The sequence below is a fragment of the Amycolatopsis sp. NPDC028719 genome (assembly GCF_055565395.1).
On sequence record NZ_JBVHUL010000001.1, the window covers coordinates 542,008 to 597,426 of the forward strand.

Below are 55,419 nucleotides of genomic sequence, written 5' to 3' on the forward strand. Positions count from 1 at the left end.
CTCCGACGGTCAAGCAGCGCGCCTGATTTTCGCCGGAGCGGGAACCGGCGGGGGATGATGTTCGTCCAAACTCAGCCTGCTGTCACACCCGGGTTGGTAGCCTCGACGGGAGTCGGCCGGTCACTGTCCGTATGACGTCAGGGGAGAGCATGTCAGGACCCTCGTACGACCTCAGTTCGGCCGTGCCCGTGGCGCCGGCGGCCGCGGACGTCCTGGTCCACCCGGACAAGCTGCTGGACGTCGCCCGGATCGTCGAAGAGCAGGCCAACGCCCTCGAAGACCAGCTGCTGACCAAGCTCGGGCAGCTGCGGATCGACGCCCCGTCGGCCGACGTCATCAGCACGCAGTCGATCGACGCCTGGAACACCCTGATCGCCGACGGCGACCGCTCCTACGCGGGGCAGGTCCGCGAGTACGTCGCCGGCCTGAAGCGCCTGGTTTCGCAGCTGCGCGACGCCGCCAAGGACTACAAGGTCAGCGACGAGGAAAAGGCGGCGGTGTTCGGTGACCGCGCCAAGCACGGTGCGTAGCCGGAAGGTGCGCATCGTCACCGGGGGCGTGCTCGCGACGGCGGCGCTCGCCGGCTGCTCGGCGGGCACCGAAGGCACGCCCTACCCGGTCGAGACGGCCGCGACCGCGGCGTCGCAGAGCGCCAAGGCGGCCCAGCTGCCGCAGCGGCCGGCCGAGCTGACCCTGCAGGGCGTCAACCTGTGCGACGTGTTCCCGCAGGTGCAGCTCGACGCCATGAAGATCACCAGCGCTCCCCGGGAAGCCCCGCCGGAGGACGGGCCGACGTGCGTGTTCGACGCGGACGGCGCCGAGCCCGTCCACGCCTACCACGTGCGCGCGGTGTCCGCGGACCTCGCCGAGTGGATCACGGGGGCCCGCAAGAAGAACAGCATGGCCACCGAGCCGAAGACCATCGGCGGTTACCCGGCGCTGACGAACTACCGCGCGGCCGGCGACCCGGCCGACTGCGAGGCGCTCGTCGGCGTCGCGAGGGGCCAGACGCTGGCCGTCCAGACCTTCGCCATCACCCGCGGCAAGTTCACGCAGCCGCAGCTGTGCGACCTGTCGGTGCAAGCCGCCGACGTCGCGCTGCAGTCCTTGAAGTCACGCAACTAGGGAGGGCGCGTGGAATTCTCCGAGCTCGCGGCCGGGATCCAGAACCACCGGTTCGACGGCTGGACCAACACCGCGATCGCCGACCAGATCACGCGGATGGTCAACGGTGACGGCACCGGCAGCATCGGCACGGCCGTCGACGCGCTGAAAGCCGTCGCGACCGCCCTCGCCCACACCGACCAGACGCTGCGCGCGCAGCTGCTCAAGCTCGGCGTCGAATGGCAGAGCCAGGCCGGTGGTGCGGCCAGCCAGGTGCTCACCGAGCAGGCCGGGTTCTCCCAGGACGCGACGACGAAGGTCGCGCACGCCGCGGAGATGGTGTTCGAGCAGGGCGAGTCGTTCAACCGCACCAAGTACAAGCTCCCGGACGCCGAGACCGTCCGGAAGGGCGCGGGCGGCTACACGCTGACCGACGGCCTGCTGCTGAGCCTGATCGGTTTCGAGACCGACCACGCCCGGCAGGTCGAGGCCGCGAACGACGCCAAGGAGCAGGCGAAGCAGGCGCTGAACGAGTACGCGCAGGAAAGCGGCACCAACCTGCTCTCGACGCAGTCGCTGTCCGACCCCGAGTCGCTGAAGCTGGCCGCGCCGGGCGTCACACCGGGCGTGCTGGACGTCGCGGGTGCCGCCGTCGCGGTGACGCCGGACGGTGGCGTGAAGCCGGCTTCGGACAAGGTCCGGTCGGTGCACGTCGAGCCGCCGGTGGTGCAGCCCGTGTCGCACACGGTGCACGCCGACCCGCCGACCCCGGTCTACGGCGTCGCGGCGCAGCAGCCGTCCCGGCCCGCCGCGCAGGCGCCGCGCCAGACCGGCGCGGGCGCCCCGCCCGCGCAGCACACGACACCCAGCTCGTCGACGACCCCGGCGGGGGTGAAGCCGCCGACGTCGGCGCCCGGCCCCGGCTGGGTCAACGCGCCGGGCCGCGGCACGTCCTCCGGCGACCCCGCCCACTTCTCGCCGGGCCTGGCCACCGGCGGCGGTGGCGAGCAGTTCGTGCCGCCGGGTGCGCCCGGCTCGGTGCCACCCGGTTCGCTGCCGCCCGGCTCGTCGCCGGCGACGGCGCCGATCAAGTCGCTCGGCGGCGGTGGCGCGTCCGGTGCCGGCTCGACCGGCGTCGAAGGTTCGCTCGGCGGTACCAACCGCGGCCCCGACGGCCTGCTGGCCAAGGGCCGCACGGTCGGCGCGATGCCGCAGGCCCCGCTCCCGCCCGGTCAGTTCACGGCCGAACGCGGGTTCGTGGCGAGGCCCGGCGCGACCCCGGGCGAGATCGGCGCGGGCGCGGCGGCGATCGGCGCGGGCGCGGCCGGCGGCGCGCTGAGCGGCGACAAGGAGCGCCTGCGGCGGGAGAAGGGCGAGGCGAAGGGCCCGGTGCGGCCGCTGCCGGTCGGCGAGCTGCCCGAGGAGGAGGCCGTCGCGCTGCGGAAGTCGGAGCAGATCAGGCCGAAGCAGCAGCCCGGCGAAGCGAAGTTCCTGTCCGAGGCGGCCCCGCAGGAGGACGACGCCGAACACGTCCGCCGCTACGGCGTCGACGACCAGGACCTGTTCGCCGACCAGCGGATGGTTTCCCCCGACGTGCTCGGCGACCACGGCGGGGACGGGCGCTGACCGTGTCGCTGGTGCTGTCCGCGCGTGAGTTCGACGTGCTCTGGGAGTCGTTGGAACTGCCGCGCCGGCACGTCGCCCTGGACGTGCCGAGCGAAGGAACCACCCGCACCGAGCGGCGGGAAGTGGTGGAAGCGGCGTGGGCGTCGCTGAGTGAGCGGCGCCTGGCCCGCAACGGCCGGGTGTCGGGCGAGGTGGCGGACCAGCTGCACCTGCTGGCCCGCCCCCAGTTCGGCCTCGACGTGTGGGTGTGGGCCGAGCGCGAGATCCGCGGCCGCGCGGTGAGCGTCCGCGGCCAGGCGGTGCTGGCGGTGGTGGACCACGGCGAGGTCTGGCTGATCCCGGCCACGGAGGACGGTCTCCCGGAGGCGGCGGTCTCGGTGGCGGGCGATCTGGGGCCGGGTATCGGCCAGACGGTGAGCATCCCGTACTCGGTGCTGCGCGAGGCCGACGCGGCCGCGCGCGGCGAGGCGAAGGCGCTGGTCACGGCGTTGGAGGATCGGGGCGTGGAGCTGTTCCAGGCCCAGGAGCTGTCGGGGATGCTGCTGGGCCAGGAGGCCCGGGGTCAGTTCGGCGCGGAGCGGGTCGGCCGCGACGGGATGGTCCACCGGGCGGGCCGGGTGGTGGCGTTCTTCGACACGGACGCGGGACGGTACCTGTTCCAGGTGGTCTCGGACCGCGACGGCCGCGAGTGGGCGACTGTGACCCCGGCGGACAACGCCCTGCTCGCGACGAGGATCCGCGAACTGATGGCGGAGGCCTGATCCCCGCCGGGGGAAGTTGGCGTGGATCCGTACCCGCGATCGCGCGGAAGTCATAAAGTAAGCGCGGGAACCGTCCTGGTCATGACGACGTCTGATCGGGCGGACGCAAGTTTGCGAAGGGGATGACGAACCGTGCCTGTCTACGACACCGACTCGATGGCCATCGCGGCCGGCCAGGTGGAGAAGCTGAAGGACGAGTTCGAAAAGTCCAAGCAGAAGGTCACCGGCCTGGACCACGAGCACGAAAGCCCCTTCGGCGGGATGGACGACAAAGGCGACGCGCACAGCGCGGTCGGCAAGTTCAAGGACGGCGTGCACAGCCAGTTCGATGCCGCGGGCAAGCACATGGAGGCGCTGGGGTTCGCCATGCGCAAGGCCGCCGGCCTGATCGCCGAAACCGACCAGGTCGGGGCGAGTGACCTCAAGCTGCACGTCGACAAGTGAACTGAGCAGGGGGCACCAGAGTGGGCTTGAACGGGGTCGGCGCCGGAACGCCGGACAATTGGGACGCCTTCATGAAGAAGGTGAATCAGGTCGAAAAGGTCGACCTGAACAAGATTTCGGCGGCGGCCGCCCAGTTCCGCGAGGCGGGCAAGAACGCCGGCGACCACACCGCGTCGTTGAAGAACTCGACGGATGCGCTCAATTCCGGGGTGTGGGCCGGGCCGGCGGCGGACGAGTTCTTCAAGTACGTCCGCCAGGTCCGCGACGCCGGCACCAAGGTGCAGACCCACCTCGAGGACGTCGCCAAGGACCTCGACACCCTGCAGGCCAACCTCGCGGAGATCAAGCGCAAGGTCCAGGACAAGCAGAACTCCGCCGAGACCGCGGTCAACCAGCGCAACACCACGGCCGAGTCGGCCATGCAAACGGCGCTCCACGACGCGAGTGAGGCCCAGAAGAACGGCACGCCGGCGCCGAGTCCGAGCGCCGCGGAGATCCTCGATCAGGCCAAAAAGGACATTCAAACCATCACCGCCGGGTTCGATGGCGACGTGGCCGCCTTGCAGGCCGAGGCCGACACGCAGATCAAGGCGTCCCAGAAGCTGATGTCCCAGCAGATCGAGGGCGGCTACGACCAGGTCCCCCTGCCGAGCAGCACCCCCGCGGCGCCGAAGAGCACCGGCGGCATCCACAGCAACGGCTCCTCCCACCACGGCGGTGGCGGAGGGGGAGGCGGCGGAGGTGGCGGAGGTGGCGGCGGGGGCCTCGGCCCCAGCGGCGGCCCTCCGTCTTCCCCACCCCCGGGCAACGTCCAGCAGTGGATCCAGGAAGCCATCAAGGCGCTCCAGGCCGCCGGCGTCCCGGTCACCGACGCCGACATCCCCAATATCTGGGCGATCATCCAGCACGAGTCGGGCGGCAATCCCAACGCCATCAACAACTGGGATTCGAATGCCGCCGCCGGGCACCCGTCCAAGGGGCTCATGCAGTGCATCGACTCGACGTTCAACGCCCACAAGCTGCCCGGGCACGACAACATCTACAACCCGGTCGACAACATCATCGCCGGTGTCCGGTACTCCTACGACCGCTACGGCGGCCTCGGGAACGTGCCGGGCATCAAGGCGATGGCCCACGGCGGTGCCTACCAGGGTTACTGATCCGGGAAGGGCCTTCACGGCTTCTCGGTGAGCGCGGCCTCCCCGCGTTAGCCTGGCCGCATGGTCGACCTCGGAGCCTTCGCCGGGCCCGCGCTGCGGGCCGGCGTGCCGCCCTTTCACGTCATGGACGTCCTCTCCGCGGCCGGTGCCCGGCAGCGGAGTCACGGCGATCTCGTGTCGCTCGCCGCCGGGCAGCCGTCCGCGCCCGCGCCGAAGCCCGTCCTCGAAGCCGCGGAAAAGGCCCTCCGGAGCGGCCCGCTCGGCTACACCGAACAGCTCGGCATCCCCGAGCTGCGCGAGGCCGTCGCCGGGCACTACCAGCGGAAATACCGTCTCGACGTCAGTGCGCAGGACGTCGTCGTGACCACCGGGTCCTCCGGGGGCTTCCTGCTCGCCTTCCTCAGCGCCTTCGACCCCGGCGCCAAGGTGGCGATGGCGCGGCCCGGCTACCCCGCCTACCGCAACCTGCTCTCCGTCCTCGGCTGTGAAGTCGTCGAGTTCGCCACCACCGCCGAAACGAACTTCCAGCCCACCGTCGCGCTGCTCGACGAGCTCGGCCCGATCGACGGCCTGATCGTGGCGAGCCCCAGCAACCCGACCGGGACCGTCCTGCCGCCCGGGGAGCTCGCCGCCATCACCGGCTGGTGCGCGTCGCACGGGGTGCAGCTGATCAGCGACGAGATCTACCACGGCATCTCCTACGGCGCCGAGCTCGACTGCGCGTGGCAGTTCGGCCGCGAGCCGCTCGTGCTCGGCAGCTTCTCGAAGTACTTCGCGATGACCGGCTGGCGGCTCGGCTGGATGCTCGTGCCGCAGCGTCTCCACCGCGCCGTCGACGTCCTGACCGGCAACTTCACCATCTGCCCGCCCGCGGTTTCGCAGTACGCGGCGCTGGCCGCCTTCACGCCCGAGGCGTACGCGGAGGCCGACGCGCACGTCGAGCACTACCGCGCCAACCGCGACCGGCTGTTCACCGGTCTCAAGAGCATCGGCCTCGACCGGCTCGCCCCCGCCGACGGCGCCTTCTACGTGTACGCCGACGTGAGCGCCTACACCCAGGACAGCCTGAGCTGGTGCCAGCGGCTGCTCGCCGACACGGGCCTCGCCATCACCCCCGGCGTCGACTTCGACCCGGTCGACGGCGGCAAGTACGTCCGGTTCTCCTTCGCCGGCAGCGCGGCCGACATCGACGAAGGCGTCCGCCGGCTGGGGGCCTGGCTCGGCCAGGGGGAACCCTGATTCATCCCTGAACGTTGGCTCTGCGAGGGGAGTTTCCCCGGCCGAGGTGTCACAGTGGAGTCACCAGGCCGGAGGGGCCACGGGAGCAATCGGAGGAAGCCATGTTCTGGAAGATCGTCGGCGGCCTGATCGTCGCTTGGGTGGCGTTCATGGTGCTCGGCGCCGTGCTCGGCTTCGTGTTCAAGGCCGTCTTGTGGATCGCCATCATCGGCGGCATCGTCTTCCTCGGCGCTGCCGGCTACCGCGCCATCAGCGGTGGCAAGAAGGACCCGAGGCGCATCAACCGCTACTGAGCGAACCCGCAGACCGGGCGTGGCTCACTCGAGCCACGCCCGCGCCGCGTCGGCGCCGTTCCACACCTGGGCCTTGAGCCCGACCGCCCGTGCACCTTCCACATTGGACGGACGGTCGTCGAAGAACAGGCAGTCGGCCGGCTCCGCGCCGAGCTCGTCGAGCAGGAGGCGGAAGATCTTCGCGTCCGGCTTGACGCACCGGACGTCACCCGAGAACAGCGTCACGCGGAAGTGGCGCGCCCAGTCCTGCGCGCGGACCCATTCGCCGAACACCACCGGGGCGTTCGACAGCAGCGCCAGCGACGCGCCGGCCTCGGAAAGCGCCTCGAGCAACGCCAGCGATGACGGTTCGAGGTGCGCCCAGCCCTCGATGTCGACGCGCGTCAGCTCGGCCGACAGCGCTTCGTCGACGGGCACGCCCACGGCCTGGCCGATGGTCTGCCAGTACTCGAGCGGAGTGCTCCCGGCGTCGTAGGGAATCCGGTAGTCCCAGTACGCCTTCTCGAATTCCGGCAGCGGCGCGCCCATCAGCGCGGCCATCTCCGGGCGGGCCGGGCTCGGCTTGCTCAGCACGTCGCCGTAGTCGAACACGATCCAGTTCACAGTGTCCCCAGTACTCATCGGGCGCCGGTCTTGATCCGGCGCAGGGCTTCTTCGACGTCGGCCGCGCTCAGGTCCCGGTGCGTGACGAACCGGACCCGGCCCGCCATCGGCACCGCCCGGATCCCGAGCGAGTCCAGCCAGGCCAGCGCGGTCGGGATGTCGGGTACCTGGGCGAGCACGATGTTGGTGTCCGGCACGTTCGTCGCCCAGCCGTGCTCGGTCAGGCCCTCGGCCAGGCGCCGGGCGTTTTCGTGCGACTCCGCCAGGTCCGGGACGCGGTCCAGTGCGACCAGGCAGGCCGCGGCCAGGATGCCGCCCTGCCGGACGCCGCCGCCGAGCATCTGCCGCATCCGGCGGGCCCGCTCGACGAACGCGACGCTGCCCGCGACGACCGAGCCGACCGGCGCGCCGAGACCCTTGCTGAAGCAGGCCGACACGGTGTCGACGCCGACGGTCAGCGCGGCGGGCGGCACCTCGAGCGCGACCGCGGCCTGCCACAGCCGGGCGCCGTCGAGGTGCACGGTCAGGCCGGCTTCCTTCGCGACGGACAGCAGCTGGGCGTGCTCGTCGGGCGGGGTCACCGCGCCGCCGGCCGCGTTGTGGGTGTTCTCGAGACAGAGCAGCGATGTCCGTAATGTGAAGTACGGCCCGGGTTGTCCGATCGCGGCCGCGAGGGCGTCGGGCGATGGGCGGCCCGGGCCGCCGTCGTGCTCCAGGATGTCCGGCATCCCGCCGGCCAGCCACGCCGCCGAGCCCAGCTCGTTGGTCAGCACGTGCGCGCCCCGCGTGGCGAGGAACCGGTCGCCGCGCTGCAGGTGGAGGCTCAGTGCGATGAGGTTCGCCATGGTGCCGCTCGGCACCCACAGGGCGGCCGGCATGCCCAGGACGTGCGCGGCGCGCTCCTCCAGCGCCTGGACCGTCGGGTCGCGCTCGAGGACGTTGTCGCCGACCTCCGCGGACGCCATCGCCGCGCGCATCGTGTCATCCGGCCGGGTGACGGTGTCGGAACGGAAGTCCAGCGGCGGCAGGGTGAAGGTCACAGAGTGATCACATCACACCCACCCGACCGGGATCAATCAGCCCTCGGGTGGTCGAACCCACGGGGTCCGTGCAACCGTGGACGCCCCTGATTCCGTCCTACCCACCGACGACAACAGAGCGGAGCACGACTGCGCGTGGACCAGCGCGACGAGGAGGAGTTCGCGGAGTACTTCGCCGCCAGGCGGGACGCCGTGCGCCGGACCGCGTACATGCTCTGCGGAGACTGGCACCGGGCGGACGACCTCGCGCAGACGGCGTTCGTCGCGCTGCACCGGAGGTGGAAGAAGATCAGGGATCGCGCGGCGACCGACGCGTACGTCCGCAAGACGCTCGTCCGGGCGTCGATCGACGAATCGCGGCGTCCGTGGCGGCGCGAATGGCAGACCGAGGTGCTGCCGGAGCCGGCCGACGACTCGCCTGGCCTCGACGACCTCGTCGCGACCAGGGAAGACCTGCTCGCGGCGCTGAAGGAAGTGCCGCCCAAGCAGCGGGCGGTGCTGGTCCTGCGGTTCTTCGAAGGACTCGACGTGACCGGCGCGGCGACGGCGCTGGGCTGCAGCGAAGGCAACGTGAAGAGCCAGACCGCACGCGGGCTGGCGAACCTCAAGCAGGTGCTGGAACGGGAGGTGGAGACCAATGGATGAGCAGGAGCTGCGCTCGTTGTTCTACGCCGCGCCCGGCGAAGCGCCTTCGCCGACGTTCTCCCAGGACGACGTCGTCCGCGAATCCCGCCGCCAAACCGTGCGGCGCCGCAACCGGATCACCACCGGGGTCAGCGCCGCGGCGCTCGTGGTCGTCGGCTTCGGCGCATACGGCGCGCTGTCCGGGGGTACCCCCGAGGCACTGACGTCCGCGGACAACGGGGTCATGTCGTCGCAATCCGGGCCGGGATCGGGGCAACCCGGGCTCAGCCCGGCACGTCCTGAAGTCGGTGGGGAGTCACCGAACTTCTCGTCCGAACCACCTCGGCAGGGAGGTGACCAGGGCGGGAAGACCGGCCAGCTGGCCGAAGGCGCCTCCGGGTGCGAACAGGTGGACGGGGAGCTCGCCATCGCCCTCGCTGGCGAGCTCCCCGGCCACGTCACCGGTACCCCGGCTGTCCCGGGCGGCGCCTGTTCGACGGTCTCGCGCTCCGCCGGGTTCCCGGTTCCGGGCGGCGAGGTGTCCGCGGCGGTGTACCCGAGGGGCATTCCCGTCGTCTTCAAGTCCCAGCCGGCCGGCACGGTCACGGCCCAGGTGGCCACCGCGTCCGGCGGATCGCTGGTGCTGGTCAGCGTGCCTTCGTCCGGGGCGACGGCGCCGTACGCGGGCCAGGTACAGGCGTTCGCGCACGCTCTCGCGCCCCGCTTCTGAGCCCGGGGCCGCCCGGTTGGCAGAATGACCGGTCATGACCGCTGCGACCACCCCGAAAGGGGAACGACGGCGCGCCGCGCTCGTCGAGGCCGCCGCGAAGCTGCTCGCCGAGGGCGGGTTCGACGCCGTCCGGCACCGGGCCGTGGCCGAGCGGGCGGGGCTGCCGCTCGCGTCGACGACCTACTACTTCGACTCGCTGGAAGACCTGGTCACGGCGGCCGTCGAGCACCACTCGAACGCCGAGCTGGCGGCGGGCCGCCGCCGGCTCGAGGAGCTGGCGACCCGCAACCGCGGCGTGCAGGCGACCGTCGACCTGGTGCTGGAGATGCTGCTCGGGCCGGAGACCGACGACCCGGAGGCCGACGCGGAAGCGGTGCTCCTGCGCTACGAACGCCTGGTCGCGACCGGCCGGCGCCCCTACCTGCGGCCGCTGATGCGGACGCTGTCGGCCCAGCTCGACGAGCTGCTCACGGAGATCTTCGCGCGGTCGGGCACCCCGGTGAGCGCGGCCGACCTGGAACGGCTGGTGGCGCTGGTCGACGGCGCCGTCGTCAACGCCCTGATCGCGATCGACCCGGCCCCGCGCGCGGCGGCGTCGCGGATGCTGCAGAACGCACTCGACGGCCCCTGAGTCGTTAAGGTCGCGCAGGTGGATCTGAATCTGCTGACCGCCTTGGACGCGTTGCTGGAGGAGAACTCCGTGCAGGCGGCCGCCGACCGGCTGCACCTCACGCCACCCGCGATGAGCCGCACGCTGGCGCGGATCCGGGCGACGACCGGCGACGACATCCTGGTGCGCACCGGCCGGACGATGACCCCGACGCCCCGCGCGCTGGCGATGCGCGACGAGGTGCGGACCCTGGTCGCCCGGGCGAACCGGGTGCTGGCCCCGGCCCGCACGGTGGACCCGGCGACGTTGCGGCGCACGTTCACCATCCAGGGGCACGACGCGCTGCTCGCGGCACTGTTCCCGGCGTTGCTGCGCACGGCGTCCGCCGAGGCGCCCGCGATGGGGCTGCGGTTGCTGGCGGAGGCCTCGGTGGACACGCCCGACCTGGCGCGCGGGCACGTCGACCTGGAGGTCGGGGCGACGGTGCCGGGATCGCCGGATATCAGCCACGACGTCGTCGGCGAGGACCGCCTGGCGCTGGTGAGCCGCGCCGGTGTCGCGCTGGACCTCGACGAGTTCGCGGCGGCCGAGCACGTGATCGTGTCCCGGCGCGGCCGGTTGCGGGACGGGGTCGACAAGGCGCTGGCCGAGCTGGGAGTGCGCCGCCGGGTGGTGGCGGCGCTCCCGACGGCGGCGCTGGCGCTGCAGGCGATCGCGCACAGCGACGTGGTCGGGGTGATGCCGGTCCGGGCCACGGCGCCGGCGCGGGCGGACCTGGGTCTGGTGGCGAGGGAGCTGCCGCTGGACCTGCCCTCGTCGCCGGTGGTGCTGAGCTGGCACAGCCGCTACGACACGGACCCGGCGCACGAATGGCTGCGCGCCCACTGCCGCACGGCGCTGGCCGACGTGCTGGAGAGTCGTGAGTGAGAAACAGTGTTCTAACCCTGTTTCCCACTCACGACCTCACTTGGGCAGCGCTACCAGAATCTCGCCGCGTGGCCCGGTTTCCGCCGCGTCGAGCATCGCCGCCGCGACCGTCGCGTGGGTGACCATCGCCGGGAACCACCGGCGGGGCACGGAGTCGAGACGCACCACCCGCCGCGTCGGGCTGAGCGGGCCGCTCTTCATCGGGCCCACCTGGACCACCGTGCCGCCCATGCCGAGGATCGCCGCGTCCGCGCCCACCTTGTCGGGCAGCTCGGCCTTCATGAACCGCTCCACCAGCGTCCGCGTCAGCCATCCGGCCGCCGAGGCCGACGGCCCGGTTCCGAACGCCCCCACCGACACCGCCCGCGCCGGCCCCGCGGCCACCACCGCACGGGCGCCGGCGGTCAGCACACCGGGCGGATCGCCCTTCCGTAGACCCAGGGCGTCGAGCACGATCTCGCTGTCCCGCAACGCATCCGCGATTCCGTCGGCGTCGTGGACGTCGGCCGCGACCGAAACCAGCCGGTCACCGGTAGCCGACGCGTGACGGCTGATCGCCACCACGTCGTGCCCGCGCGAAAGCGCCTGCCGCACCAGCTCACTGCCCACCGCGCCCGACGCGCCGAGCACCGCCACCCGGCTCACTTCAGCACCTCCAGCGCCGCGGCGTGCAAACCCGGTGCGGCGATGAGGATGTCGGCCGAGTTGACGTCCCAGGCGCCACCCGCGAGGTCCGTGACGAACGCCCCCGCCTCCCCGGTCAGGAGCGCGCCGGACGCCGTGCCCGGCAGGTCGGGTTCGTACTGCCAGAACACGTCGTACTGCCCGGCGGCGAGGCCCAGCAATGGGAACACCGTCGGGATCGTGTTGCGCACCAGCAACGCCCGCGAAGCCATCGCCGCGAACGCGCCCGCGAACCGTTCGTAGACAACGGAGTCGTTGCCGCCCTGGCTCGCCGTGACCGCCGCGGCCGAGAGGTCCGTCTTGGCCGAGACGCGCAGCCGCTGCCCGTTGAGGAAAGCACCCTGCCCGCGCGTCGCCGTGTAGGTCAGGTCGCCGATCGGCCGGCGGAACACCGTGAGCTCCGGCTGCCCGTCCGTGACCAGCGTGATCGTCACGCCCCACTCCGGCAGGCCGTGCACGTGGTTGACCGCGCCCTCGGTGCCGTCGACCACCCACCACCGGCCGGGCGGCACGACCCGGCCGGCCTCGTCTTCGTCCCACCAGCCCACCCCGGGCGCGACGCCGTCGAGCGCCTCGCGGACGATCGCCGTCGAGGCCGCTTCGAGGCGGGTCCCGAGCTCGTACATCGCCGCCCGGTCCGCCGGCCGGTTCGCCGGGTCGAACGAAGCCAGCAAGGCTGATCCGGCCTCGTCGGCCGCCTGAACCATTGCCGCAAGAACGTTGTCATCGGTCATGTCTCCATTACGGCACGACCAACAACATGAATCCAGTGCAATCTACTTAATCGACGAGTTACCGCCGTGCACTTGTCTCGGCCTTGCGCTGCGCCTTGGCCAGGTCGTCGCGGGACTTCGTGACCAGGGCCAGCATCGCCTGCTCCGCCGCCACCGGATCGCCGGCCACGATCGCGTCGAACACCTTCCGGTGGCTCGGCACCGGATCCTCCGCCGCCGACGCCCCGTGCACGAGCTTGTCGCGCTCGGCCAGCCCGATCGCGATGACCCGCTCCATCCGCATCAGGAAGTTGTTGTGCGTGGCGGTCATCAGCCGCCGGTGGAACGCGAGGTCGGCCTGGACGCTCGCCTCCGCGTCGTCGGCCGCGGCCATGTCGGCCAGCGCCTCCCGCAGCGACTCGAGGTCTTCCTCCGACGCGCGCTCGGCCGCGATCCGCGCCGCCGCGGGCTCGACGACCGTGCGGACCTCGGTGAGGTCGTCGAGCAGGCCCGGGTCGTCGGCGGCCGCGGTCTGCCAGCGCATGACGTCGGCGTCGAGCAGGTTCCACTTCTCGCGCGGCTGGACGAACGTGCCGCGCTTCTGCCGGGCGTCGATCATCCCCTTGGCGGCCAGCACCTTCAGGGCCTCGCGCAGCGCGGTCAGGCTGATGTCGAGCTCTTCGCGCAGCGCCGGCAGGTCCAGGACGGTGCCCTCGCCCCACTCGTCGGAGAGGATCCGGCTGGCCAGTGCCTCCACGGTCTGGCCGTGCAACCCGCGTGGCCGGTGTTCGGTCAATGGAGGGCCCTCTCAGCTGGCAGGTCGTGATCGGAGCCATCCTACGCCGCCCACTAAGTCGTCATAAATTATGAATACATCTTGACACTGGCGTCGCCCGGTTGCACTCTTTGGCAGCAGTCACGCCCGCGAGGGCGCCACCGACAAAGGGGTCACGACATGACGAGTGCAGGCCTGTCCCGCCGTCGTTTCCTGCGCAACGCGAGCCTGGCCGGGCTGGGCGCCATCGGGTCGAGCAGCTTCCTCGCCGCCTGCGCCACCTCCGCGAACTCCGGCCCGGTCAAGCAGGCCGCCGGCGCGGTCACCGTCCAGTCGAACCTGTCCTCGCCCGAGGCGAAGAAGGCGATCGAAGCGCTGGCCCAGGCGTTCGGCGCGAAGGGCGGTGCGACGGCGACGGTCAACACCGTCGCGTCGGAAACCTTCCGCACCCAGCTGCCCAGCTACCTCACCGCGGCCACGCCGCCGGACACCTACACGTGGTATCCGGGTTCGCTGCTGTCCGGCTACGCGCGCAAGGGCCTGCTGCTCGACGTCGGCGACGTCTGGCAGACGATGGGCGACTACAGCGCCGCGTTCCGCGCGCTCTCCGGCGACGGCGCCGGGCACCAGGTCTTCATCCCCACTTCCTACTACTGGTGGGGCTTCTTCTACCGGAAGTCCAACTTCGCGAAGTGGGGCGTGCGGCCGCCGACGAACTGGAGCGAGTTCCTCGCGCTGTGCGAAACCCTGAAGGGCAAGGGGATCGCGCCGATCGGCCTCGGCGCGGGCGGCAACACGCCGTGGACCGCGTCCGCCTGGTTCGACTACCTGAACATCCGGATCAACGGCGCGCCCTTCCACCGCGAACTCCTGTCCGGCAAGCAGCGCTTCGACGACCCGCGCGTCAAGAAGATCTTCGACCCGTGGCGCCAGGCCCTGCCGTACTTCGACCCGAACGGCACCGCGATCGCGTTCCAGGACGCCACGACCGTGCTGCTGCAGGGCCGCACCGGCATGGTGCTCACCGGCACGTTCTTCGCCGACGCCGCCCCGAAAGACGCGCTCGACGACCTCGACTTCTTCCAGTTCCCGATCCTCGACCCGGCGGTACCGGTCGCCGAGGAGGGCCCGACCGACGGCTTCTTCGCCAGCGCGCGCACGCCGCACGTCGCCGAGGTCAAGGAGTGGTTCAAGTACGTCGCGACGGCCGAGGCGCAGGAGCTCTACATCAAGAACTCCTCCGGCACGGTCCTGCCGACCAACCCGTCCGCCAAGGACAACGGCACGCCGCTCGTCCGAAAAGGACGGAAGCTGCTCACCGAGGCCAAGGAGATCACGCAGTTCTTCAACCGCGACTCCTCCGACGCGCTGCAGCCGACCGCCGACGCCGCGCTGATCCGGTTCATCCAGAAGCCCAACGAGCTCGACTCGATCCTGAGCGACTGGCAGACCGCCGCGCAGAAGGTCTGGCAGTCCTGAGATGGCGGTGCTGACCGCGAAACGGCCCGACACGGCGTTCCTGTCCGCGAAACGCCGTCGTCGCCGGATCTCGCCCGTGCTGCTGGCGTTCGTGCTGGTGCCCCTCGTCGTCGAGGGGTTCTGGGTGTTCTGGCCGGCGCTGCAGGGGTTCTACCTGGCGCTGACGAACTGGGACGGCGTCTCGGCGCCCACGTTCGTCGGCCTGGGGAACTTCGCCGAGATGTTCTCCGACGACATCTTCAAGACCGCCGCGCTCGACACGGTGATCTGGCTCGTGCTCTTCGGCGGCCTCTCGGCCGTCGGCGGGCTCGCGCTGGCGACGTTGCTGCAGAAGGAACGCCGTGGTGTCGGGTTCTACCGGGCCGCGCTCTTCACGCCGGTGGTGTTTTCGCTGGTCGCGACGTCGCTGATCTGGCAGGTGATCTACCAGCCGGACGGCGTCGTCAACAGGCTGCTCGGCGCGATCGGGCTCGGCAGCTGGCAGCACGCGTGGCTCGCCGACCCGAAGACGGCGCTGTACGCGGTGCTCGTCCCGGCGCTGTGGCGGCAGCTCGGCTACGTCATGGTGCTGTACCTGGCCGGGCTCAAGGGCATCGACCCGGCGCTGTACGAGGCAGCCAAGTTGGACGGTGCCACGGCGTGGCAGCAGTTCCGCAACGTGACGTGGCCGCAGCTGCGCAGCGTCAACTCCGTGGTGTTGTCGGTGATCATCATCGACTCCCTGCGGTCGTTCGACGTCATCTGGTCGATGACGAAGGGCGGGCCGTACCACTCGTCCGAGGTGCTCAGCACGTACATGTACGCGACGGCGTTCCAGTCGCTGCGGCTCGGGTACGCGTCCGCGCTGGCCGTGGTGATCTTCGTGCTGGCGTTCGGCGTGATCGTGACCTACCTCGTGCGCGCCTTCCGGGAGGACTCGTGAGGAGGACGCGGACTTTCGGGTTCCACCTGCTCGCCGGCGGGCTCTCGGTGCTGTGGCTGCTGCCGATCGTGCTGGTGCTGACGACGAGCGTCCGGACGTTCTCGGACATCGCGTCGAACGGCCTCGGCGCGCTGCCGGCGTCGTTCTCGCTCGACGGGTTCGGGCAGGCGTGGGGCGAGGGCGGCGGCGGGCACGCGATGCTGAACAGCCTGATCGTGACGATCCCGACCGTGCTGCTGTCCTTGCTGCTTGCCTCGGCGGCTGCGTTTGCGCTCAGCCGCTACCGGATTCCGTTGCGCCGCACGATCATCCTGGTGATGCTGGCGGGAAACCTGCTCCCGCCGCAGATCCTGCTCGTGCCGGTCGCGAAGCTGGCCGAACTGCTGGGCATCTACGACACGCTGACGGCGCTGATCGTCGTGCAGGTCGGGTTCGGCCTCGGCTTCTACACGTTCGTGCTGCAAGGGTTCATGCGGTCGATCCCGGACGAGATCCAGCAGGCGGCGCTGATCGACGGCGCCGGCGTCGCGCAGATCTTCTGGCGGATCATCCTGCCGATGACCCGCCCGGCGCTGGCCGCGCTCGGCGCGCTGGCCTTCACCTGGACGTTCAACGACCTGCTGTGGTCGATCACCGTGCTGCGCACCGGGACGGTGATGCCGGTGACGCCGGCGCTGCTCGGCCTGCAGGGGCAGTACGTGTCCAACTGGAACGTGATCGCGGCGGGCTCGGTCATCGCGGCCGTGCCGACGGTCGCGGTGTTCCTGCGGTTCCAGAAGCACTTCATCTCGGGCCTGGCGATCGGGGCGATCAAGTGACGTGGACCGTGTCCATGAAGTCCACTTCGTACACCGTGGCGCTGGATCCTTCCGCTCGCTGGGCCGAACTCGTCGCCTGGGGACCGTCCGGGATCGAGGACGGGCCGTCGGTGTTCACGAACGCGGGCTCGGTGCACTTCATCACCGAGGCCGACGCGGCGCCGGTGGAGTACGCGCCGCTGGGCCTGCGCCCGTTCTCCGGCGCGGACGTCGCGGTGCGCGGAGGTTCTTGGTGGCGCTTCGGCGGTGAGGTTTCCGACGACGACCTGCGGTTGGCCTTCGTGGACGACGTTTCCGGGTTGCGCGCGGTGCTGTGCTACCGGCCGGTGCCCGGGACCGACGTCCTGACCCGGTGGGTCGAGTTCACGAACACGGGCTCGTCGACGCTCGAGTTCGACCGGCTCGGCTCGGCCGGGGTGTGCGTGCCCACGGTGTCCGGCGCGCGGCTGACGTACTTGACCGGGCAGTGGTCGCAGGAGTTCACGCGCCGGTCCGTTTCGCTGCCCGCGGGCGGGTTCCGGATGGAGAGCCGCTTCGGCGTCCCTGGCCACGCGCACGTGCCGTGGCTGGCGGTGCAGGACTCATCGGGCGGCCCTGCTTTCGGCGTCTCCTTGGAGTGGCCGGGATCGTGGGAGATCTCCGCCGATGTGGAGCCCTCCGGGCTGACCCGCGTCCGGGCCGGACGGCTGCCGTCGCCGGGACCGGTGCTGCTCGAGCCCGGAGCCGCGCTGGTGACTCCGGCCGTCGCGCTGGCGTCCAGTGTGGACGGACTGGCCGGGCTGGCGTCCGTGTGGCATGACTATGACCGGGTGCTGGCCGGTGCCCGCCGGCGGCGCCCGCGTCCGGTGCTCTACAACTCCTGGGAGGCCACGGGGTTCGACGTCCGGAGCGCGCATCAGCTGGAGCTGGCGAAGCGCGCGGCCGACCTCGGCGTCGAGCTGTTCGTGGTGGACGACGGCTGGTTCACCGGCCGGGACGACGACACCGGCGGCCTCGGTGACTGGACCCCGGCGGAGGAGTCGTTCGGCGCCTTCGTCGACTCGGTGCGCGAGCTGGGCCTGGAGTTCGGCCTGTGGGTGGAGCCGGAGGCGGTCAGCCCGAAGTCGCGGCTGTACGCGTCGCATCCGGACTGGGTGTACCGGATCGACGGGCGCCCGCTCACGTTGATCCGCAACCAGCTCCTGCTGGACCTGGGGCTGCCTGAGGTTGTCGCGTTCGTGAAGTCCACTCTGGACTCATTGCTGTCGGCTTACCCGATCTCGTACCTGAAGTGGGACATGAACCGCCCGCCCACGGAACGCGGCCGCCCGGGCGCGCCGTTCGCGGACCTGGACGCCGAGCACGTCGCGGGCTACCTGTCGGTGCTGGATCACCTGCGTTCGGCGCACCCGCACGTGACGATCGAGGCGTGCGCGGGCGGTGGCGGCCGCACGGACCTGGCGACGGTCGCGCGCACGGACGTCGTCTGGCCGAGCGACAACACCGGCCCCCTCGATCGGCTGGCGATCCAGGACGGGTTCCTGCTGATGCACGCGCCGCACCTGATGAGTTCGTGGGTCACGGACTCCCCAGGGGTGTTCGACCCGCGGCCCCGGTCGCTGCGGTTCCGTTTCGTGACGGCGATGGCGGGCGTGCTGGGTATCGGCGCCGACCTGGCACGCTGGTCTGCGGACCAGCACGCCGAGGCGGCGTCGCTCATCGCGGTCTACAAGTCGATCCGCTCGGTCATCCACCACGGAGCCGCCCGCGTGCTGGCCGGCCCCTCCACTCCGACGGCTGCCACGCAGTACACGTCCGAGGACGGCGACACGGTCGTCGTCCTGGCGTGGAGCACCGGTCAGCTGACCGGGGCACCGCTGGTGCCCGGCCGGTCGTCGCGAGTGCGCCTGTCGGTGTCCGCGGACGCGTCCTATGTGGACGCCGCGGGTGCCCGGTACTCGGGTGCGCACCTGAAGTACGCGGGTCTCCCGTTCAACTGGACGGTGGACCACGACGCGGACGTCGTGATCCTCCGGCGTCAGGGCAGCGACACCGGCAGCACGAACGTCGGTGACCCCGTCGGGTAGCGGCGCAGGTCCGCGTCGCCGGACGCGGTCAGCGTGAACGCCGTGATCGCGTCCGCCGACTGGGCCGCCACGTAACACGTCCCGTCCACCAGGGCGAAGTGCCGCGGGTTGGCGCCGCACGGCTGGTCGGCCACCGCGGCCGCGTCGTCGAGGGCGAACTCCGTCACGCAGTCGGGGCCGCGGTTGGACACGTACAGCCGCGAGCCGGTCAGCTCGAGGTGGGCCACCAGGTTCGGGGTGGCCGGCGTCAGCATGGACGGCGTCGAAGCCACCACCTCGAACGCGCCCGGGGACGTCTCGCGGACCGTCAGCAGCGTCCCGGCCAGCTCGCCCACCACGTACGCCAGGTCGGTGCCCGGCCGGCGGACCAGCTGCCGCGGCCCCGTGCCCGGCGGCAGTGCCGACACCGCGAGCGGCTCCAAGGAACCGTCGGAAGACAGTGTGTAGCTGCGGATCTCGTCCGTGCCCAGGTCGACCGCGCTCACCACGGTGGAGTCGGCCGACGGCACGGCCATGTGGACGTGCGCCGCCTCCTGGCGGTCCGCCTGCGGGCCGCTGCCGCTGTGCTGGACCAGGGCCGTCCGGGACTCGAGCGCACCGTCAGGAGACAGCGAGAAGATCGCCAGGCTGCCGCCGGTGTAGTTGGCGCACAGCAGGAACCGGCCGTCCGGGGTCACCGCCAGGTGGCACGGGTGCGCGCCGCCCGTCTCGACCGTGCCCAGCACCGACAACGAGCCGGCGTCCGAAAGCGCCAACGCCGTCACGCCACCGGTGGCGGTCTCGTTCGCCGCGTACAGCACCGGCAACGACGGGTGCTTCGCCAGCCACGACGGCGACTCCATCGGCAGGGAAGCGACTTCCGTCAGGTCGCCGGTGGCGGACCGCGAGAACGTCGTGATTCCCGTGCCGTTCCCCGCGTCGCCGGTGTAGCACCCGACGAAGACCAGCTCAGCCATGCGCGCTCCTCAACAGCGTCTCGACCCGGGCGGAGATCTCCGCGGTGGTGCCGCGGGTCAGCGCCGAGCCGACCCCGCACGCCACCGCGCCCGCCGCCAGCCAGCCTGGCACGTCCGCCGGTCCGATGCCGCCGGTGGGCACCAGCGGCGCCTGCGGGAGCGCCGCCCGGACGTCCTTCACCCAGGACGGGCTCAGCGCCGAGGCGGGGAACACCTTCACCGCGTCGGCGCCTTCTTCCATCGCCCGCACGATTTCGGTCACCGAACCCGCGCCGGGGAACGCCGCCGCGCCGTACCGGTGAGCGGTACGGATCACCGCCGCGTCCACCGACGGCGACACCAGGAACCGCGCGCCCGCGCGGATCGCCAGCACCGCCGACGCCTCGTCGAGCACCGTGCCGGCGCCGATCGTCGCGTCCGGGTAGGCCGCGGACAGCCCCGAGATCGCGTCCAGCGCGCCCGGGTTCGTCAGCGGCAGCTCGATCGAGCGCAACCCGGCCTCCAAGGCCGCGCGCGCCGCCGAAACGGCCGACTCCGCGTCGTGTGTGCGCACGATCCCGACGACGCCCTGACGCAGTGCGTTCGCGGTGATCTCCCAGCGATAGGTCATCGGTCCACCTCCGTGCCGAGCAGTGCTTTCGTGAGTTCGTCCCGGTCGGGCAGTCCTTCGAGGTCGGTCCGGGTGCCGACGACCAGCGCCGCGCAGGCCGCGCCCGCCCGCAGCGCTTCGTCCGGCGGCGCACCCCGCAGCCAGGCCGAGAGGTACCCCGACGTCAGCGCGTCACCCGCCCCGACCGGGTCGACGACCCGCGTGACCAGGCTCGGCTGCCACCAGGAACCGTCCGCGGTCACCGCCCGCGCGATCTTGTTCCGCTGTTTGACGACCACCGTCTGCGCCCGGCCGGCGAGCAGCGTATCCGGCGTCTGCCCGAGCAGCTCGAGCTCGTCTTCTCCGGCGAAGACGAGATCCGCCCTGGTCAGCAGCGGTCCGACGACCGAGCGCCAGCGGTCCGGCTTCGCGAGCTTCAGCCGGACGTTCGGGTCGAAGGACACCCAAGCGCCCGAAGCGCGGGCCAACGCGAAGAGGGCCTCGACGGCTTCGCGGGCGCCGGACGACAGCATCGCCGTGATCCCGGAGACGTGGACGAGCCGAGCGCCGTCGAGACCTGCGTCGCGCACGTACGCAGCTGACAGGCGCGAAGCAGCGGAGCCGCTTCGGTGGTACTCGACCGTCTCGGTGTCCCGGATCAGGAACCCGGTGTACGCCTCCGGATCGACCTCGACCTGCGACACGTCGACGTCGTCCGCGCGCAGGCTCGCGAGCACGTGGGCGCCGGACGGGTCGTCGCCGACGCGGCTCAGCCAGCGGACGCGGTGGCCGAGCCGGCCCAATCCGACGGCGACGTTGGTCTCGGCGCCGGCGACGGACGACGTGAAGGTGCGGGCGCGCCGCAGGGCGACGCCGGGCTCGGCGAGCAGCAGCCGCATCGCCTCGCCGAGAGTGACGACTTCGGTCTTCATCGCGGACAGCATAGCGCGTGAAATCTTAATTTAGGATTTATTCTTGACGGAAGCCGAGACGCCCCGGCATGCTGCTCTCCGGCTTGGCTCGACGCTGTTTCACTGGAGAAGGGTGTCCGGCAACATGCTCTTGAAGAGATCCCTAGCGGTAGCAGCTGTGGCCGCGGCCGCGCTCACCGCCATCGCGATCCCCGCACAGGCAACACCGGCCGTGGACCAAGGCGCTCCCGACTACTACGACAGCGGGGTCGCGAAGACCCCGTACATGGGCTGGAACACCTACTACGGCCTCGGCGCACCCAGCGAGACGTCGGTCAAGTCCGTCGCGGACTTCCTCGTCTCCAGTGGCCTGCGCGACGCCGGCTACCGCTACGTCTGGATCGACGGCGGCTGGACCGCCCCGGACCCGCGCGACGCGCAAGGCAACCTCCTCGCGGACAGCGCGAAGTTCCCCAGTGGACTGTCCACTTTGGTCAACTACCTGCACGCCCGCGGGCTCAAGGCCGGCATCTACACCGACGCGGGCGCCTCCGACGGCAAGAACTGCGCGGCCGGCTCCGGCGGCCACTACGAGCAGGACACCCGGCGCTTCGCGAACTGGAAGTTCGACGCCGTCAAGGTCGACTTCCTCTGCGGCATCGCCCAGAACCTCAAGCCCGCCGAGGCGTTCACGCAGTTCAGCCAGGCCCTCGCCAAGGCGGGCCGTCCGATGGTGCTCAACGTCTGCAACCCGGTCACCGACGAGTGGGGCACCCCGCACGGGCCCGACCAGGTCGCCGGCATCGCCTACAGCTACGGCCCGCTCGTCGCCGACTCGTGGCGCACCAGCACGGACATCGCGTTCGGCACGCCGTACGAGGGCATCTGGAAAGACGTCCTGCGCAACATGGACGCCAACGCCGCGCACCCCGAGGCGAACGGGCCGGGCCACTACAACGACCCCGACTACCTCATCCCGATGCGCAAGACCGAGCAGGGCACCTACGAGCTGAACGAGGAGGAGTCGACCACCCAGTTCGTCATGTGGGCGGAGATGGCCTCGCCGCTGATCCTCGGCTCGGACCCGCGCACGCTCCCCGCCTCGATGCTCAAGACGCTGAAGAACCCGGAGATCGTGGGCGTCAACCAGGACCGCCTCGGCATCCAGGGCGTCCGCGTCGCGAGCAGTGGCAGCACCGACACCTACAGCAAGGTCCTCTCCCGAGCCGGCGACCGCGCGGTCGTGCTGCTCAACCGCGGTGAGACGCCGACGCAGATGACGCTGAACTTCGCCGACGCCGGGCTCAAGGGCCGGGTGTCCGTTCGCGACCTCCGCGCCCGCGCCGACCGCGGCAGCGCGACCGGCTCGTACACGGTCACGGTCCCCGCGCACGGCACCGCGTTCCTGCGCCTGCACGGCACCGACCTCGTCCCGGGTGACGACCTCGGCGGCACGGTGTCCGCGAGTCCGGCGATTGTCCGCACCGGCGGAAAAACCGTGACGTTCTTCCGCGACCAGAGCGGCTCCCTCCAGGTCAACGGCCTCGACGGACCGCGTCAGGTCGGCGGCAAGTTCCTCGGCCAGCCCGCCGCGGTGGCCGGCCCGGACGGCATCGACGTCTACGTCCGAGGGCTCGACAATGCCGCCTATCAGCGCACTTACCGGTACGGCCACTGGGGCGACTGGAAGCGGCTGGGCGGGACGCTGACCGATTCGCCGTCCGTCACCGGCGACGGCACGCTCTTCGCGCGCGGCGCCGACGGCCAGGTCTGGCAGCGGACCAGCGCCGGTCAGTGGTCCGGTCTCGGCGCGCCCGGCGGCAAGCCGATCTACGGCCGGCCCGGCGCGGCGACGGCCACGAGCGGCACGGTCGTCGCGGTCCGCACCGCCGACGACAGCGTCTGGGCCCGCACGAAGACCGGGGACACCTGGTCGGACTGGACGTCCGTCGGCGGCACGGTCAGCAGCAGCCCGACGCTCGTCGCGGTCGGCGCGAAGGTCGCGCTCACCGCGTCCGCGAGTGACTACACGCTGTGGGCCAACGACTGGTCCGGCTCGTGGGCGGGCTGGTTCAAGCGGCCGGAGTACCCGAGCGGGAGCATCGTGGGAACCCTGGGCGCCGCGTCCGACGGCGCGTCGCTGTGGTTCGCCGCCCGCGGGCCGGACGACCATGTGCACGTAGCGAAGTTCTAGGAACGGGAGAAGGCGATGTCCACGCGCACCGCGGTGGTGACCGGAGCGGCGTCCGGGATCGGGGCGGCAACGGCCCTGAAGCTCCTCGAAGCCGGCTACCGCGTGCTGGGCGTGGACATCGCCGAACTCCCCGACGGCGTCACGCCGATCCGGGGCTCGGTGAGCGACGAAGCGACGTGGACGGCCATCGGTGAGGTGGACGCCCTGGTCAGCAACGCCTACGTGCCGAGCACCGGGCCGTTGCACGAGATCGACCGCGCGGAGTGGCAGCGCCAGCTCGACGTCAACCTGACCGGCACGTACCTCGCCCTGAAGGCCTGCCTGCCCTCGCTGCGGGCGCGGGGTGGCGCGGTCGTGCTCGTCTCGTCGGTGCACGCGCACTTCGGTCTGCCGGGCCACCCCGCGTACGCCGCGAGCAAGGGCGCGCTGGTCGCGCTGGCCCGGCAGCTGGCTGTCGAATACGCCCCGGACGTGCGGGTCAACTCCGTCCTGCCGGGGCCGGTGCTCACCCAGGCCTGGGACCGCATCCCGCCGGAGGACCGCCAACGCAGCGCCCGAGCGACCCCGGCGGGCCGGCTCGGTGACCCGGCGGAGGTGGCGAACGTGATCGCTTTCCTGCTCTCGGACGCGGCGTCGTTCGTCACCGGGGCCGAGCTGACCGTCGACGGCGGCTGGTCCGCCGCCAAGGATTCCGCGTAGATGGGGGACACGGGTGAAGATCACCGGGGTTGAAACGTTTCTGGTCGCGCCGCGCTGGCTGTTCCTCAAGGTCAGCACGGACGAAGGCATCAGCGGCTGGGGCGAGCCCGTGGTCGAAGGCCGCGCGGAGACCGTGCGCGCGGCCGTGCACGAGCTGTCCGAGCTGCTGATCGGCCAGGACCCGCTGCGCATCGAGGACCACTGGCAGGTGCTGCGCCGCGGCGGGTTCTACCGTGGTGGTCCGGTGCTCTCCAGCGCGCTGGCCGGGTTCGACCACGCGCTGTGGGACATCGCCGGCAAGGTCCGCAACGCCCCGGTGCACGAGCTGCTCGGCGGTCCGGTCCGCGACCGCGTCCGGGTTTACAGCTGGGTCGGCGGCGACCGGCCGTCCGGCATCCGCGAAGCCGTGTCCGCGCAGGTCGAGGCCGGGTTCACGGCGGTGAAGATGAACGTCGCCGGCCCGCTGACCGCGATCGCGTCACCCGCTGAGGCCGACGCCGCGGTGGCGCGCGCGTGGGAGGCGCGGGAGGTGCTCGGCCCGCACCGCGACCTCGCGATCGACTTCCACGGCCGCGTCTCGCCCGCGATGGCGCGGCGGCTGGTCAAGCTGCTCGAAGACGTCCAGCCGATGTTCGTCGAGGAACCGGTGCTGCCGGAGACGCAGGGCGACGCGCTGCGCTCGATCGTCGAGGCCTCGACCGTGCCGATCGCCCTCGGCGAGCGGCTCTACTCGCGCTGGGAGTTCAAGCCGGCGCTCGACGCGGGCGTCGCGGTGCTGCAGCCCGACCCGTCGCACGCCGGCGGCATCTCCGAGCTGCGGCGGATCGGCGCGCTCGCCGAGATCTACGGCGCGTCGCTGGCACCGCACTGCCCGCTCGGGCCGATCTCCCTGGCCGCGTCCCTGCAGGTCGCGTTCGCGACGCCGAACTTCCTGATCCAGGAACAGAGCATCGGCATGCACTACCACGAGGGCCGCGAGCACGCGTACCTCGCAGACCCGTCGATCTTCGCCTTCCAGGACGGTTATGCGGCCCGCCCGCTCGGGCCCGGGCTCGGCATCGAGGTCGACGAAGCGGCCGTCCGCCGCGCCGACGAGGTCGGCCACACGTGGCGTTCGCCGGTGTGGCGCCACGACGACGGCGGTCTCGCCGAATGGTGACCTGGCTCGAACGCGGCGACCTGCGGCTCGGCCTGGTGCCGGAGCTGGGCGGCCGGCTGCTGTCGGTGCGGCACCGCGGCGTCGAGTTGTTGTGGCGCAACGCCGACCTGCTCGACGACTCGCTGAACCCACGCGACGGCGGTGTGTTCCGGCCGAACTCCGGGCGCATGGGCGACTGGGTCAACTACGGCGGCGACAAGACGTGGCCGGCGCCGCAGGGCTGGGACGGTCCGGACCAGTGGCCCGGCCCGCCCGACCCGGTGCTGGATTCGGGCCCGTACCTGGCCTACGTGAGCGACGACCTGGTCACCATGGTCAGCCGCGCGGACCCGCGCACCGGCCTGCAGCTCAGCCGCACGGTGGCCCTCACCGGCGACGGCTACGAGCTGCGGCTGACCGCGAAGAACGCCAGCTCGCGACGGGTGCGGTGGGCCCTGTGGAACGTCACGCAGCTCCCCGGCGGCGGCCCGGTGACGGCCGGGCTCACCCGGCCCGACGTCGTCGCGCTGGTCGCCGGTACCGGCACCCCGGAGTACACAGTGGACGGTGATCGGCTGGTGGTTCCGCCCCAGGACGTCGTCGGCAAGCTGGGTGTGCCGGGCACCGCGGGCTGGGTTTCCTACGGCCCGCTGACCCTGTCCTTCGACGTCGACCCCGCCGGCGAGTACCCGGACGAAGGCTCGCCGCTGGAGATCTGGCTCGAGCACCCGCAGCCGGCCCCGCTGGCCGCACTGGGCGACCTCGACCCGCCCGCGCGCATCGTGGAGCTGGAGGTCCTCGGCCCGCTGACGACCCTGGCGCCGGGCACCTCGACCGGCCTGACCATCCGCGCCACGGTGGCCTGACCTGCGCAGGTATCGTGAGGGCGTGACGGACAAGCCCCGCATTCCGAACGTGCTCGCCGCCCGCTACGCCTCGGCGGAGCTGGTCTCGCTCTGGTCGCCGGAGCAGAAGGTCGTCCTGGAGCGGCAGCTCTGGCTGGCCGTCCTCAAGGCGCAGCAGGACCTCGGCGTCGAGGTGCCCGACGGCGTCGTCGAGGACTACGAGCGGGTCATCGACCAGGTCGACCTCGAGTCGATCGCCGGCCGCGAGCGCGTCACCCGGCACGACGTCAAGGCGCGCATCGAGGAGTTCAGCGACCTCGCCGGCCAAGAGCACATCCACAAGGGCATGACCTCGCGCGACCTCACCGAGAACGTCGAGCAGCTGCAGCTGCTCCGCTCCCTGGAGCTCGTGCGCACCCGCGTCGCCGCCGTGCTGGCGCGGCTGGCGGCCCTCGCCGTCGAGCACGCCGACACGGTCATGGCCGGCCGCTCGCACAACGTCGCCGCGCAGGCCACCACCCTCGGCAAGCGGTTCGCCACGGCGGCCGACGAGCTGCTCGTCGCCTTCGAACGGCTCGACAACCTCATCGAGCGCTACCCGCTGCGCGGCATCAAGGGCCCGGTCGGCACCGCGCAGGACATGCTCGACCTGCTCGTCGACGAGTCCACTTTGGACCAGCTCGAAGACCGCGTCATGCAGCACCTCGGGTTCGGCCGGCGGTTCGTCAGCGTCGGCCAGGTGTACCCGCGCTCGCTCGACTTCGACGTGCTGTCCACTGTGGTCCAGCTCGCCGCGGCGCCGTCCAGCCTGGCCAAGACGATCCGGCTGATGGCCGGGCACGAGCTGGTCACCGAGGGCTTCAAGCCCGGCCAGGTCGGCTCGTCCGCCATGCCGCACAAGATGAACACCCGCTCGTGCGAGCGCGTGAACGGCCTCGCGGTCGTGCTGCGCGGCTACCTCTCCATGATCGGCGAGCTGGCCGGCGACCAGTGGAACGAAGGCGACGTCTCCGACTCGGTCGTCCGCCGCGTCGCGCTGCCGGACGCGTTCTTCGCCCTCGACGGCCTGCTGGAGACCTTCCTCACGGTCCTTTCCGAGTTCGGCGCCTTCCCGGCGGTGATCGAGCGTGAGCTTGATCGCTACCTGCCGTTCCTCACCACCACGAAGGTGCTCATGGCGTCGGTCCGCGCGGGCGTCGGACGTGAGACGGCCCACGAGGCGATCAAGGAGCACTCCGTCGCCGTCGCGCTGGAGATGCGGGAAGGCCGCGCCGAGAACGACCTCCTCGACCGCTTCGCCGCCGACGAGCGCATCCCGCTCGACCGCGGTGAGCTGGACAAGCTCCTCGCCGACCGCATCTCGTTCACCGGTACGGCCGGCCGTCAGGTCGAGCAGGTGGCTGAGCGCGTGGCGCGCGTGCTCGAGCGGTTCCCCGCGGCCGCGGGCTATGCGCCGCAACCGATCCTGTGAGCTGACGCACCTGTCCACCCAGTGGAACGAATCCACACGAACGGGCGAAATCCCTAATCTCGATCGCTGAACCCGGAGCGTCAGGACCCCTACCCCGTGACCTGACGTGCTTTCCTCGCGCCCAAGCGCGCCGACCTCTGGAAGAAGCGATGAGATCCACGCTGTCGAAAATCGCCGCGGCCGTCACTGCGGGCGCGTTGACGCTGACCCTGGCCGCCTGCGGCTCGGACAGCCCCGCCGCGGGCCAGACCCTGCGCGTCGGGACCCTGAGCGACGCCCCGCCGTCGATCTACCTGGAGAACGGCCGGTTCACCGGCTACGACAACGAGCTGCTGCGTGACATCGCCCAGCGCGAGGGCTTCGAGGTCGAGTTCGTCGGCACCGAGTTCTCCAGCCTGCTGGCCGGCGTCGCGACCGGCAAGTTCGACATCGGCAGCTCGACGATCTCCAGCACCGAGGCGCGCAAGAAGACGGTCGCCTTCTCCAACGGCTACAACACCGGCTTCACCACGATCGTCACCGCCAAGGGCGCGAACCTCAAGGACCCGGCGGCGTTCGCGGGCAAGCGGCTCGGCGTCGTCCAGGGTTCGGTGCAGGACGAGTTCGCGGGCAAGACCGCCGGTGCCCAGGTCGTCCGCTTCCCGGACTACAACGCGGGTTTCGCGCAGCTGAAGAACGGCACGCTCGACGGCTGGGTCGTGCCGCAGGACATCGGCCAGAAGTACCTGGACCAGAACCCCACGGTTCCGCTGGAGCTCGGCTACACGGTCGAGGACAAGGACACGCCGTCGGCCTTCGCCGTCGCCAAGAACCACCCCGACCTGCTGAAGAAGCTCAACGACGGGCTCGCCAAGGCGATCGCGGACGGCTCCGTCGCCCGCATCTACGGCCAGTTCTACAAGACGACGCCGCTGTCGAAGGAACTTCAGCAGGGCGGCCCCGGCCTGCCCGTCAAGAACGTGGGTGCGTGACATGAAGAAGCTGATCGTCACCGTGCTGGCCGCCGCTCTGACGCTCACCGCGTGCGGTGGTTCGGACAACGCGTCCTCGACGCTGCGCGTGGGCACGCTGAGCGACGCGCCGCCGAACATCTACCTGAAGGACGGCGACTACACCGGCTTCGACAACGAGCTGCTCAAGGCCATCGCGGCCAAGCAGAACCTCAAGCTGGAGTTCGCCGCGACCGACTTCTCCGCGCTGCTCGGGCAGGTCGCGTCGGGCCGCTACGACATCGCCAGCTCGGCGATCGCGCAGACCGACGAGCGCAAGAAGACAGTCGACTTCTCGTCGGCCTACGACTTCGAAACCATGAGCATCCAGGCCAAGCAGGGCACGCCGGTCACCGACGAGCAGGGCCTGGCGGGCAAGCGCGTCGCCGTCATCCAGGCGACCGTCGGCGACCACTGGCTGGGCAGCACCGTGCCGGCCGCGCAGGCCGTGCGGTTCCCGGACTACGCCGCCGCGCTGACCGCGTTGAAGAGCGGCGCCGTCGACGCGTACATCCTCGACCAGAGCATCGCCGAGAAGAACGTCACCGATAACCCGGACGCCAAGCTTGTCGTCGTGAAGAGCTTCGTCACCGACGTGCCGCACGGCTTCGCGGTGAAGAAGGGCAACGCCGAGCTGCTGGGCAAGATCAACGACGGGCTCAAGCAGGTGATCTCCGACGGGACCTGGCTTAAGCTGCACCAGCAGTTCCTGCCGACCGCTCCGGTGCCGGCCGGGTTCCAGGGTTAGGAGAAGCATGAAGAAGACACTGGTCGCGGCGCTCACCGCGACGTTGCTCGCCGCGCTGACGGCGTGCGGCGGCTCGGACAGCGGCGGCGACAAGACCTTGCGTGTCGGCACGCTGAGCGACTCGAAGCCGAACGCCTACCAGGAGAACGGCAACTACACCGGCTTCGACAACGAGCTGCTGAAGGCCATCGCGGCCAAGGAGGGCCTGAAGCTCGAGTTCGCCGCGACGGAGTTCTCGGCCCTGCTCGGCCAGGTCGCCAACGGCACGTTCGACATCGGCAGCTCGGCGATCTCCCAGACCGACGCCCGCAAGAAGACCGTCGACTTCTCCGCGCCGTACAACTACCAGGCCCTCGGCATCGAGGCCAAGGAGACCGCGGGCATCACCGACGAGAACTCCCTGGCGGGCAAGCGGGTCGGCGTCGTCCAGGGCACGGTCTCGGACACCTGGCTCGGCACGAACGCGCCGACCGCGCAGGCCGTCCGCTTCCCCAACGACGCCGCGGCCCTCAACGCCCTCAAGACCGGCGCGATCGACGGCGCGGTGTTCGACCAGGCCACGGCCGAGGACTACGCCAAGAACAACGCCGACGCGAAGCTCAAGGTGACCAAGGCGATCACCACGACCATCCCGCACGGGTTCGCGTTCAAGAAGGGCAACACGGACCTCATCAACAAGATCAACGACGGCCTGAAGAAGGTCATCGCGGACGGCACGTGGGTCAAGGTGCACGACCAGTTCGAGCCGACCGCGCCCGTGCCCGCCGAGTTCAAAGCGGGGCAGTAGTCCACAATGGACGATTTCGTCAACACGTTCCTGAACTGGGATTACATCTCCCAGGTCCTGCCGGACCTGCTGAAGACCGGCCTGCTGAACACGCTCATCCTGTCGGTGTCCTCGGCGCTGATCGGCACCGTGCTCGGCATGCTGCTGGCGGTGATGGGCCTGTCCACCAAGTGGTGGCTGCGCTGGCCCGCGCGGGTCTACACCGACATCTTCCGCGGGCTGCCGGCCATCCTGACGATCCTCCTGATCGGCCAGGGGCTCGGCACGCTCGCGCGGGACGTCGTCGGCACGAACCCGTACCCGATGGGCATCCTGGCGCTGTCCCTGATCGCGGCGGCCTACATCGGCGAGATCTTCCGCTCCGGCATCCAGAGCGTCGACAAAGGACAGATGGAGGCCAGCCGCGCGCTCGGCATGAGCTACACGAAGTCGATGCTGCTAGTGATCATCCCGCAGGGCGTCCGGCGCGTGCTGCCGGCGCTGGTGAACCAGTTCATCGCGCTGGTGAAGGACTCCAGCCTCGTCTACGTGCTCGGCCTGCTGTCCGGGCAGCGTGAGCTGTTCCGGATCGGCCAGGACCTCGCGGCGAACACCGGCAACCTGTCGCCGCTGGTCGCCGCCGGCGTGTTCTTCCTGGTGATCACGGTGCCGCTGACACACCTGGTGAACTACATCGACAAGAAGCTCCGGACCGGCCGCAAGGTGCGCGCCGACGACCCGGACGACAGCGACCCGGTGGAGATCGGTCCCGGAGGGAGGGTGAGCACGTGGTGACGACGACGGCGGTGCGCTCGTCCAGCGTGGAGCTGCGCGACATCCACGTCAGCTTCGGCACGCTCGAAGTCCTGCGCGGCGTCGACCTCAAGGTCGAGAGCGGCCGGACGACCTGCGTGATCGGGCCGTCCGGCTCCGGCAAGTCGACGCTCCTCCGGTGCGTGAACCGGCTGCAGGAACCCGACTCCGGCGACCTCCTCCTCGACGGCGAGTCCGTGATCAGGTCCGACCCGGACGCCCTGCGCCAGCGCGTCGGCATGGTGTTCCAGCACTTCAACCTGTTCGGTCACCGGACGGTGCTGGACAACATCGTGCTGCCGCTGCGCAGCGTGAAGAAGCTGAGCAAGGAGGAAGCGGCGGCGATCGCCCGCGCGCGCCTGGCGGACGTCGGCCTCGCGGACAAGGCGCCGTACCGGCCGAGCGCGCTCTCGGGCGGTCAGCAGCAGCGTGTCGCGATCGCCAGGGCCCTGGCGATGGACCCCGAGGTGATGCTCTTCGACGAGGCCACCAGCGCACTCGACCCCGAGCTGGTCAAGGGTGTGCTCAACCTCATGGCGGGCCTGGCCTCGCGCGGGTTGACCCTGATCGTCGTGACGCACGAGATGGGCTTCGCGCGCAGCGTCGCCGACGAGGTCGCGTTCATGGACGCGGGCCGCATCGTGGAGCAAGGACCGCCGGCGCAGATCTTCGACGAGCCGCAGAGCCCCCGCCTGCAGCGATTCCTGTCTCAGGTGCTCTGAACCGGGCGCTTCGCCGCCGTGCCCGCGGGTAGCCTGCGGGCATGGCGAGGATCGCGCGGCTGACGTACTACCCGGTCAAGGGCTGTGCCGGCACTTCGGTGCCGGCCGCCGAGGTCGGACCGGCCGGACTGGCCCACGACCGGGTCTTCCAGGTCGTGGCGCCGGACGGCGACTTCCGCAGCCAGCGCCGCTACCCGGTGCTGGCCGCGGTCCGGCCGCGAGTCGACGGCGACAGGCTCGAACTCGCCGCGCCGGGCATGGAAGACCTCGTCCTCGACATCCGGCGAGCCGGCCCGCAGCACCCGGGCTCGACGTTCTCCTGGCACGGCACCGGCGTCCACCAGGGCGAGGAAGCCGCGCAGTGGTTCTCGGAGCTGCTCGGCCTGCCGTCCGTCCTGATCGGCGTCGCGCCGGACCACGAGCGCGTCACGGGTGGCGAGACGCCCGGCACCGCCGCGTTCGCCGACGGGCACGCGCTGCTCGTCGCGTCCGAGTCCTCTTTGGACGGGCTGAACGAGCGGATCGCGTCCCGAGGCGGCGAACCCGTGCCGATGGACCGCTTCCGCCCCAACATCGTCATTTCCGGCTGGGTCGAGCCCCACACCGAGGACGAAGTCCGCGCGATGACCGCGGGCACGGCGGAGTTCGGCTACGCCAAGCAATGCGTGCGCTGCACGGTGCCCATGGTCGACCAGGAGACGGGCGAGAAAGCCGGCCCGGAGCCGATCCGCACGCTCGCGAGCTACCGCCGGCACCCGGACGGCGGCGTGGTCTTCGGGATGAAAGCCGCCGTCCTGCGACCCGGTCAGGTGACGGTCGGCGACGAGGTGATCGTGCACTCCTGGGCGGGCCCCAACCCCAGCACGGCCGCGGCGGAACCGCCGTTGACGGCGACGGCGAGCCGTCCTGCGGAGTCGGTGTAGAGCACGCTCGCCCCGGCGGGCACGTCGGCGAAGGTGCGCCCGATCTCGGTGACCACCGCGACCCGCTCGCTGTGCACGGAAACCGCGCCGGACAGCCCCGACAGCTCCAGGTCTGCCGGGGTCGCGGCGAGCTGGACGTTGCCGAAGTGATCGACCGTCAGCACCTCCGACACCAGCTTCCCGGGGAACGCGGCCACGAACGGCTCCGGCAGTTCGACCAGGCCGGACACGGGGTCGCCGAAGTCGGCCGGTGCGACTCCCAGCGCCAGGTGCGCCGCCGCGGGCGCGAAGACGTCCCGGCCGTGGAACGTCGCCGACGTCACCGGCAGCCGCAGCGACGGCTCGGCCAGCTCGTACGCGGCTTGAACCCCGCCCAGCGCGTGGGCGGCCGGCAGCAGGAGGCCGTTGTCCGGCCCGACCAGCAGCCCGCTCCCGGCGACGACGACCACGCCGAGCCGGTCCGTGCCGACGCCCGGGTCGACGACGGCGACGTGCACCGCCTCCGGCAGGAACGGGACCGTCTGGGCCAGCGCCATCGCCCCGTGCCGGACGTCCTGGGGTGGCACCTCGTGCGTGACGTCGAGCACCCGCACGGCGGGCGCCAGCCGCGCGATCACGCCGTGGCAGGCCGCCACGAAGCCGTCGCGCAGGCCGTAGTCGGTGGTCACCGAGATCCAGTCGTACGCCATGCCAGCATCATCCATGGTGGCGGAGGGTGCGCGTTAGGGTTCAGCGCGTGACACCCCTCCCCACCCCCGAGCGACTCACCTCCGGCAAGGTCCGTGACCTGTACGCCATGGACGACCACCTGCTCATCGTCGCTTCCGACCGCATCTCCGCCTTCGAGCGCGTGTTCCCCACCGACGTCCCGGACAAGGGCCGGGTGCTCACCGCGATGAGCGTGTTCTGGTTCCGCGAGCTGGCCGACGTGCTCCCGAACCACCTGGTGGCCTCCGACGGCCCCGGCGTCCCGGATGCCTTCCGCGGCCGGGCCCTGCTGGTCGAGCGGCTCGACATGCTGCCGGTGGAGGCGGTCGTTCGCGGCCACCTCACCGGCCGCGGGTACGCGGACTACCGCCGGTCCGGAGCGGTGTGCGGCCTCACGCTGCCGCCGGGGCTGGCCGAGTCCGCCCGCCTCCCGGAGCCGATCTTCACGCCGTCCACCAAGGCGAGACCCGGCGAACCCGACGAGAACATCGACTTCGACACCTTCACGTCGGTCCTCGGCCGCACGCTCGCCGAAGAGGTCCGCGAGGCGTCGCTCGAGCTGTACCGCCGGGGCGCCGCGCTGGCCGCCGAGCAGGGCCTGCTGCTGGCCGACACGAAGTTCGAGTTCGGCATCGGCAAGAACGGCGGCCTGGTGCTCGCGGACGAGCTGCTGACGCCGGACTCCGCGCGCTACTGGCTGCCCGACGGCCACAGTCCCGGCCGCCCGCGGCCGTCGTTCGACAAGCAGCACGTGCGCGACTGGCTGGTCGACCCGGTTTCCGGCTGGGACTGCGTGTCCGCGCTGCCGCCGTTGCCGCCCGAGGTGGTGACCGCCACGCGCGACCGGTACCTCGAGGCATGCCGCCGCATCACCGGGCGTTCCCTGGCAGACTGGCTGCGTGATCCTGCTGATCTGCGGCAGCCTGCGAGCAGGCTCCGGCAATGCGGCGGTGCTGGGGACCGTGGCGACGCTCACCGCGAGCAAGACGTACACCGGCCTCGGCGACCTGCCGCACTTCAACCCGGATGACGATCGCGACCCGCTGCACCCGGAGGTCGCGGCGCTGCGGGCGGCCATCAAGGAAGCGGACGCGATCCTGATCTGCACGCCGGAGTACGCGGGCGGCCTGCCGGGCTCGTTCAAGAACCTCCTGGACTGGACGGTCGGCGGTGGCGAGATCTACGGCAAGCCGGTGTCGTGGATCAACGCGTCCTCGGTGGCGGCCCCGACGGGTGGCCGCGACGCGCACGACTCACTGCGCAAGGTCCTCACGTACGCCGGCGCGAAGATCGTCGACGAGGCGTGCGCGCGGATTCCGGTCTCGCGCGCGGACGTCGCCGACGGTCAGGTCGCCGACCCCGACCTGCGGGGCCGGATCGCGGTGGCCGTGAAGCGGCTGCGCGAAGGCGTCTGACCCTTCCGGCAACGGACGCGCGCCCGTTCTGCGCAGTTCATGGGCCCTTTAGACGCGTGCGGCCCAATGGTGGCGTGGACGCTCGCTTGCTGGTTTCGCTGTCGGGAATCACCCCGCGCACGCTGCACCGGTGCGCCGACCTCGCGGCCGAGCTCGACCGCCGCAAGGTGCCGCTCTCGGTGCTGTACGCCGCCCGCACCGGCGGCGGCCCGGTGACGGAATGGGTGCGCACGCGCGCCCGAGTCGGTGATTCCGTGCTGCTGCACGGGTACGACCACACCGTCACGCCCACGCACCGCACGGTGTACCTGGGCAAGAAGGCGGAGTTCGCGACGCTGCCGGCGCACGAGGCACGGCTCCGGCTGATCGCCGCGAAGGCCGCCTTGGACAACACCGGCCTGACGGTCGACGGCTTCGCACCGCCGCGCTGGATCGCCTCCCCGGGCACGCTGCAGGCGCTGACGGAGCACGGCTTCCGCCTGTGCGCGGATCTCGGCGCGGTGCGCGACCTCGTCACGGGCGAGGTGCGCCGGGCGCGCGTGAGTGAGTTCACGAGCCAGTCGCACCGCACGGAAACGGTGCGCTGCTTCGCGCTGGTGCTGGCGGCGGCCCGCGCGGCCCGCCGGGGCGGCCTGGTCCGGCTGGGGGTCGACGCCGCGGACCTCATCCGCCCCGGCCTCCGCCAGGCCCTGCTCGACGCCGTCGATGTCGCCCTGGAGAACCGCGCGTTCGGTGCCACCTACGGCTCGCTTCGGACGGTGGCGGCCTGAGCGATGGTCAGCTGGACCGTGCTGCAGGCGAGTTCTGGCAGGTCCGGGCTGGCGAGGCGGTGGGGGCCGCAGCGCGGGCACGCCTCGAACCCGGCGGCCAGCCGCCGTCGGTTCACTCTGGAGTTGTCAATGATCGCCCCTGACGGGGATTGGGCTCGCTCCTCACCTCAGTGCGCCGGGTTCGGGTCGAGGAGCACGTCGAGCCGTCCGAAGGCCATGTCGACCGCCGGGGCGAGCGCGGGTGCGTCGGCTCCGGCGAGCCGGCTGCCCGCCTGGTAACAGGCGACCGCGACCTGCGCCGCCAGGACCGCGACCTCACGGGGTGTGCCGCGTTCCAGCAGGATCGCTTCGCCCAGTTCGGCGAACCGTTGCAGCTTCCGCGCGCTGCGGTCCTTGAGCTCCGGGTTCTCCTCCAGCAGCCGCTGGTGCATTTCGTAGTGCGCGGCGTCCGCCGTGGCTTCCGCGCACACGTCCAGCACCAGAGCGCGGACCTGCTCCAGCGCCGCCGGAAGGTTCCGGGGTGCCTCCCCCGGCGTAGCGCGCTGCCGCTCCGCCAAGTGGTCCAACAGTTGCTGCTCGTCCGAAAACACCACCTCCTGTTTGTCGCCGAAATACCGGAAGAACGTCGTGCGCCCCACCTCCGCGCGCTCGGCGATGTCCGTGACGGTGACATCGGTGAACCCGCGCTCCGCGAACAGTTCGAAGGCTGCCTCCACGATCTGTTCACGAGCTTGTTTCTGCTTTCGCTCCCGCAGCGAGGGGCGTTGTTTCATGGCTTCACAGTAGCGGAACCGGTATCGAGTCCGCTACGGTACCGAGTATCAGTTCGAATCGAGTACCTGATCGGATGAAGGGACCAGCGCCATGACCCAACCGGCCAAGACACTGCTCATGACCGGGGCGAGCCGGGGTATCGGCCGCGTCGCGGCGGAACGGCTGCTACGGGACGAAAAGGACCAGCTGGTGCTGGTCGTCGTGAGAGGGGAGGAGGCCGGGCGCCGGCTGACGCGAGAACTGGCCGCGCGCACGGGGAACCCGAACGTCCGCGCGGTGTCGTGCGACCTCGGCTCGCTCGCGGAGGTGCGCGCGGCGGCGGAAACCGTGCGGAAGATGCTCGACGAGCGGGAGATCCCGCCGTTGACCGGGCTTCTGGCCAACGCGGGGGTGCAGATGGCGTCGGCCACGAAGACGACGGCGGACGGGTTCGAAGCCACGTTCGGGATCAACGTCCTGGCGAACTACCTGCTGCTCCACCTGCTCGCCGACCGGTTCGAGCCGGGCGCGCGCGTGGTGGTGACCGGAAGCGAGTCGCACTTCGGCGACTTCCGGCACAACCTGGGCCTCGTCCCGGCGCCCCGGTGGGCCGACCCGCGAAGCCTCGCCCGGCCGGGTGCCGGTCCGGCGGCCGAAACCGTGGCCGCGGGGCGCCGCGCCTACTCGACCAGCAAGCTCGGCGTCCAGTACCTGGTGCACGCCCTCGCGAGGCGGCTTCCCGAGGTCGACGTCTACGCCTACACCCCCGGACTGGTCCCCGGCACGGGCCTCGCCCGGGACGCCGGCGCGATCCAGCGCTTCGGCTTCCGGTGGCTGCTTCCGCTGCTGTGGGCGACGCCCATCGCGTCGAGCCCGCAGACCGCCGGGGTCAAGCTGGCCGCGGCCATGACCACACCCCGGCCGGCCGAGTCCGGGGCCTACCTCGACCGCGGCCGGGTCGTGCCGTCGTCGGCGGAGTCGTACGACGAGGAGCGGGAGGAGGAGCTGTGGCGTGGTGCGGCCGAGTTGTGCGGCGTGCCGGTCGGTCCGTCGTGACCCGCACGCCGCGCGGCCTAGAACTTCGCGGGCTCGGCCCGGTCCAGCACCTTGACCTCGGTTCCCTCCGGCGCGAGGTTGCCGAACAGGCCGTAGTGCATGGCCGGGTTGGCCAGCACGGCTTCGTGGATCGGCACGGCCACCCGCGGCGCCACGGCCCGCAGGTAGTCGACCGCCTCGCCGGCCTTGAGCCACGGCGCGCCCGTCGGCAGGCCCAGGATGTCGATCTTCTGCTCGGGGACGAAGAACGAGTCGCCCGGGTGGAAGAACGCGCCGTCGTCGAAGACGTAGCCGATGTTCGGGATCACCGGGATGTCGGAGTGGATGACGGCGTGCTCGCCGCCGACCGCCTTGATCGAGGTGTCGCCGACGGCGAACGCGTCACCCACGTCGGCGATGTCGAACGGGACGCCCAGCTTTTCGACCTCGGGCGCCGAGCCCGGGTCGACGATCAGCTTCGCGTCCGGGTTGGCTTCGAGGATCTTCGGCAGCCGGTCGACGTCCAGGTGGTCGAAGTGCTGGTGCGTGACCAGCACGGCGGACAGTTCACGCTCACCCTCGAACCCGGTGGAGAACGCGCCGGGGTCGATCAGGATTCGCTCGGAGCCGGTCTCCAGCAACAGGCAGGCGTGTCCGAAATGGACGATACGCATCGATGTTCTCCTTCGCAGGTGGTCGATTCCAGCCTAGTCCCGGTTCGTCAGCCGGTGCCGGATGTCGTCGAGGTCGCCGCGGCGCACCCCGGCATCGAGGAGGTACCGCTCGGCGTCGAACCCCTCGAGGATCTCCCGGATGACGGCCGCTGCCGTCGTGCCCCGCTCCGCGAGGAGAGCCTCGATGACCGGCCTTTGGTCTTGGGCGCCCAGCTCGGCGAGCAGCGGTTTGAGGGCATCGGCGGACAGTGCGTAATCCGCGGCGATCGCGTCGGCTTCGACGCCGGCGAGCGCCAGCAGCAGGAGCGCGACCAGCCCGGTCCGGTCCCGCCCCGAACCGCAGTGGAACACGACGCCACCGGGGGCGGACCGCGCGATCGCCTCGAAGACAGCCGCGCAGCGCTCGGCCTTCCGTTCGAGGAAGACGGGGTAGTAGAGCGGGGTGCCGTTCAGCCGTTCGCCGTTGACGTAGCGCCAGAACCCGACGTCGCCGATGTCGTCGAGGGGAACTTCGACGCGGTCGATACCCGCCGGCGTCGTCACGTCGGCCGCGGCGGCGAACTGCGCCGAACCCGCCAGCGCCGTCGGGCTGTCCGTCGTCGGCCGGATCTCGTCGGCGTTGCGCAGGTCGATGACGGTCCGGACGCCGGACTCTCGCGCCTGCGCCCAGCCCGCCTCGGTCACGAACCGGAGGTCCGCCGCTCTGAAGAAGGCACCGCGGCGAGTCGTGCGACCCGCTCCGGTCGGCAGGCCGCCGAGATCTCTGGTGTTGTGGAAGCCTTCCCAAGTCACCGCTCTGCTCATGCGTCACAGTTTGCCCGTGAGCAGCGCGTCGCCGAGCTCTGTCCGCCGGTACAGCACCCGGTGGCCGCGACGCTCCGACGTGAGCAGCCCCGCTCCTCGCAACGCCGTGAGGTGCGCGGAAACCGTCGCGGGCGCCAAGTCGTGGCGCCGGGCCAGCTCGGTCGTCGCCGCGGGGCGGTCGAGGGTCGTGAGCAGCAGGGCCCGCGTCCGGCCGAGCACCTCGACCAGCGGCTCCGGCGGCGCCGCGGAAGACGCCCACAGCGAGGCGACCCCGCGAGCGGGGTAGAGCAGTGAGATCTGCCAGGGCGGCACCGTCACGACGCCCACGTTCGGCCACGCGAACACCGCCGGGATCAGCAGCAGTCCGCGCGAATCGATTTCCAGGCGCTCGCGTGCCGGGAGGTCGACCAGCACCGACGTGTCCGACAGCCGCACGCGCGGGTGCAGCCCGGCCAGCATCGACGCGATCCCGCCGGAACCCAGCTGCCGCGTCCGGTGCGCGATGTCCGCCGCCAGCAGCTCGCGCAGGCGGGGCCACTCCGGCGCGAGCAGCGTGTCCCACACCGTCTCGAGCTGGTCGGCCAGCAGGTCGCGCGCGGTCGCCGGGTCGTCCGGCAGCCGCGAAAGGTCGGCGTCGACCATCCCGAGCTCCAGCGCGACCTGGTGCGGTGGCGTCGCCCGGACCGCGCGCAGCTGCGCCTCGGCCGTCGTCTCCGGGTCTTCGGGCGGCGGGCTCAGGAACTCGGTGATGTAGTGCCGTGCGCCCAAGACCGCGGCCAGCTCGGGCACGTCGGGAACGCCGGCGAGCCACGGCAGGTGCGCCGGGTGCCGCCGGACGCCGAGCAGTGTCCGAACGGCCCCCAGCACCTCCTCCAGCGGCGAGATGGCGAAGCGGACGCGTTGCGCGCCGGCCGCCGTCAGCACGAGCTCGATCATCGGTGATTCGCCCTCACCCGAATCAGTGTGCACTGAGGGAGGCGCGGACGAGCGTGTGAGCATGTCGTTGTTCACCCATCGCGCCTACTGGCGCTGGTCGGCAGGTGTCCAGTTCGCCCGGTTGCCGGCGACCATGGCGCCGCTCGCGTTCACCCTGCTGACCACCGCGACGACCGGTTCGTACCGGCTCGGCGGCGTGCTGATGTCGGTCTACGTCGCCGCCGAAATGGTCTGCGCGGTGCCGGTCGGACGGCTGCTCGACCGCGTCGGCCCGGCCCGCGGCCTGCCGGCGCTGCTGCTCCTGACCGCGGCGGGGTTCGTCGCGCTCGCGCTGGCCGCCGCGGCGGCCGCACCCGGCGCCGTCTTGCTGGCGGTCGTCCTGCTGCCCGGCATCACGGGCGGGGCGTTGTCCGGCGGGTTCCGGACGCTGCTCGCGGACACGGTCGACGACGGGCTGCTGCCGCGCGCGATCTCCGTCGACGCGATGATCCTCGACGGCGTGCTCGTCGGCGGTCCGGCGTTGGTCGCCCTGCTCGACATGGCTGGTTCGCTCGTGCCGCTGGCCGCGATGGCCGTCGCCTGCGTGGTCGCCGCCGCGCTCGTCCCCCGGCGCGCGGGTGAGCGCGAACGGGTGGAATCCGCCGCCGACATCGCGCCCGCGCGGCTCGTCACCTACCTGCCCTGGCTGTGCTGCGCCTTCACCATCGGGCTGCTGACGTCGACGATCGAGGTCGCACCGTTGCCGCTGGTCCAGCGCCTCGGCGCGCCCGACACGGCCGCGCCGGTGGTGATCGCCGTACTGACCGGAGCGAGCATCGCGGGCAGCCTGCTCTACGTGTGGCGGGGCAAGATCGGCGACCCACGGCTGTTCCTCGGCGGGTTCATCGTCGGCGGGATCGTGCTCGCCGCCGACCTGGGCTGGGCGGGCTTGCTCGGGTCCGTGGCCGTGATCGGCGCGTGCGGCGGGCCGCTGGTGGCCGCGACCTCGGTCAACCTGCAGCGCGTGCTGCCGAAGAATCGCAGGTCAGCGGGGTTCTCGCTGTCCTTCACGGTCCAATCGGCCGGCTTCGGGGTCGGTTCGCTGGCCGTCGGCGTGCTGCCGTTGTGGCTCGCACCGTTGTTCGGTGTCTTTGCCGCGGCGATCGCGGGTGCAATGCTGGTGGCGAAGCCCGCGAGAGCTATTGGCACGATGTCAGTAACGTCGTAGCCTGGGCTGACCCGCTACCTCCAGGGAGACGCCGATGACTGCCGTCCAGCCGAAGCCGACGTCGGTCGGCGAGACCTTCGACTCGCTCAGCCCGGCGACCGACGAGGTGGTCGGAACCTACCCCGTGCACTCCGCCGAGGACGTCCAGGCGGCCGTCGCGCGGGCGCGTGTCGCGGCGAAGTGGTGGGAGGGCCTGGGCTTCGCCGGGCGCGCCGAGCGGCTCCGCGCCTGGAAGGGCGTGCTGACGCGCCGGCTCCCGCAGCTGTGCCAGGTGGTCCGCGACGAGACCGGCAAGCCGATCGCGGACGCGCAGCTCGAGAGCGTCCTGGCCATCGAGCACATCGCCTGGGCCGGCAAGCACGCGAAGAAGATCCTCGGCAAGCAGAAGCGCTCGGCCGGGCTGTTGATGTCGAACCAGGCGGCGACCGTCGAGTACCAGCCGCTGGGCGTGGTCGGCGTGATCGGCCCGTGGAACTACCCGGTGTTCACGCCGCTCGGCTCCGTCGCGTACGCGCTCGCGGCGGGCAACGCCGTGGTGTTCAAGCCGAGCGAGTACACGCCGGGCGTCGGGAAGTGGCTGGTCGACGCGTTCGCCGAGATCGTGCCGGAGCAGCCGGTGCTGCAGCTGATCACGGGCTTCGGCGAGACGGGCGCGGCGCTGGTGCGAGCTGGTGTCGACAAGATCGCGTTCACCGGCTCGACGGCGACGGGCAAGCGCATCATGGCCGCGGCGGCCGAAACGCTGACGCCGGTGGTCATCGAGGCGGGCGGCAAGGACCCGGTGCTGGTCGACGCGGACGCGGACCTCGACGCGGCGGCCGACGCGACGGTCTGGGGCGCGTTCTCCAACTCGGGCCAGACCTGCATCGGCGTCGAGCGGGTGTACGTCCACGAGAAGGTGCACGACGAGTTCGTCGCGAAGGTCGTCGAGAAGTCGAAGGACGTGCGCGCGGGCTCGGACGAGGCCGCGCAGTACGGCCCGGTGACGATGCCCTCGCAGCTCGGCGTGATCAAGCGCCACATCCAGGACGCGCTGGCCCGCGGCGGCAAGGCCGTCCTCGGCGGCGAGGAAGCGGTCGGCGACCGCTACGCGCAGCCGACGGTGCTGATCGACGTCCCGGAGGACTCCGAGGCGGTCACCGAAGAGACGTTCGGCCCGACGGTGACGATCGCGAAGGTCCGCACCATGGACGAAGCGGTCGAGAAGGCGAACAGCACGAAGTACGGCCTCGGCTCGACGGTCTTCTCGAAGTCCCGCGGAGTCGAGCTGGCCGAGAAGCTGCGCACGGGCATGACGGCGATCAACGCACCGCTCTCGTTCGCGGGCATCGCGTCGCTGCCGTTCGGCGGCGTGGGCGACTCGGGCTTCGGCCGCATCCACGGGCCGGAAGGCCTGCGCGAGTTCGCCCGCACGAAGGCGATCGCCCGGCAGCGCTTCACGGCGCCGTTGACGCTGACGTCGTTCAGCCGCAAGGACTCCACGGACGCGCTGGTGGCCAAGCTGGTGACCATCCTGCACGGCAAGCGGTGAGACGGTCCGGGGCTGTGGACAACTCGCGTCCGCAGCCCCGGAACTGTCGGTGCTCCCCGGTAAACTGGAAACCGGGGGGCGGAGGCCTAAGCCTTGATCAGCGCGTCCACCGCGCTGTAGAACATGCCGAGCCCGTCGTCCGACGGCCCGGTCAGCGCGTCGATCGCGTGCTCCGGGTGCGGCATCAGCCCCACGACCCGGCCGTTCTCGCTGCGGATCCCCGCGATGTCGTTGCGCGACCCGTTGGGATTGCCGCCCACGTACCGGAACACGACGCGGCCCTCGGCCTCCAGCTCGTCCAAAGTGGACTGCTCGGCCACGTAGCACCCGTCGATGTTCTTCATCGGGATGAGGATCTCGGCGCCTTGCTCGTACCGCGACGTCCACGCGGTGTCGGTGTTCTCCACCCGCAGCCACTGGTCGCGGCAGATGAAGTGCAGGCCCTGGTTGCGGATCATCGCGCCGGGCAGCAGCCCCGCCTCGCACAGGATCTGGAACCCGTTGCAGATGCCGAGCACCGGCATGCCCGCGCGCGCCGCCTCGATCACCGGCGTCATCACCGGCGCGAACCGGGCGATCACGCCCGCGCGCAGGTAGTCGCCGTACGAGAAGCCGCCGGGGACGACCACCGCGTCGACGTCGTGGAGGTTCTCGTCCGCGTGCCACAACGGCACCGCTTCCGCGTCGGCGTAGCGGACCGCGCGGGCCGCGTCACCGTCGTCGAGCGTGCCCGGGAAGGTGATGACGCCGATGCGCGCGCTCACGCGTCCACCCGCGTGATCGTCCACTGCTCGATGACCGGGTTCGCGAGGAAGCCCTCGGCGATCTTTTCGAGCGTCGCGTCGTCGACCGTGTCGTCGACCTCGATCTCGAAGTGCTTGCCCTGGCGGATCTCCTTGATCCCGGTGAAGCCGAGACGGCCGGCGGCGCCGAGCGCGGCCTGTCCCTGCGGGTCGAGGATTTCGGGCTTCGGCATGACGTCGACGACGACTCGGGCCACGGCAGGCTGCTCCTTATTCACGCAGGTCGTGGGTACCCCGCGAGCATAGTTCACCCAGTTCCGCAGGCCACGGGGGCCGCCGGGAAACCTAGACTGGCCCATGACGCGCCGCTGCGCCATGATGAGTCGTTGACATCGCGCCAACAGCTGTGGAGGCACCGTGGACTCCTACGACTACGTGATCGTCGGCGCCGGGAGCGCCGGGTGCGTGCTGGCGAACCGGCTCACCGAAGATCCGTCGGCCCAGGTCTTGCTGCTCGAAGCGGGTGCGGAGGACACCGCGGACGAGATCCACATCCCCGCGGCGTTCCCCTCGCTGTTCAAGACCCGGTGGGACTGGAACTACGAGACCGTCGAGCAGAAGCACACCGGCAAGCCCGCGTACTGGCCGCGCGGCAAGGTGCTCGGCGGCTGCTCGTCGATCAACGCGATGATCTACATCCGCGGTAACCGCGCCGACTACGACGGCTGGCGCGATTCCCACGGCGCCGAGGGCTGGGGCTGGGACGACGTCCTCCCGTACTTCAAGCGCGCGGAGGGCAACCAGCGGCTCGATGGGCCGCTGCACGGCACCGACGGCCCGCTGAACGTCGAGGACCGCCGGTTCACCCATGAACTTTCGAGCGCGTGGGTCGACTCGGCCGTCGCGTGGGGTCTCAAGCGCACCGACGACTTCAACGGCGAGAGCCAGGAAGGCGCCGGCGTCTACCAGGTCACCTGCAAGAAGGGCCGCCGCTGGTCCACCGCCGACGCGTACCTGCGGCCCGCTTTGGAGCGGCCGAACCTGACGGTGAAGACCTGCGCACCCGCCACTCGCGTCGTCTTCGAGGGCACGCGCGCGGTCGGCGTGTCCTATTTGGACAACGGAGTCGAGACCACGGCGCGCGCGTCGGCCGAGGTGATCCTGAGCGGCGGCGCGGTGAACTCGCCGCAGCTGCTGATGGTCTCCGGCGTCGGCCCGGCGGAGCACCTGCGCGAGCACGGCATCGACGTCGTCGCGGCGCTGCCCGGCGTCGGCGAGAACCTGCACGACCACCCGGCGTGCGGCATTATCTGGTCCACGCGCGGCACAACCGACCTGGTCGACGCGGCCACGCCGCGCGGGCTCGTCCGCTACCAGCTGACCAAGCGCGGGCCGCTGACGTCGAACATCGGCGAGGCGGGCGCGTTCTTCCCGACCACCGGCGGGCTTCCGGCGCCGGACATGCAGATCCACGTCGCGCCGACGCTGTTCTACGACAACGGGATGCGCGAGCCGACGGTCCCGGGCTTCACGTCGGCGGCGACGCTGGTGGACGTCGCGAGCCGCGGCCGGCTGCGGCTGAAGTCGGCGAACCCCGCGTGGAAGCCGGAAATCGACCCGGCGTACTACGCGGAGTCGCGTGATCTGGACACGATGATCGCCGGGCTGCGCGCGCTGATCGAAATCGGCCGCACCGGCCCGCTGAAGCGGTTCCTGGACAAGCCGTTCCTGCCGGCGCGGCACGATCTCAGCGACGCCGAGCTGGCCGAGCACATCCGAGAGAACACGCAGACGCTGTACCACCCGGTCGGGACGTGCTCGATGGGGACCGGGGAGCAGGCGGTGGTCGATCCGCAGCTGCGGGTGCGCGGGGTCGAGGGGCTGCGGGTGGTGGACGCGTCGGTGATGCCCGTGGTGCCGCGCGGGAACACCAATGCGCCGACGATCATGGTGGCGGAGAAGGCGGCGGATCTGATCCAGGGGCGTTGACGGGCTCGGGCCGCGGCCCCCGGTATCCAGTTTACCGGGGGCTACCGACAGTTCCGGGGCGGTGGAAGCGACTTGTCCACAACCGGCGGTCCGGTCAGTTTTTGCCCTGGTCGTTCGAAAGCCACTTCTCCGGCCGGACCCGCACCAGCACCGACCGCTCCCCGAGCGCCGAGTCGACGTACGCCTTCGCCTCGGCCTCGGGCCAATACCGCCCCGCGATCCGCAGCGCCTGCTCGCGCGTCGGCGGCTGGTCGTTGGCCACCACCGGACCCTCCACCGTCACGTACTTGTACGGCGGGTTCTCGTCCTGGACCGCCAGGCTCAGCCGGCCCGCCGCCGTGATCGCACGGTCCTTGACCGTGTCGCGTTCCATCCAGATCAGCAGCTCGCCACCCGGCGAGTAGTCGTACCAAACCGGGACCGCCAGCGGTGCCCGGCCGGCGCGCTCCACCGCCAGCACCCCGACGTGCACCCCGCTCAAGAACGCTTCGCGCTCTTCCGCGGTCATCACGAACGACGACATGTCACTCCCCGGGTAGAAGATCGCCTACCCGGGGAGCAACACGCCACCGACTCCGGACATTCCGGACTACGAAGCCGCCGCCACCAGACGCGCGTAGGAACCGCCGGCCGCCAGCAGGGACGCGTGCGGCCCCAGCTCCGTGATCCGGCCGCCCTCCACCACCGCGACCCGGTCCGCCGCCGCGGCCGTGTGCAGGCGGTGGGCGATCGCGATCACCGTCCGCCCGGCCAGCACGCTGTTCAGCGACCGCTCCAGGTCCCGCGCCGAACCCGTGTCCAGCAGCGACGTCGCCTCGTCGAGCACCAGCGTGTGCGGGTCCGCCAACACGACCCGGGCCAGCGCGAGCTGTTGCGCGATCGATGCCGGTACCGGGTGCTCGCCCGAGCCCAGCTTCGTGTCGAGCCCGGACGGCAGGGTCGCCACCCAGTCCGACGCGCCCGCCGAGGCCAGCGCCGCCAGCAGCTCGTCGTCCGTCCAGTCACCACCCGCCCGGCGGGCCGGCAGCGCCAGGTTCTGCCGGAGCGTCCCGGAGAACACGTGGTGTTCCTGGGTCAGCAGCAGGACCTCGCCGCGCAGGACGTCGTCGGCCAGCGACGAGACGTCCTGGCCGCCGATCCGGACCGAACCCGACGACGGTGCCGCGATGCCCGCCAGCAGCCGCCCGAGCGTCGACTTGCCCGCGCCGGACGGGCCGACGATCGCCAGCCGCTCGCCGCGCGGTACCCGCAGGTCGATGCCGTGCAGCACCTCGCGATCGGCGGTGTAGGCGAACCGGACGCCGTGCACGTCGATGTCGCGCCCGCGCGGGACCTCCGCCACCTTCGGCGACTCCTCGAGGGACACCGAGTGGATGCCCAGGATGCGGCGCGCCGCGGCCGCCGCGACCTGCAGGTCCTCCAGCCAGAACAGCGCCTCGTTCAGCGGCGACGACATCGCCTGGACGTACAGCAGCATCGTCGTGATCTCGCCGAGCCCGGCCCAGCCGCGCGTGTACGCGAGCAGCCCGAGCGGCAGCATGACCGCCAGCGGCAGCACGTAGCTGATCTCCAGCGACGGCAGCCACCGCAGCTGCAGCGACCGCATCCGCCGCTCGCCGAGGATGCTCTGGTCCAGCGCGTCGTACGCCGCGTCGACGCGGCGCTCGGTGAGCCCGAGCGCCTCGACCGTGCGCGCGCCCTCCGCCGTCTCGTGGACGCTGGTCGTCAGGTCCGCCCAGCGGTCGAGCATCCACTGCATGATCGACGGGATGCGCCGCTGGTACCAGACGTTGACGGTCACCAGCAGCGGCACCGCGACCAGCAGGCCCAGCGAGAGCAGCGGCGACGTCAGCACCATCGCGACGACCGTGAACACCACGGTCACGGCCGCGATCAGGATCTCCGGCGCCGCGAACCGCGCCGCGTGGTCGATCCGGCCGAGGTCGGTCGTGGCGCGGCTGAGCAGGTCGCCGGTGCCGGCCGCTTCGACCGTGCCGAGCGGCAGCTGCAGCGCCGTCCCGACGAACTCCTCGCGCGTCTCGGCCAGCACCAGCTCACCGAAGATCGCGCCGCGCATCCGCGCGATCTTCCGAGCCACCGCCTGCAGCACCAGGATCGCGAGGAACGCCACCGCCAGCACGTCGACGTGACCCGTCGTCGTGCCGCCGGCGACGTCGTCGACCAGCGCGCCGAGCAGCTGCGGCGCGGCCAGCCCGATCAGCGTCGCCACGCACAGCGCGCCGAGCAGCAGCCCGAACTCGCGTTTGTGCACCGCCGCCGTCTTCAGCGCCCAGCGCCGGACGTCCCGCCGGGACGCCGTGGGGAGCCGTTTCATACCGTCACTACCTTCGCCGTGAAGACTTCATCCGCCACATGTGTCCACAAGGGACTCTGGCTGAACACCACCGTCGTCTTGCCGCGGCGCAGGGCCGCGACGCGCTCGGTGATGCGTGCCTCCGTGTGCGCGTCGACCGCCGACGTCGGCTCGTCCAGCACCAGCACGTCGGCGTCGGTCGCCAGCGCGCGGGCCAGGTTCAGCCGCTGCCGCTGGCCACCGGACACCTCGCGCCCGCGCTCGCCGATGACCTCGTCGACGCCCTGGGGCAGCGCCTCGACGATGTCGTCGGCGTCGGCCGCATACAGCGCTTCGGTGAGGCTCACGCCGCTCGGCCGCGCCGGCGCCAGCTGCTCGCGCAGCACGCCCGAGAACCAGATGTCCTGGTTGTGCGCGTAGACGACCCGCCGCCGCAGCTCGGCGAGCGCGACGTGGTCCGCCCGGACGCCGCCGACCAGCACCTCTTCGCCCTCGGCCGGGTCAGCGAACCGCGCCAGCCGGTCGGCCACCGCTTCGCCGTCGGCGCCGAAGTCGACGACCGTCAGCCGCCCGGCCGCGACCCGCACGCCGGACTCGGTGTCGACCAGCTCCAGCGGCCCCGCGGGCAGCCGGACCGGCGTCACCGGGTCCGCCAGCTTCGGGGCGATCGCCAGCAGCGTCACCACCTTCCGCGACGCGACCAGGCCCGACGTGATCGAGCCGACGGCCTCCGTCGCCGCGGTGACCGGCCAGACGAGGAACGCCGAAACGCCGTAGAACGCCACCAGCTGCCCGACGCCGATTTCCCCGGCCACGGCCAGCCGTGCGCCCAGCCAGGTGATCACCACGGTGACCAGGCCGGGCAGCGCGATCTCCGCGCCGGCCAGCCACGCCTCGGCCCTGCCGACCTCGATGCCGGCCCGCCGCACCCGCTGGCTCGTCTCGCGGAAGCGGGTGAAGAACCGCCGCTCGCCGCCGATGCCGCGCAGGATCCGCAGGCCCGACACGATGTCCGCGCCGAGCGCGTTGACCTCTCCGCGCTTCTCGCGCTGCTTGGCCTTGCGCTTCTGCAGCGGCGCCAGCAGCGGTCCGATGCCCAGCACCGCGACCGGCACGCCGACCAGCGCGACCACGCCGAGCAGCGGCGACGTCGAGATCAGCCACACGGCGACCACGACGAACGCGAGCAGCGAGCCGAACGCCCGGCCGGTCATCTCGACGGTGTTGCCGATGTGGTTGATGTCGGTCGTGGAGATCGCGACGAGCTCGCCGGTGGTCGTTTTCTCGCGCAGGCCGGCGCCGACGCGCGTGGTGTGCGCCGACACGGCGCGCTGCGTGGAGCCCGCGCCGTGCAGCCAGAGGCCGTAGTTGAGGAAGTGCAGCCAGGTCCCGGTGAGCGCCTGCACCACGCCGAGCAGGGCGGCGGCCACCGCCCAGCGCCAGACGGCGGCACCGTCGTGCGCGCTGACGGCGCCGATGCCCTGGCCGATGACCAGCGGCACCAGCGCACCCGGCAGTGCCCAGACGACACCGAGCGCGGCGGCGCCCAGCACCGTGCCGAGCCGGGCCCGGAACACGGCGAGCAGGAAGCGGCTCGCGCTCGGCCGCGCGGGCAGCCGCAGCGGCGGAAAGGGATACGTGGCGGAAAGCACGATTCCCGACGGTAAGCCGCCGACCAGCTCAAGGCGACCGATTTACGACTGCCCCGCCCGCGCGGCGGCGGCCGTGGCGCTTTCGGGAAGCACTTCGGGGCAGCGCGGCCCGTTGGGGGACCCCCGGTTTCGACGTTACTCGTAGCCGCCGACAATTCCGGGTCGCGCGCCCGAGCCACCGCCGAGTTGTCCACAAGGCGTGTTCACCCACTCGAGTTGTCCCGCAGCACCCAAGCGCCCCAAGGTGGCCTTAGTTGCGTTGAGCGCACCGAAGGCCGCCTTGGGTGCGTTGAACGCACCGAAGGCCACATTGGGGCGCTCCGGCCGGGCGCCGATGTCGGCTCGGTCACACCGGACGCGGGCCCGCCGGGTTCGGTGGCCCACCGTCCGGGGTGGCCGGGCCCGGCACGTATTCTGGCGGCCGTGGCGAACCCTGACACGGACACCGTGACCAGCACCGTTGACACCACCGAGCGCGCCGGGGCGACCCCGGACCACACCCAGCCGTATCGCGAGCTCGGGCTCGCCGACGACGAGTACGCCCGCATCCGGGAAATCCTCGGCCGCCGGCCCACCGACGCCGAGCTGGCCATGTACTCGGTGATGTGGAGCGAGCACTGCTCCTACAAGTCCTCGAAGAAGCACCTGCGGTACTTCGGGGAGACCGCCACCGACGAGATGAAGGCCAAGATGCTGGCCGGCATCGGCGAGAACGCGGGCGTCGTCGACATCGGCGAAGGCTGGGCGGTCACCTTCAAGGTGGAGAGCCACAACCACCCGTCCTATGTGGAGCCGTACCAGGGCGCCGCGACCGGCGTCGGCGGCATCGTCCGCGACATCATGGCCATGGGCGCGCGGCCCCTCGCGGTTTCGGACGCGCTGCGCTTCGGCCCGGCCGACGCCCCCGACACCAAGCGCGTGCTGCCCGGCGTCGTCGCCGGTGTCGGCGGCTACGGCAACTGCCTCGGCCTGCCGAACGTCGGCGGCGAGCTCGTTTTCGACCCGTCCTACGCCGGCAACCCGCTGGTCAACGCGCTGTGCGTCGGCGCGATGCGCGTCGAGGACCTGCACCTGGCGTTCGCGTCCGGTACCGGCAACAAGATCATCCTGTTCGGCGCCCGCACCGGCCTCGACGGCATCGGCGGCGTGTCCGTTCTGGCGAGTGACACCTTTTCGGGTGACGAGTCGTCGGGCGGCCGCAAGAAGCTGCCGAGCGTCCAGGTCGGCGACCCGTTCACCGAGAAGGTGCTCATCGAGTGCTGCCTCGAGCTGTTCGCGCAGAAGCTGGTCGTCGGCATCCAGGACCTCGGCGGCGCCGGCCTGTCCTGCGCGACGTCCGAGCTGGCCGCGGCCGGCGACGGCGGCATGCACATCTACCTCGACCGCGTTCCGTTGCGCGCCACCGGGATGACGCCCGCGGAGGTGCTTTCGAGCGAGTCGCAGGAGCGCATGTGCGCGGTCGTCTCGCCGGAGAACGTCGAGGCGTTCATGGCGGTCTGCCGCAAGTGGGACGTCATCGCGACCGACATCGGCGAGGTCACCGACGGCGAGCACCTGGTCATCACCTGGAACGACGAGGTCGTCGTCGACGTCCCGGCGCACACGGTGGCGCACCAGGGTCCGGTGTACGACCGGCCGATCGAGCGTCCGTCCACTCAGGACGCCCTGATCGCGGACACTTCTTCGAAGCTGCCGCGTCCGTCCACTCCGGACGAACTGCGCGCGGACGTGTTGCGTCTCATTTCGTCGCCGAACCAGGCCTCCAAGGAATGGGTGACGTCGCAGTACGACCGGTATGTGCGCGGCAACTCCGTGCTCTCGCAGCCGTCGGACTCCGGCATGATCCGGATCGACGAGTCGTCCGGCCGCGGCGTCTCGGTGGCGACGGACTGCAACAGCAAGTTCGTCTACCTCGACCCGTACCGCGGCGCGCAGCTGGCGCTGGCGGAGGCGTACCGCAACGTGGCCACGGGCGGCGCGACGCCGGTGGCGGTGTCGGACTGCCTGAACTTCGGCGCCCCGACCGACCCGGGCGTGATGTGGCAGTTCGAGCAGGCCGTGCACGGCCTCGCGGACGGCTGCGTCGAGCTCGGCATCCCGGTGACGGGCGGCAACGTGAGCTTCTTCAACCAGACGGGTTCGACGGCGATCCTGCCGACGCCGGTGATCGGCGTTCTCGGCGTGATCGACGACGTGACCCGCCGCATCCCGACGGGCATCGGCGCGGAGGCGGGCGAAACCCTGCTGCTGCTGGGCGAAACGCACGACGAGCTGGACGGTTCGGCGTGGGCCCGCGAGCTCCACGGCCACCTCGGCGGCGTTCCGCCAAGGGTCGATTTGGCCCGCGAGAAGCTGCTGGGCGAGATCCTGGTGGCGGGCTCCCGCGACGGCATGATCTCGGCGGCGCACGACTTGTCCGACGGCGGCCTGATCCAGACGCTGGTCGAGACCGTCCTCATCGGACAGTGCGGCGCCCGGGTGTTCCTCGACGCGGACCAGGACCCGTTCGTCCAGCTGTTCTCCGAGTCGGCGGGCCGGGTGCTGGTGGCGGTCCCGCGCACGGAGGAGCTCCGCTTCACGGAGATGTGCACGGCGCGCGGCCTCCCGTGGCGCAAGACCGGCGTGGTGGACCCGGAGTCGGGAACGCTGGAGCTGCAGGGCATCACGGAGTTCACGCTCGACGAGCTGCGCGAGACGTGGGAGAAGACCCTCCCGGCCCTTTTCAACTGACCGGATCCCGACTTGTCCACAGCCCGGCTCGGTTGTGGACAAGTCGGGGCCTTGGTGAGCTTTCCCGGCGGATTTGACGCACCCCACCGATAGACTGGACTCGGGGACGCCCCCCAGGGAAGGGCGGGGGCTGTCTGGCGGTCTCAGCCACCTGGCTTCCGTCGCAGAGGCCGGTGCGGCTCGATGAGGAGTCCGACGCCGATTTGGTGCGTTGAGCGCACCGGAATCGGCATCGGCGTGCGATCGCTGGAGCTTCTGGCGGTGCTCTGCACCAAGCCGTGGGTCGTCCTCCCCGGCAGCCGACCATTGGGGACGCGGCTGTGCGTAAACCCCACCGTGGCGAGCTGAATCCCGGCGTACCAGCCGAAGGCGTAGCCGCGATGTCTTGAATGACTCATTCACCTCGTCCGACGACATGAATGGGTCATTCAAGACGTTCTAGCCGTCGCCGACCGTGCGAGCCGATCGCCACCGCGGCGTGGCCGGCAACCTAACCGATCAGCGCCGGGATAGGGAGCCGCTCAACCCGCCGCCGAGACGATCCGGGCTTCGCCGTCGCGCAGTTCCTCCCGCTCCCAGCCCTCCGGTAGCTGCACGGTCTTCTCCGTCCGGACTCGCGTGTTGTACAGCGAAATCGAGTCCGGCAGCGACGCGAAGCGCAAGTCGGTCTGGCCCTCGAAGCGGGTTCGCTGGAGGTCGAGGTCACCGGAAGCGACCACCCCGGTGAACACCGCGTCCGTCGCGAACTTCGCGTCCTTGAACGTCGTCCGCCCAGCGAACGTGGTGTTCGTGAAGTCGGCCAGCTCGGCGAACTGCGTGCCGCTGAACCAGGCGTGGCTCTCGAAAACCGCTCCGCGGCACCGGAAGTAACCCACCAGACGGCCGTTTCCGGTGCCCGCCGCGGTCAAGTACACGCGGCCCTTGAACCGGCAGCCGCTGAAATTGGTGCTGCTGCGCAAGGACGCGTGCCGCAGCAGGAGGCCGCCCACGAGCTTGCCCGAAAGGTCGAAGTACTCCAACGTCGCGCTGGTCAGATCCAGGTCGTACGCCGGGCCTTCGGCGTCGCGCGCGGGCAGCAGGTCGGTGATCAGCCGCTGTGCCGTGAGCCGGACCGTGAGCTCGCGCTCCCGCTCAGGATCTGGTTTCGCCGGATCCGAAGCAGCCTCCTCGACATCAAAGGGTCGCCGCAGGTACGAGCACAGCACGTCCAGCACCGTCTGCGTGTACGCTGGCCGGCTGCGCGCCAACCCCGCCAACGCGTGCATCGCGCCCACGCGCACCTGGTCGGCCGTGTGCCCGAGAAGCTCGACCGCCTTCGCGAACCGCTCGTCGGCCACCCGCTCGCGGTCCAGCTCCGCGCGCTGCGACTCGAGTTCGTGCCGCTGCCGCTCGATGTCCTGGCGGCGTTCCTCGACCCGGCGGCGCCGGTCGTTCAGCCACAGCGCGTACAGCGCCACGATCGCGCCGCCCGCGAGGCCGCCGGTCTTCAGCGCGTCACTGCGGCTGGTGGCGGGGTCGGTCAGCAACCAGCCGCCGACCCCCGCCAGCAGCACCACCGACGCGAGGAACGTCCACGCCAGCGGTGATCGCCACAGCTTCACCGGGTCAGGACACCAGCATCGTGCTGACGCAGAAGCCCTTGTCGTCGAAGTTCGTCGCGCTCAGCGTGCCCTTGACGTTCTTGCCCGCGGACGTCCCGGTGACCTGGCCCTCGACGAGGAACTCGTCGTCCGGCACCTCGCCGAGCTCCAGCTGCAGCGGCGGCTTCAGGAACGTCTTGAGCCACGAGTCGAGCAGGTCCTTCGAGTCCGAACAGCCCAGCGCCAGCGCGCCGGGGGTGTCGCCCGCGTTCAGCTTGTCGATGAAGCCCTGCAGCACCACCTTGGCGCCCGCGCCCGTACCGCTCGGCGACGACGGCTTCGTGGTCGGCGTGGTCGACCTGCGAGGGGTCGTCTTCTGCGTCGACGGCTTGGCCGACGTGCTCGACGCCGGCGGGGCCGCGGTGTTGTTGTCGTCCTTCGACAGGAAGAAGCCGGGCGCGACGAAGCCGGTGATCCCGACGGCGGCGAGCAGGACGACCACGGCGCCGATCGCGATCCACAACCCGGTCTTGTTTTGCTTCGGCGGCGCCGGCGGCCCGCCGAAGCCCTGGCCGTAGCCCCCGGACTGGTCCCAGCCCGCCATCTGGCCGCCCTGGTTCGGGTCCCAGGCCTGCTGGCCGTACTGCTGCGCGTTCGGGTCCGCCCATGCCGACTGCTGCTGCTGGGCGTTCGGGTCACCCCACTGCGGCGGCTGGTTCGCGGGGAAGCCGCCCGACGGATAGCCCTGCTGCTGCTGCTGGTTCGGGTCCCAGCCCTGCGGGTACTGCTGCGTCGGGTACGGCTGTTGCTGCTGGTTGGGGTCCCACCCACCCTGCTGCGGGTACGGCTGCTGGAAGCCACCGGACTGGGGCTGCTGGCCGTACGGGTCGGGCTGGCCGGGCTGGCCCGGCTGAGGCGGGTAAGTCATCTTTCATGCCTTCCGGGCGCTGGGTGTTCGTGCGCTTCCGACGTCCGGCAGCCCCCTGTGGTTCCCCCAGGACGTGGTGAGCAGCATTCTGCAAGCTCGGACGGTACGGCATGAAACCGGCTCCCGGGCGCGACGACGCGAAACTGCGTTTCGGGGGTTCCGGGTGGCGGAGCCCCGGTTGTCACAGTCGTCACGGATCCGGGAGCCGGGGTGCGGGTCAGCCGTTGGCGAGGGCCTGGAGCCGGTCGTAGGCACCGTTGAAGGTGTCCTGGTCGAGCGGGCTCGAGGTGTACTGCCAGACGGTGTAGAAGCCCCAGTTGTAGGGCAGGGTGCCGACCGACGACGCGTACCGCGCGACCCACAGCGGGGCCGTGCTGGAGAAGTCACCGCTCACGCAGCTGCTCCACCAGCTCGTCGACGTGTAGATCACCGGGTAGCGGCCGGTCAGGGAGTGGTAGGTGTCGTGGAAGTCGAGGATCCACGACGTCATCCCCGCTTTGCTCAGCCCGTAGCAGGTCGCGCCGTACGGGTTGTACTCCATGTCCAGCGCCCCGGGCAGCGTCTTGCCGTCCTTCGACCAGCCGCCGCCGTGGGCGACGAAGTACCGCGCCTGCGCCGCGCCGCTCGCCGTGTTCGGGGTCGCGAAGTGGTAGGCGCCGCGGATGAAGCCCTGGTTGTAGGAGCCGTTGTACTGCTGCGCGAAGTACGGGTTGGTGTAGCTGGTGCTCTCCGTGGCCTTGGTCCAGACGAACCGCTTGCCCTGGTTCCACCAGTTCGCCCAGTCGACGTTGCCCTGGTAGCCGGCGACGTCCATGCCGGCCACGGTCGCCAGCACCTGGCCTGGGATGGCCTGGCCGGGCTGCGGCTGCTGCGCCGCCTTCTGCGAGTCCGGAGTCGACTTGTCGCCTTCGACACGCCGGATCTGCGACCCCAGTTCGTGGTCGTGCTGTGCGATGTCCGCGTTGATCGCGGCCACGGGGTCGACTTCGGGGGAGAAGGTCGTCGCCTGGGCCGTGCTGCCGAGCAGGAGCAGCGTGGCCGGGACGACCAGGGCGGCGAACAGCCGCCTTCTTCGGGAAGTGGACATCGTTGAATCCCTTCACAGATACCCTCGCTGAGGACGGCTTACTGCAGGTAGCCGCCCGTGCACGATTGTGAGGACGAAGTGGCCGTTTGTCACTCAGTTCCGTGAAATTGGGTATACGTGTGGGTGATTTTCCCGGGCAGTCGATCCTCAGTTGGTTGCTGGTTAACACCTATTACTCGAG

At 71.1% G+C, this 55,419-nt stretch carries 57 protein-coding genes (1 of these 57 only partly in view); 36 read left to right on the plus strand and 21 right to left on the minus strand.

The features are described 5' to 3' along the window. From purD to ACZ4TR_RS02635, 9 genes are all read left to right on the plus strand, one after another. A protein-coding gene (purD, locus tag ACZ4TR_RS02595; RefSeq protein ID WP_465285458.1) for a phosphoribosylamine--glycine ligase crosses the window boundary here: on the plus strand, nt 1-26 show its 3' portion. The gene continues 1,249 nt to the left of window position 1, outside the view; the window shows 26 of its 1,275 coding nt (coding positions 1,250-1,275); its start codon lies beyond the left edge, outside the window; it ends in the stop codon at nt 24-26. A 123-nt stretch (nt 27-149) separates the two neighbouring features. After that, the gene (locus ACZ4TR_RS02600; protein WP_364510661.1) at nt 150-530 is read left to right on the plus strand and encodes a hypothetical protein; all 381 of its coding nucleotides are present in this window, start codon (nt 150-152) and stop codon (nt 528-530) included. A 28-nt stretch (nt 531-558) separates the two neighbouring features. After that, complete coding sequence (locus tag ACZ4TR_RS02605; RefSeq protein WP_465286272.1) at nt 559-1,125, plus strand: DUF3558 domain-containing protein; 567 nt, start codon at nt 559-561, stop codon at nt 1,123-1,125. A 9-nt stretch (nt 1,126-1,134) separates the two neighbouring features. Next, complete coding sequence (locus ACZ4TR_RS02610) at nt 1,135-2,730, plus strand: hypothetical protein (protein WP_465285459.1); 1,596 nt, start codon at nt 1,135-1,137, stop codon at nt 2,728-2,730. A 2-nt stretch (nt 2,731-2,732) separates the two neighbouring features. Next, complete coding sequence (locus tag ACZ4TR_RS02615; RefSeq protein WP_465285460.1) at nt 2,733-3,491, plus strand: ESX secretion-associated protein EspG; 759 nt, start codon at nt 2,733-2,735, stop codon at nt 3,489-3,491. 132 nt (nt 3,492-3,623) lie between these two features. Then, nucleotides 3,624-3,935, plus strand: coding sequence for a hypothetical protein (locus tag ACZ4TR_RS02620; RefSeq protein ID WP_364510669.1), 312 nt, complete (start codon nt 3,624-3,626; stop codon nt 3,933-3,935). 71 nt (nt 3,936-4,006) lie between these two features. Next, nucleotides 4,007-5,095, plus strand: a complete 1,089-nt coding sequence (locus ACZ4TR_RS02625; protein ID WP_465285461.1) for a transglycosylase SLT domain-containing protein — start codon at nt 4,007-4,009, stop codon at nt 5,093-5,095. 60 nt (nt 5,096-5,155) lie between these two features. Then, complete coding sequence (locus ACZ4TR_RS02630) at nt 5,156-6,334, plus strand: pyridoxal phosphate-dependent aminotransferase (RefSeq protein ID WP_465285462.1); 1,179 nt, start codon at nt 5,156-5,158, stop codon at nt 6,332-6,334. Nucleotides 6,335-6,435: 101 nt separating this feature from the next. After that, nucleotides 6,436-6,627: a hypothetical protein gene (locus ACZ4TR_RS02635; RefSeq protein WP_364510677.1), complete on the plus strand. Its 192-nt coding sequence runs from the start codon at nt 6,436-6,438 to the stop codon at nt 6,625-6,627. A gap of 24 nt (nt 6,628-6,651) precedes the next feature. Here ACZ4TR_RS02635 and ACZ4TR_RS02640 read toward each other — a convergent pair whose 3' ends face one another. Then, nucleotides 6,652-7,230 (minus strand): HAD family hydrolase, encoded by a 579-nt coding sequence (locus tag ACZ4TR_RS02640; RefSeq protein ID WP_465286273.1) that lies wholly within the window; start codon nt 7,228-7,230, stop codon nt 6,652-6,654. A 14-nt stretch (nt 7,231-7,244) separates the two neighbouring features. After that, nucleotides 7,245-8,270, minus strand: coding sequence for a threonine aldolase family protein (locus ACZ4TR_RS02645; RefSeq protein WP_465285463.1), 1,026 nt, complete (start codon nt 8,268-8,270; stop codon nt 7,245-7,247). Between the two features lie 135 nt (nt 8,271-8,405). Between ACZ4TR_RS02645 and ACZ4TR_RS02650 the strand changes: the two genes are divergently transcribed. From ACZ4TR_RS02650 to ACZ4TR_RS02665, 4 genes are read left to right on the plus strand one after another with little or no spacing between them, the layout of a single operon-like run. Then, complete coding sequence (locus tag ACZ4TR_RS02650) at nt 8,406-8,915, plus strand: SigE family RNA polymerase sigma factor (protein WP_465285464.1); 510 nt, start codon at nt 8,406-8,408, stop codon at nt 8,913-8,915. Then, the gene (locus ACZ4TR_RS02655; protein ID WP_465285465.1) at nt 8,908-9,624 is read left to right on the plus strand and encodes a hypothetical protein; all 717 of its coding nucleotides are present in this window, start codon (nt 8,908-8,910) and stop codon (nt 9,622-9,624) included. Before ACZ4TR_RS02650 ends, ACZ4TR_RS02655 begins: the two co-directional genes overlap by 8 nt. Before the next feature lie 34 nt (nt 9,625-9,658). Continuing rightward, entirely contained in the window at nt 9,659-10,255 is a 597-nt protein-coding gene (locus ACZ4TR_RS02660; protein WP_364510688.1) for a TetR/AcrR family transcriptional regulator, read from the plus strand. 18 nt (nt 10,256-10,273) lie between these two features. Beyond that, the gene (locus tag ACZ4TR_RS02665; RefSeq protein WP_465285466.1) at nt 10,274-11,161 is read left to right on the plus strand and encodes a LysR family transcriptional regulator; all 888 of its coding nucleotides are present in this window, start codon (nt 10,274-10,276) and stop codon (nt 11,159-11,161) included. 36 nt (nt 11,162-11,197) lie between these two features. On the opposite strand, the gene ACZ4TR_RS02670 is transcribed toward ACZ4TR_RS02665, so the two are convergent. The 3 genes from ACZ4TR_RS02670 to ACZ4TR_RS02680 are packed head-to-tail and all read right to left on the minus strand — an operon-like array spanning nt 11,198 to nt 13,354. After that, nucleotides 11,198-11,806 (minus strand): NAD(P)-dependent oxidoreductase, encoded by a 609-nt coding sequence (locus tag ACZ4TR_RS02670; RefSeq protein ID WP_465285467.1) that lies wholly within the window; start codon nt 11,804-11,806, stop codon nt 11,198-11,200. Continuing rightward, complete coding sequence (locus ACZ4TR_RS02675; protein WP_465285468.1) at nt 11,803-12,579, minus strand: inositol monophosphatase family protein; 777 nt, start codon at nt 12,577-12,579, stop codon at nt 11,803-11,805. Before ACZ4TR_RS02675 ends, ACZ4TR_RS02670 begins: the two co-directional genes overlap by 4 nt. 58 nt (nt 12,580-12,637) lie before the next feature. After that, on the minus strand, nt 12,638-13,354 hold the full coding sequence (locus ACZ4TR_RS02680) for a FadR/GntR family transcriptional regulator (RefSeq protein ID WP_465285469.1): 717 nt from the start codon (nt 13,352-13,354) through the stop codon (nt 12,638-12,640). Between the two features lie 159 nt (nt 13,355-13,513). On the opposite strand from ACZ4TR_RS02680, the gene ACZ4TR_RS02685 reads away from it, so the two are divergent. Genes ACZ4TR_RS02685 through ACZ4TR_RS02700 form a run of 4 tightly spaced genes read left to right on the plus strand, consistent with a single transcriptional unit; the run spans nt 13,514 to nt 18,618 of the window. Continuing rightward, complete coding sequence (locus ACZ4TR_RS02685) at nt 13,514-14,812, plus strand: ABC transporter substrate-binding protein (protein WP_465285470.1); 1,299 nt, start codon at nt 13,514-13,516, stop codon at nt 14,810-14,812. 1 nt (nt 14,813) lies between these two features. Beyond that, nucleotides 14,814-15,734, plus strand: coding sequence for a carbohydrate ABC transporter permease (locus tag ACZ4TR_RS02690; RefSeq protein ID WP_465285471.1), 921 nt, complete (start codon nt 14,814-14,816; stop codon nt 15,732-15,734). Next, a complete protein-coding gene (locus ACZ4TR_RS02695; protein ID WP_465285472.1) occupies nt 15,731-16,552 on the plus strand; it encodes a carbohydrate ABC transporter permease in 822 nt (273 codons plus the stop codon). Before ACZ4TR_RS02690 ends, ACZ4TR_RS02695 begins: the two co-directional genes overlap by 4 nt. Nucleotides 16,553-16,566: 14 nt before the next feature. After that, entirely contained in the window at nt 16,567-18,618 is a 2,052-nt protein-coding gene (locus tag ACZ4TR_RS02700; protein WP_465285473.1) for an alpha-galactosidase, read from the plus strand. Here the strand turns inward: ACZ4TR_RS02700 and ACZ4TR_RS02705 are convergent. From ACZ4TR_RS02705 to ACZ4TR_RS02715, 3 genes are read right to left on the minus strand one after another with little or no spacing between them, the layout of a single operon-like run. After that, entirely contained in the window at nt 18,570-19,574 is a 1,005-nt protein-coding gene (locus ACZ4TR_RS02705) for a lactonase family protein (protein ID WP_465285474.1), read from the minus strand. The genes ACZ4TR_RS02700 and ACZ4TR_RS02705 overlap by 49 nt on opposite strands. Further along, on the minus strand, nt 19,567-20,184 hold the full coding sequence (locus ACZ4TR_RS02710; protein ID WP_465285475.1) for a bifunctional 4-hydroxy-2-oxoglutarate aldolase/2-dehydro-3-deoxy-phosphogluconate aldolase: 618 nt from the start codon (nt 20,182-20,184) through the stop codon (nt 19,567-19,569). The genes ACZ4TR_RS02705 and ACZ4TR_RS02710 overlap by 8 nt, the downstream gene beginning before the upstream one ends. Continuing rightward, complete coding sequence (locus ACZ4TR_RS02715; RefSeq protein ID WP_465285476.1) at nt 20,181-21,095, minus strand: sugar kinase; 915 nt, start codon at nt 21,093-21,095, stop codon at nt 20,181-20,183. Before ACZ4TR_RS02715 ends, ACZ4TR_RS02710 begins: the two co-directional genes overlap by 4 nt. A 124-nt stretch (nt 21,096-21,219) precedes the next feature. Between ACZ4TR_RS02715 and ACZ4TR_RS02720 the strand changes: the two genes are divergently transcribed. From ACZ4TR_RS02720 to ACZ4TR_RS02770, 11 genes are all read left to right on the plus strand, one after another. Then, the gene (locus ACZ4TR_RS02720) at nt 21,220-23,268 is read left to right on the plus strand and encodes a DUF8189 domain-containing protein (RefSeq protein WP_465285477.1); all 2,049 of its coding nucleotides are present in this window, start codon (nt 21,220-21,222) and stop codon (nt 23,266-23,268) included. A gap of 15 nt (nt 23,269-23,283) precedes the next feature. Continuing rightward, entirely contained in the window at nt 23,284-23,967 is a 684-nt protein-coding gene (locus tag ACZ4TR_RS02725) for an SDR family NAD(P)-dependent oxidoreductase (RefSeq protein WP_465285478.1), read from the plus strand. 13 nt (nt 23,968-23,980) lie between these two features. Continuing rightward, nucleotides 23,981-25,126: a galactonate dehydratase gene (gene dgoD, locus ACZ4TR_RS02730; protein WP_364510726.1), complete on the plus strand. Its 1,146-nt coding sequence runs from the start codon at nt 23,981-23,983 to the stop codon at nt 25,124-25,126. Then, nucleotides 25,120-25,971, plus strand: coding sequence for a DUF4380 domain-containing protein (locus ACZ4TR_RS02735; RefSeq protein WP_465285479.1), 852 nt, complete (start codon nt 25,120-25,122; stop codon nt 25,969-25,971). The genes dgoD and ACZ4TR_RS02735 overlap by 7 nt, the downstream gene beginning before the upstream one ends. 22 nt (nt 25,972-25,993) lie before the next feature. Continuing rightward, nucleotides 25,994-27,421 (plus strand): adenylosuccinate lyase, encoded by a 1,428-nt coding sequence (gene purB, locus ACZ4TR_RS02740; RefSeq protein ID WP_465285480.1) that lies wholly within the window; start codon nt 25,994-25,996, stop codon nt 27,419-27,421. A gap of 149 nt (nt 27,422-27,570) precedes the next feature. Further along, nucleotides 27,571-28,392, plus strand: a complete 822-nt coding sequence (locus ACZ4TR_RS02745) for a substrate-binding periplasmic protein (RefSeq protein ID WP_465285481.1) — start codon at nt 27,571-27,573, stop codon at nt 28,390-28,392. 1 nt (nt 28,393) lies between these two features. Beyond that, nucleotides 28,394-29,158: an ABC transporter substrate-binding protein gene (locus tag ACZ4TR_RS02750; RefSeq protein ID WP_465285482.1), complete on the plus strand. Its 765-nt coding sequence runs from the start codon at nt 28,394-28,396 to the stop codon at nt 29,156-29,158. Between the two features lie 7 nt (nt 29,159-29,165). After that, nucleotides 29,166-29,945 (plus strand): ABC transporter substrate-binding protein, encoded by a 780-nt coding sequence (locus ACZ4TR_RS02755; protein WP_465285483.1) that lies wholly within the window; start codon nt 29,166-29,168, stop codon nt 29,943-29,945. Nucleotides 29,946-29,951: 6 nt separating this feature from the next. After that, nucleotides 29,952-30,719, plus strand: coding sequence for an amino acid ABC transporter permease (locus tag ACZ4TR_RS02760; RefSeq protein ID WP_364510741.1), 768 nt, complete (start codon nt 29,952-29,954; stop codon nt 30,717-30,719). Next, nucleotides 30,716-31,459 (plus strand): amino acid ABC transporter ATP-binding protein, encoded by a 744-nt coding sequence (locus tag ACZ4TR_RS02765; RefSeq protein WP_465286274.1) that lies wholly within the window; start codon nt 30,716-30,718, stop codon nt 31,457-31,459. Before ACZ4TR_RS02760 ends, ACZ4TR_RS02765 begins: the two co-directional genes overlap by 4 nt. Before the next feature lie 41 nt (nt 31,460-31,500). Then, nucleotides 31,501-32,382: an MOSC domain-containing protein gene (locus ACZ4TR_RS02770; RefSeq protein WP_465285484.1), complete on the plus strand. Its 882-nt coding sequence runs from the start codon at nt 31,501-31,503 to the stop codon at nt 32,380-32,382. Here the strand turns inward: ACZ4TR_RS02770 and ACZ4TR_RS02775 are convergent. Next, nucleotides 32,265-33,071, minus strand: a complete 807-nt coding sequence (locus ACZ4TR_RS02775; protein WP_465286275.1) for an SAM hydrolase/SAM-dependent halogenase family protein — start codon at nt 33,069-33,071, stop codon at nt 32,265-32,267. The genes ACZ4TR_RS02770 and ACZ4TR_RS02775 overlap by 118 nt on opposite strands. A gap of 47 nt (nt 33,072-33,118) precedes the next feature. Between ACZ4TR_RS02775 and ACZ4TR_RS02780 the strand changes: the two genes are divergently transcribed. The 3 genes from ACZ4TR_RS02780 to ACZ4TR_RS02790 all read left to right on the plus strand — a co-directional run bounded on the left by ACZ4TR_RS02780 (nt 33,119) and on the right by ACZ4TR_RS02790 (nt 35,275). Then, nucleotides 33,119-34,120, plus strand: a complete 1,002-nt coding sequence (locus tag ACZ4TR_RS02780) for a phosphoribosylaminoimidazolesuccinocarboxamide synthase (RefSeq protein ID WP_465285485.1) — start codon at nt 33,119-33,121, stop codon at nt 34,118-34,120. Then, nucleotides 34,041-34,505, plus strand: coding sequence for an NADPH-dependent FMN reductase (locus ACZ4TR_RS02785; RefSeq protein ID WP_465285486.1), 465 nt, complete (start codon nt 34,041-34,043; stop codon nt 34,503-34,505). Before ACZ4TR_RS02780 ends, ACZ4TR_RS02785 begins: the two co-directional genes overlap by 80 nt. Before the next feature lie 74 nt (nt 34,506-34,579). Beyond that, nucleotides 34,580-35,275, plus strand: coding sequence for a DUF2334 domain-containing protein (locus ACZ4TR_RS02790; protein WP_465285487.1), 696 nt, complete (start codon nt 34,580-34,582; stop codon nt 35,273-35,275). Nucleotides 35,276-35,442: 167 nt separating this feature from the next. On the opposite strand, the gene ACZ4TR_RS02795 is transcribed toward ACZ4TR_RS02790, so the two are convergent. Next, entirely contained in the window at nt 35,443-36,048 is a 606-nt protein-coding gene (locus ACZ4TR_RS02795) for a TetR/AcrR family transcriptional regulator (RefSeq protein WP_364510757.1), read from the minus strand. A 91-nt stretch (nt 36,049-36,139) separates the two neighbouring features. Here ACZ4TR_RS02795 and ACZ4TR_RS02800 point away from each other — a divergent pair, with 91 nt between their 5' ends. Beyond that, nucleotides 36,140-37,084 (plus strand): SDR family NAD(P)-dependent oxidoreductase, encoded by a 945-nt coding sequence (locus ACZ4TR_RS02800; protein ID WP_465285488.1) that lies wholly within the window; start codon nt 36,140-36,142, stop codon nt 37,082-37,084. A gap of 17 nt (nt 37,085-37,101) precedes the next feature. Here ACZ4TR_RS02800 and ACZ4TR_RS02805 read toward each other — a convergent pair whose 3' ends face one another. Genes ACZ4TR_RS02805 through ACZ4TR_RS02815 form a run of 3 tightly spaced genes read right to left on the minus strand, consistent with a single transcriptional unit; the run spans nt 37,102 to nt 39,477 of the window. After that, nucleotides 37,102-37,737: an MBL fold metallo-hydrolase gene (locus tag ACZ4TR_RS02805; protein WP_465285489.1), complete on the minus strand. Its 636-nt coding sequence runs from the start codon at nt 37,735-37,737 to the stop codon at nt 37,102-37,104. 33 nt (nt 37,738-37,770) lie between these two features. Then, a complete protein-coding gene (locus ACZ4TR_RS02810) occupies nt 37,771-38,541 on the minus strand; it encodes a tyrosine-protein phosphatase (protein WP_465285490.1) in 771 nt (256 codons plus the stop codon). 3 nt (nt 38,542-38,544) lie between these two features. Beyond that, nucleotides 38,545-39,477: an ArsR/SmtB family transcription factor gene (locus ACZ4TR_RS02815; RefSeq protein ID WP_465285491.1), complete on the minus strand. Its 933-nt coding sequence runs from the start codon at nt 39,475-39,477 to the stop codon at nt 38,545-38,547. A gap of 61 nt (nt 39,478-39,538) precedes the next feature. Here ACZ4TR_RS02815 and ACZ4TR_RS02820 point away from each other — a divergent pair, with 61 nt between their 5' ends. Together ACZ4TR_RS02820 and ACZ4TR_RS02825 are read left to right on the plus strand one after the other, a co-directional pair. Continuing rightward, nucleotides 39,539-40,684 (plus strand): MFS transporter, encoded by a 1,146-nt coding sequence (locus ACZ4TR_RS02820; protein ID WP_465285492.1) that lies wholly within the window; start codon nt 39,539-39,541, stop codon nt 40,682-40,684. 34 nt (nt 40,685-40,718) lie between these two features. After that, on the plus strand, nt 40,719-42,215 hold the full coding sequence (locus ACZ4TR_RS02825; protein WP_465285493.1) for an aldehyde dehydrogenase family protein: 1,497 nt from the start codon (nt 40,719-40,721) through the stop codon (nt 42,213-42,215). 86 nt (nt 42,216-42,301) lie between these two features. Here ACZ4TR_RS02825 and purQ read toward each other — a convergent pair whose 3' ends face one another. Together purQ and purS are read right to left on the minus strand one after the other, a co-directional pair. Beyond that, nucleotides 42,302-42,979 (minus strand): phosphoribosylformylglycinamidine synthase subunit PurQ, encoded by a 678-nt coding sequence (purQ, locus tag ACZ4TR_RS02830; protein WP_465285494.1) that lies wholly within the window; start codon nt 42,977-42,979, stop codon nt 42,302-42,304. Continuing rightward, nucleotides 42,976-43,215, minus strand: a complete 240-nt coding sequence (gene purS / locus ACZ4TR_RS02835; protein WP_086675945.1) for a phosphoribosylformylglycinamidine synthase subunit PurS — start codon at nt 43,213-43,215, stop codon at nt 42,976-42,978. The genes purQ and purS overlap by 4 nt, the downstream gene beginning before the upstream one ends. Nucleotides 43,216-43,375: 160 nt before the next feature. Between purS and ACZ4TR_RS02840 the strand changes: the two genes are divergently transcribed. Continuing rightward, nucleotides 43,376-44,947 (plus strand): GMC family oxidoreductase, encoded by a 1,572-nt coding sequence (locus tag ACZ4TR_RS02840; protein ID WP_465285495.1) that lies wholly within the window; start codon nt 43,376-43,378, stop codon nt 44,945-44,947. A 94-nt stretch (nt 44,948-45,041) separates the two neighbouring features. Here ACZ4TR_RS02840 and ACZ4TR_RS02845 read toward each other — a convergent pair whose 3' ends face one another. The 3 genes from ACZ4TR_RS02845 to ACZ4TR_RS02855 all read right to left on the minus strand — a co-directional run bounded on the left by ACZ4TR_RS02845 (nt 45,042) and on the right by ACZ4TR_RS02855 (nt 48,913). Then, nucleotides 45,042-45,470 carry a pyridoxamine 5'-phosphate oxidase family protein gene (locus ACZ4TR_RS02845; RefSeq protein ID WP_465285496.1) on the minus strand — a complete coding sequence of 143 codons (429 nt, stop codon included), beginning with the start codon at nt 45,468-45,470 and terminating at the stop codon, nt 45,042-45,044. A gap of 66 nt (nt 45,471-45,536) precedes the next feature. Next, nucleotides 45,537-47,282 (minus strand): ABC transporter ATP-binding protein, encoded by a 1,746-nt coding sequence (locus ACZ4TR_RS02850; protein ID WP_465285497.1) that lies wholly within the window; start codon nt 47,280-47,282, stop codon nt 45,537-45,539. Continuing rightward, nucleotides 47,279-48,913 carry an ABC transporter ATP-binding protein gene (locus tag ACZ4TR_RS02855; RefSeq protein WP_465285498.1) on the minus strand — a complete coding sequence of 545 codons (1,635 nt, stop codon included), beginning with the start codon at nt 48,911-48,913 and terminating at the stop codon, nt 47,279-47,281. Before ACZ4TR_RS02855 ends, ACZ4TR_RS02850 begins: the two co-directional genes overlap by 4 nt. A gap of 423 nt (nt 48,914-49,336) precedes the next feature. On the opposite strand from ACZ4TR_RS02855, the gene purL reads away from it, so the two are divergent. Then, a complete protein-coding gene (purL, locus tag ACZ4TR_RS02860) occupies nt 49,337-51,643 on the plus strand; it encodes a phosphoribosylformylglycinamidine synthase subunit PurL (RefSeq protein WP_465285499.1) in 2,307 nt (768 codons plus the stop codon). A 521-nt stretch (nt 51,644-52,164) separates the two neighbouring features. On the opposite strand, the gene ACZ4TR_RS02865 is transcribed toward purL, so the two are convergent. The 3 genes from ACZ4TR_RS02865 to ACZ4TR_RS02875 all read right to left on the minus strand — a co-directional run bounded on the left by ACZ4TR_RS02865 (nt 52,165) and on the right by ACZ4TR_RS02875 (nt 55,238). Next, a complete protein-coding gene (locus ACZ4TR_RS02865) occupies nt 52,165-53,244 on the minus strand; it encodes a pentapeptide repeat-containing protein (RefSeq protein WP_465285500.1) in 1,080 nt (359 codons plus the stop codon). A gap of 4 nt (nt 53,245-53,248) precedes the next feature. After that, complete coding sequence (locus tag ACZ4TR_RS02870) at nt 53,249-54,151, minus strand: hypothetical protein (RefSeq protein WP_465285501.1); 903 nt, start codon at nt 54,149-54,151, stop codon at nt 53,249-53,251. A gap of 217 nt (nt 54,152-54,368) precedes the next feature. Further along, complete coding sequence (locus tag ACZ4TR_RS02875; protein WP_364522295.1) at nt 54,369-55,238, minus strand: lysozyme; 870 nt, start codon at nt 55,236-55,238, stop codon at nt 54,369-54,371. Nucleotides 55,239-55,419: the final 181 nt, after the last annotated feature.

Bases quoted from the DNA above. Each gene is read 5' to 3' on its own strand.
- ACZ4TR_RS02600 (WP_364510661.1), top strand. From the start codon at position 150: ATGTCAGGACCCTCGTACGACCTCAGTTCGGCCGTGCCCGTGGCGCCG.
- ACZ4TR_RS02625 (WP_465285461.1), top strand. From the start codon at position 4,007: ATGAAGAAGGTGAATCAGGTCGAAAAGGTCGACCTGAACAAGATTTCG.
- ACZ4TR_RS02630 (WP_465285462.1), top strand. From the start codon at position 5,156: ATGGTCGACCTCGGAGCCTTCGCCGGGCCCGCGCTGCGGGCCGGCGTG.
- ACZ4TR_RS02635 (WP_364510677.1), top strand. From the start codon at position 6,436: ATGTTCTGGAAGATCGTCGGCGGCCTGATCGTCGCTTGGGTGGCGTTC.
- ACZ4TR_RS02655 (WP_465285465.1), top strand. From the start codon at position 8,908: ATGGATGAGCAGGAGCTGCGCTCGTTGTTCTACGCCGCGCCCGGCGAA.
- ACZ4TR_RS02660 (WP_364510688.1), top strand. From the start codon at position 9,659: ATGACCGCTGCGACCACCCCGAAAGGGGAACGACGGCGCGCCGCGCTC.
- ACZ4TR_RS02675 (WP_465285468.1), bottom strand. From the start codon at position 12,579: ATGACCGATGACAACGTTCTTGCGGCAATGGTTCAGGCGGCCGACGAG.
- ACZ4TR_RS02685 (WP_465285470.1), top strand. From the start codon at position 13,514: ATGACGAGTGCAGGCCTGTCCCGCCGTCGTTTCCTGCGCAACGCGAGC.
- ACZ4TR_RS02690 (WP_465285471.1), top strand. From the start codon at position 14,814: ATGGCGGTGCTGACCGCGAAACGGCCCGACACGGCGTTCCTGTCCGCG.
- ACZ4TR_RS02700 (WP_465285473.1), top strand. From the start codon at position 16,567: ATGAAGTCCACTTCGTACACCGTGGCGCTGGATCCTTCCGCTCGCTGG.
- ACZ4TR_RS02705 (WP_465285474.1), bottom strand. From the start codon at position 19,574: ATGGCTGAGCTGGTCTTCGTCGGGTGCTACACCGGCGACGCGGGGAAC.
- ACZ4TR_RS02710 (WP_465285475.1), bottom strand. From the start codon at position 20,184: ATGACCTATCGCTGGGAGATCACCGCGAACGCACTGCGTCAGGGCGTC.
- ACZ4TR_RS02715 (WP_465285476.1), bottom strand. From the start codon at position 21,095: ATGAAGACCGAAGTCGTCACTCTCGGCGAGGCGATGCGGCTGCTGCTC.
- ACZ4TR_RS02720 (WP_465285477.1), top strand. From the start codon at position 21,220: ATGCTCTTGAAGAGATCCCTAGCGGTAGCAGCTGTGGCCGCGGCCGCG.
- ACZ4TR_RS02725 (WP_465285478.1), top strand. From the start codon at position 23,284: ATGTCCACGCGCACCGCGGTGGTGACCGGAGCGGCGTCCGGGATCGGG.
- ACZ4TR_RS02735 (WP_465285479.1), top strand. From the start codon at position 25,120: ATGGTGACCTGGCTCGAACGCGGCGACCTGCGGCTCGGCCTGGTGCCG.
- ACZ4TR_RS02745 (WP_465285481.1), top strand. From the start codon at position 27,571: ATGAGATCCACGCTGTCGAAAATCGCCGCGGCCGTCACTGCGGGCGCG.
- ACZ4TR_RS02750 (WP_465285482.1), top strand. From the start codon at position 28,394: ATGAAGAAGCTGATCGTCACCGTGCTGGCCGCCGCTCTGACGCTCACC.
- ACZ4TR_RS02755 (WP_465285483.1), top strand. From the start codon at position 29,166: ATGAAGAAGACACTGGTCGCGGCGCTCACCGCGACGTTGCTCGCCGCG.
- ACZ4TR_RS02760 (WP_364510741.1), top strand. From the start codon at position 29,952: ATGGACGATTTCGTCAACACGTTCCTGAACTGGGATTACATCTCCCAG.
- ACZ4TR_RS02770 (WP_465285484.1), top strand. From the start codon at position 31,501: ATGGCGAGGATCGCGCGGCTGACGTACTACCCGGTCAAGGGCTGTGCC.
- ACZ4TR_RS02775 (WP_465286275.1), bottom strand. From the start codon at position 33,071: ATGGCGTACGACTGGATCTCGGTGACCACCGACTACGGCCTGCGCGAC.
- ACZ4TR_RS02795 (WP_364510757.1), bottom strand. From the start codon at position 36,048: ATGAAACAACGCCCCTCGCTGCGGGAGCGAAAGCAGAAACAAGCTCGT.
- ACZ4TR_RS02800 (WP_465285488.1), top strand. From the start codon at position 36,140: ATGACCCAACCGGCCAAGACACTGCTCATGACCGGGGCGAGCCGGGGT.
- ACZ4TR_RS02805 (WP_465285489.1), bottom strand. From the start codon at position 37,737: ATGCGTATCGTCCATTTCGGACACGCCTGCCTGTTGCTGGAGACCGGC.
- ACZ4TR_RS02810 (WP_465285490.1), bottom strand. From the start codon at position 38,541: ATGAGCAGAGCGGTGACTTGGGAAGGCTTCCACAACACCAGAGATCTC.
- ACZ4TR_RS02815 (WP_465285491.1), bottom strand. From the start codon at position 39,477: ATGATCGAGCTCGTGCTGACGGCGGCCGGCGCGCAACGCGTCCGCTTC.
- ACZ4TR_RS02820 (WP_465285492.1), top strand. From the start codon at position 39,539: ATGTCGTTGTTCACCCATCGCGCCTACTGGCGCTGGTCGGCAGGTGTC.
- ACZ4TR_RS02825 (WP_465285493.1), top strand. From the start codon at position 40,719: ATGACTGCCGTCCAGCCGAAGCCGACGTCGGTCGGCGAGACCTTCGAC.
- ACZ4TR_RS02845 (WP_465285496.1), bottom strand. From the start codon at position 45,470: ATGTCGTCGTTCGTGATGACCGCGGAAGAGCGCGAAGCGTTCTTGAGC.
- ACZ4TR_RS02850 (WP_465285497.1), bottom strand. From the start codon at position 47,282: ATGAAACGGCTCCCCACGGCGTCCCGGCGGGACGTCCGGCGCTGGGCG.
- ACZ4TR_RS02870 (WP_465285501.1), bottom strand. From the start codon at position 54,151: ATGACTTACCCGCCTCAGCCGGGCCAGCCCGGCCAGCCCGACCCGTAC.
- ACZ4TR_RS02875 (WP_364522295.1), bottom strand. From the start codon at position 55,238: ATGTCCACTTCCCGAAGAAGGCGGCTGTTCGCCGCCCTGGTCGTCCCG.